The 44,264-nt window shown below is 68.9% G+C and carries 38 protein-coding genes and 1 pseudogene (1 of these 39 running past the window's edge); 13 read left to right on the top strand and 26 right to left on the bottom strand.

Going from position 1 to position 44,264, the window contains the following annotated elements:
- A pseudogene (locus tag V7Z82_RS16335) lies at positions 1–210 on the top strand (ABC transporter permease); the annotation flags it as partial.
- A gap of 83 nt (positions 211–293) precedes the next feature.
- Here V7Z82_RS16335 and V7Z82_RS16330 read toward each other — a convergent pair.
- On the bottom strand, positions 294–3,773 hold the full coding sequence (locus tag V7Z82_RS16330) for a bifunctional proline dehydrogenase/L-glutamate gamma-semialdehyde dehydrogenase (protein ID WP_334152742.1): 3,480 nt from the start codon (positions 3,771–3,773) through the stop codon (positions 294–296).
- 166 nt (positions 3,774–3,939) lie between these two features.
- Here V7Z82_RS16330 and V7Z82_RS16325 point away from each other — a divergent pair, with 166 nt between their 5' ends.
- Positions 3,940–4,848 (top strand): LysR substrate-binding domain-containing protein, encoded by a 909-nt coding sequence (locus V7Z82_RS16325; RefSeq protein WP_334152741.1) that lies wholly within the window; start codon positions 3,940–3,942, stop codon positions 4,846–4,848.
- Positions 4,849–4,971: 123 nt separating this feature from the next.
- Here the strand turns inward: V7Z82_RS16325 and V7Z82_RS16320 are convergent, their stop codons facing one another.
- Positions 4,972–5,559: a nitroreductase family protein gene (locus V7Z82_RS16320; protein WP_334152739.1), complete on the bottom strand. Its 588-nt coding sequence runs from the start codon at positions 5,557–5,559 to the stop codon at positions 4,972–4,974.
- A 202-nt stretch (positions 5,560–5,761) separates the two neighbouring features.
- Here V7Z82_RS16320 and V7Z82_RS16315 point away from each other — a divergent pair, with 202 nt between their 5' ends.
- Positions 5,762–7,273, top strand: coding sequence for an APC family permease (locus V7Z82_RS16315; protein WP_334152737.1), 1,512 nt, complete (start codon positions 5,762–5,764; stop codon positions 7,271–7,273).
- A 135-nt stretch (positions 7,274–7,408) separates the two neighbouring features.
- Here V7Z82_RS16315 and V7Z82_RS16310 read toward each other — a convergent pair whose 3' ends face one another.
- Together V7Z82_RS16310 and coaBC are read right to left on the bottom strand one after the other, a co-directional pair.
- Positions 7,409–9,613, bottom strand: coding sequence for an ATP-dependent Clp protease ATP-binding subunit (locus V7Z82_RS16310; RefSeq protein WP_334152735.1), 2,205 nt, complete (start codon positions 9,611–9,613; stop codon positions 7,409–7,411).
- A 76-nt stretch (positions 9,614–9,689) separates the two neighbouring features.
- Complete coding sequence (coaBC, locus tag V7Z82_RS16305; protein ID WP_334152733.1) at positions 9,690–10,904, bottom strand: bifunctional phosphopantothenoylcysteine decarboxylase/phosphopantothenate--cysteine ligase CoaBC; 1,215 nt, start codon at positions 10,902–10,904, stop codon at positions 9,690–9,692.
- A gap of 105 nt (positions 10,905–11,009) precedes the next feature.
- Here coaBC and V7Z82_RS16300 point away from each other — a divergent pair, with 105 nt between their 5' ends.
- Both V7Z82_RS16300 and V7Z82_RS16295 read left to right on the top strand, forming a co-directional pair.
- Complete coding sequence (locus V7Z82_RS16300; RefSeq protein ID WP_334152732.1) at positions 11,010–11,720, top strand: NRDE family protein; 711 nt, start codon at positions 11,010–11,012, stop codon at positions 11,718–11,720.
- 56 nt (positions 11,721–11,776) lie between these two features.
- A complete protein-coding gene (locus V7Z82_RS16295; RefSeq protein ID WP_334152731.1) occupies positions 11,777–12,784 on the top strand; it encodes a LacI family DNA-binding transcriptional regulator in 1,008 nt (335 codons plus the stop codon).
- Between the two features lie 54 nt (positions 12,785–12,838).
- On the opposite strand, the gene V7Z82_RS16290 is transcribed toward V7Z82_RS16295, so the two are convergent.
- Positions 12,839–13,819, bottom strand: coding sequence for a GlxA family transcriptional regulator (locus V7Z82_RS16290; RefSeq protein WP_334152730.1), 981 nt, complete (start codon positions 13,817–13,819; stop codon positions 12,839–12,841).
- A gap of 86 nt (positions 13,820–13,905) precedes the next feature.
- On the opposite strand from V7Z82_RS16290, the gene V7Z82_RS16285 reads away from it, so the two are divergent.
- Positions 13,906–14,055, top strand: coding sequence for a hypothetical protein (locus tag V7Z82_RS16285; RefSeq protein ID WP_334152729.1), 150 nt, complete (start codon positions 13,906–13,908; stop codon positions 14,053–14,055).
- Between the two features lie 53 nt (positions 14,056–14,108).
- Entirely contained in the window at positions 14,109–14,723 is a 615-nt protein-coding gene (locus V7Z82_RS16280) for a hypothetical protein (RefSeq protein WP_334152728.1), read from the top strand.
- On the opposite strand, the gene V7Z82_RS16275 is transcribed toward V7Z82_RS16280, so the two are convergent.
- Both V7Z82_RS16275 and V7Z82_RS16270 read right to left on the bottom strand, forming a co-directional pair.
- Complete coding sequence (locus V7Z82_RS16275; RefSeq protein ID WP_334152727.1) at positions 14,708–15,949, bottom strand: glycosyltransferase; 1,242 nt, start codon at positions 15,947–15,949, stop codon at positions 14,708–14,710. The genes V7Z82_RS16280 and V7Z82_RS16275 overlap by 16 nt on opposite strands.
- 13 nt (positions 15,950–15,962) lie before the next feature.
- Positions 15,963–17,168 carry a glycosyltransferase gene (locus tag V7Z82_RS16270; protein WP_334152726.1) on the bottom strand — a complete coding sequence of 402 codons (1,206 nt, stop codon included), beginning with the start codon at positions 17,166–17,168 and terminating at the stop codon, positions 15,963–15,965.
- A 152-nt stretch (positions 17,169–17,320) separates the two neighbouring features.
- On the opposite strand from V7Z82_RS16270, the gene V7Z82_RS16265 reads away from it, so the two are divergent.
- Positions 17,321–17,908 carry a hypothetical protein gene (locus V7Z82_RS16265; RefSeq protein ID WP_334152724.1) on the top strand — a complete coding sequence of 196 codons (588 nt, stop codon included), beginning with the start codon at positions 17,321–17,323 and terminating at the stop codon, positions 17,906–17,908.
- An 18-nt stretch (positions 17,909–17,926) separates the two neighbouring features.
- On the opposite strand, the gene V7Z82_RS16260 is transcribed toward V7Z82_RS16265, so the two are convergent.
- Positions 17,927–18,337: an MmcQ/YjbR family DNA-binding protein gene (locus V7Z82_RS16260; protein ID WP_334152722.1), complete on the bottom strand. Its 411-nt coding sequence runs from the start codon at positions 18,335–18,337 to the stop codon at positions 17,927–17,929.
- Between the two features lie 42 nt (positions 18,338–18,379).
- Here V7Z82_RS16260 and V7Z82_RS16255 point away from each other — a divergent pair, with 42 nt between their 5' ends.
- Both V7Z82_RS16255 and V7Z82_RS16250 read left to right on the top strand, forming a co-directional pair.
- Positions 18,380–19,741, top strand: a complete 1,362-nt coding sequence (locus V7Z82_RS16255) for a DUF2252 domain-containing protein (RefSeq protein WP_334152721.1) — start codon at positions 18,380–18,382, stop codon at positions 19,739–19,741.
- Between the two features lie 39 nt (positions 19,742–19,780).
- The gene (locus V7Z82_RS16250; RefSeq protein WP_334152720.1) at positions 19,781–21,079 is read left to right on the top strand and encodes a glycoside hydrolase 5 family protein; all 1,299 of its coding nucleotides are present in this window, start codon (positions 19,781–19,783) and stop codon (positions 21,077–21,079) included.
- A gap of 11 nt (positions 21,080–21,090) precedes the next feature.
- On the opposite strand, the gene V7Z82_RS16245 is transcribed toward V7Z82_RS16250, so the two are convergent.
- From V7Z82_RS16245 to V7Z82_RS16230, 4 genes are all read right to left on the bottom strand, one after another.
- Positions 21,091–22,104 carry a LacI family DNA-binding transcriptional regulator gene (locus tag V7Z82_RS16245; protein WP_334152718.1) on the bottom strand — a complete coding sequence of 338 codons (1,014 nt, stop codon included), beginning with the start codon at positions 22,102–22,104 and terminating at the stop codon, positions 21,091–21,093.
- A 178-nt stretch (positions 22,105–22,282) separates the two neighbouring features.
- The gene (locus V7Z82_RS16240) at positions 22,283–23,917 is read right to left on the bottom strand and encodes a fucose isomerase (RefSeq protein WP_334152716.1); all 1,635 of its coding nucleotides are present in this window, start codon (positions 23,915–23,917) and stop codon (positions 22,283–22,285) included.
- Positions 23,914–25,431 carry an FGGY-family carbohydrate kinase gene (locus tag V7Z82_RS16235; protein ID WP_334152714.1) on the bottom strand — a complete coding sequence of 506 codons (1,518 nt, stop codon included), beginning with the start codon at positions 25,429–25,431 and terminating at the stop codon, positions 23,914–23,916. Before V7Z82_RS16235 ends, V7Z82_RS16240 begins: the two co-directional genes overlap by 4 nt.
- A 106-nt stretch (positions 25,432–25,537) precedes the next feature.
- Positions 25,538–26,521 carry a LacI family DNA-binding transcriptional regulator gene (locus tag V7Z82_RS16230; RefSeq protein WP_334152711.1) on the bottom strand — a complete coding sequence of 328 codons (984 nt, stop codon included), beginning with the start codon at positions 26,519–26,521 and terminating at the stop codon, positions 25,538–25,540.
- Positions 26,522–26,701: 180 nt separating this feature from the next.
- Here V7Z82_RS16230 and V7Z82_RS16225 point away from each other — a divergent pair, with 180 nt between their 5' ends.
- Positions 26,702–27,274 carry a hypothetical protein gene (locus V7Z82_RS16225; RefSeq protein WP_334152709.1) on the top strand — a complete coding sequence of 191 codons (573 nt, stop codon included), beginning with the start codon at positions 26,702–26,704 and terminating at the stop codon, positions 27,272–27,274.
- Between the two features lie 33 nt (positions 27,275–27,307).
- Here the strand turns inward: V7Z82_RS16225 and V7Z82_RS16220 are convergent, their stop codons facing one another.
- The 5 genes from V7Z82_RS16220 to V7Z82_RS16200 all read right to left on the bottom strand — a co-directional run bounded on the left by V7Z82_RS16220 (position 27,308) and on the right by V7Z82_RS16200 (position 32,338).
- The gene (locus V7Z82_RS16220; RefSeq protein ID WP_334152708.1) at positions 27,308–28,231 is read right to left on the bottom strand and encodes a dihydrodipicolinate synthase family protein; all 924 of its coding nucleotides are present in this window, start codon (positions 28,229–28,231) and stop codon (positions 27,308–27,310) included.
- Entirely contained in the window at positions 28,225–29,058 is an 834-nt protein-coding gene (locus tag V7Z82_RS16215) for an SDR family oxidoreductase (protein ID WP_334152706.1), read from the bottom strand. The genes V7Z82_RS16220 and V7Z82_RS16215 overlap by 7 nt, the downstream gene beginning before the upstream one ends.
- A 27-nt stretch (positions 29,059–29,085) precedes the next feature.
- Positions 29,086–29,958, bottom strand: coding sequence for a carbohydrate ABC transporter permease (locus tag V7Z82_RS16210; protein WP_334152704.1), 873 nt, complete (start codon positions 29,956–29,958; stop codon positions 29,086–29,088).
- The gene (locus tag V7Z82_RS16205; RefSeq protein ID WP_334152702.1) at positions 29,955–30,920 is read right to left on the bottom strand and encodes a carbohydrate ABC transporter permease; all 966 of its coding nucleotides are present in this window, start codon (positions 30,918–30,920) and stop codon (positions 29,955–29,957) included. The genes V7Z82_RS16210 and V7Z82_RS16205 overlap by 4 nt, the downstream gene beginning before the upstream one ends.
- A gap of 122 nt (positions 30,921–31,042) precedes the next feature.
- Complete coding sequence (locus V7Z82_RS16200) at positions 31,043–32,338, bottom strand: ABC transporter substrate-binding protein (RefSeq protein WP_334152700.1); 1,296 nt, start codon at positions 32,336–32,338, stop codon at positions 31,043–31,045.
- Positions 32,339–32,627: 289 nt separating this feature from the next.
- Between V7Z82_RS16200 and V7Z82_RS16195 the strand changes: the two genes are divergently transcribed.
- Positions 32,628–33,824: a hypothetical protein gene (locus V7Z82_RS16195; protein WP_334152698.1), complete on the top strand. Its 1,197-nt coding sequence runs from the start codon at positions 32,628–32,630 to the stop codon at positions 33,822–33,824.
- 78 nt (positions 33,825–33,902) lie between these two features.
- Positions 33,903–34,700, top strand: coding sequence for a DeoR/GlpR family DNA-binding transcription regulator (locus V7Z82_RS16190; protein WP_141873300.1), 798 nt, complete (start codon positions 33,903–33,905; stop codon positions 34,698–34,700).
- A 19-nt stretch (positions 34,701–34,719) separates the two neighbouring features.
- Here the strand turns inward: V7Z82_RS16190 and V7Z82_RS16185 are convergent, their stop codons facing one another.
- The 9 genes from V7Z82_RS16185 to V7Z82_RS16145 all read right to left on the bottom strand — a co-directional run.
- Positions 34,720–35,679 (bottom strand): ketose-bisphosphate aldolase, encoded by a 960-nt coding sequence (locus V7Z82_RS16185; protein WP_334152694.1) that lies wholly within the window; start codon positions 35,677–35,679, stop codon positions 34,720–34,722.
- A 9-nt stretch (positions 35,680–35,688) separates the two neighbouring features.
- Entirely contained in the window at positions 35,689–36,345 is a 657-nt protein-coding gene (locus V7Z82_RS16180) for a class II aldolase/adducin family protein (RefSeq protein ID WP_141873302.1), read from the bottom strand.
- Positions 36,342–37,844 carry an FGGY-family carbohydrate kinase gene (locus tag V7Z82_RS16175; RefSeq protein WP_334152691.1) on the bottom strand — a complete coding sequence of 501 codons (1,503 nt, stop codon included), beginning with the start codon at positions 37,842–37,844 and terminating at the stop codon, positions 36,342–36,344. The genes V7Z82_RS16180 and V7Z82_RS16175 overlap by 4 nt, the downstream gene beginning before the upstream one ends.
- Positions 37,841–38,731, bottom strand: a complete 891-nt coding sequence (locus V7Z82_RS16170; protein WP_334152689.1) for a carbohydrate ABC transporter permease — start codon at positions 38,729–38,731, stop codon at positions 37,841–37,843. Before V7Z82_RS16170 ends, V7Z82_RS16175 begins: the two co-directional genes overlap by 4 nt.
- On the bottom strand, positions 38,728–39,618 hold the full coding sequence (locus V7Z82_RS16165; RefSeq protein ID WP_334152687.1) for a carbohydrate ABC transporter permease: 891 nt from the start codon (positions 39,616–39,618) through the stop codon (positions 38,728–38,730). Before V7Z82_RS16165 ends, V7Z82_RS16170 begins: the two co-directional genes overlap by 4 nt.
- A 60-nt stretch (positions 39,619–39,678) precedes the next feature.
- Complete coding sequence (locus tag V7Z82_RS16160) at positions 39,679–40,968, bottom strand: ABC transporter substrate-binding protein (RefSeq protein ID WP_334152686.1); 1,290 nt, start codon at positions 40,966–40,968, stop codon at positions 39,679–39,681.
- Positions 40,969–41,277: 309 nt separating this feature from the next.
- The gene (locus V7Z82_RS16155; RefSeq protein WP_334152684.1) at positions 41,278–41,718 is read right to left on the bottom strand and encodes a DoxX family protein; all 441 of its coding nucleotides are present in this window, start codon (positions 41,716–41,718) and stop codon (positions 41,278–41,280) included.
- A 142-nt stretch (positions 41,719–41,860) separates the two neighbouring features.
- The gene (locus V7Z82_RS16150) at positions 41,861–42,730 is read right to left on the bottom strand and encodes a dihydrodipicolinate synthase family protein (RefSeq protein ID WP_334152682.1); all 870 of its coding nucleotides are present in this window, start codon (positions 42,728–42,730) and stop codon (positions 41,861–41,863) included.
- Positions 42,727–44,264, bottom strand: the 3' portion of a protein-coding gene (locus V7Z82_RS16145) for a tripartite tricarboxylate transporter permease (protein WP_334152680.1). 127 nt of this gene lie beyond the right edge of the window; only the last 1,538 of its 1,665 coding nucleotides appear in the window; its start codon lies beyond the right edge, outside the window; its stop codon occupies positions 42,727–42,729. Before V7Z82_RS16145 ends, V7Z82_RS16150 begins: the two co-directional genes overlap by 4 nt.

Here is a 44,264-nt window from a genome sequence, read left to right as displayed (position 1 = left end):
ACGATCATGTCGTACGTGCCGTTCTCGGCCCCGGTCGGGATGCCGATGCGCCTGTTCGTCGGCGAGGCGCAGTGGTGGGAGCCGCTGCTGAGCCTCGCGATCCTGCTCGCGAGCTGCGTCGCCGCGATCGTGATCGGCGCGAAGATCTACGAGAACTCGCTGCTGCGCATGGGTTCGCGCGTGAAGCTGGCCGAGGCGCTGCGCGGCTGAGGCCGCACCGCACACACGAGACCCCCTGTCACGAGCACGTGGCAGGGGGTCTCGTCGTCAGCGCATGATTCGTCGGCGCAGCGTCAGATCACGCCGTCCGTCAGTCCGGTCGGGTTGCCGAAGCGGTGGTTCGTGATCGAGACGGCTTGCTCGTGCAGGAACGGCAGGATCTCGACGCGGCCGGCACCGGTCACGGCGTGCGACCAGACCGCGACGTCCGGCAGTCCACCGAGCGCCTCGAACAGCGCAGAGGCGTCGCCGCCGACGAGGCGGACACGCGCCCAGCTGTGCGCGGCCTTCGACACGGACTTCGCGAAGCCCTTCGCCCAGGCGGCATCCTTCTCGTGCGCGATCGAGACGCCCTGCGCGCGCAGGACCTTCTCGATGCCGGAGGGCAGCTTCGACGACGACACCGTGAACGGGCTGCCGCTGCGGAGGGCTGCCGCGAGCACGCGGACCCCCTCGACCAGCGGGGCACCCTCGGCGATGCGCACGTCGACGGCGACCGGACGATAGCGGAACAGGTTGCGCTCGACGCCGAGGCCCGACTTGTCGGTGATCGCGCCGAACTCGTCGACCCACGCGCGCTCGTCGGATGCCGCTGCGCGCAGCAGCCACTCGGACTCGACCGCATCGAGCTCGCCGGCTGCTGCGCGGAGCAGCGCGTCGACCGCTGGGGTCACGGCGGCGTCCGGCGCGACGGCCGGCAGCTCGGCAGAAGCCCACTCGCCGAGCCCGAACAGGTAGTTCGGTCCACCGGCCTTGGCGCCGGCGCCGACCGCGGAGCGCTTCCAGCCGCCGAAGGGCTGACGCTGCACGATCGCGCCGGTGATGCCGCGGTTCACGTACAGGTTGCCCGCCTCGACGCGGTCGAGCCAGGTCGCGACCTCGGTGGAGTCGAGGGAGTGGATGCCCGCGGTCAGGCCGTAGTCGACGGCGTTCTGCAGGCGGATCGCCTCGTCCAGGTCCTTCGCGACCATGATGCCGAGCACCGGGCCGAAGAACTCGGTCATGTGGAAGTACGAGCCCTCACGGACGCCGGTCTTCACACCGGGGGTCCACTGCTTGCCCTCGTCGTCGAGCTGCTCGGGCTTCACGAGCCACGACTCGCCGGCGCCGAGCTCGGTCAGGGCTGCGAGCAGCTTGCCGTCAGCCGGCTCGATGATCGGGCCCATCTGCGTCGCGGGGTCGTCGGGGAGTCCGACGCGCATCGACGAGACGGCGTCCACGAGCTGACGCCGGAACCGCTTCGAGTCCGCGACGGATCCGACGAGGATCGCGAGCGACGCAGCGGAGCACTTCTGGCCGGCGTGCCCGAAGGCGCTGCGCGCGACGTCGGCTGCCGCCAGGTCGAGGTCGGCCGACGGCGTCACGATGATCGCGTTCTTGCCGCTGGTCTCGCCGAGCAGCGGCAGGTCGGAGCGGAACGAGCGGAACAGCTGCGCCGTCTCGTACGCACCGGTGAGGATCACTCGGTCGACAGCGGGGCTCGAGACCAGGCGGGTGCCGAGATCGCGCGAGGCGAGGTCGACGAGCGCGAGCAGGTCGCGCGGCACACCGGCAGCCCACAGCGCCTCGATCATCACGGCGCCGCAGCGCTGGGTGAGCTTGGCCGGCTTGATGACGACGCCGGAGCCGGAGGCGAGTCCGGCCAGCACGCCGCCGGCGGGGATCGCGACCGGGAAGTTCCACGGCGGGGTGACGACCGTGACCTTCGACGGGATGAACTCCGCGCCGGAGACGGACTCGAGGTCCTTCGCACGCTCCGCGTAGTAGTGCGCGAAGTCGATCGCCTCGCTGATCTCCGGGTCGGCCTCGGCGATCGTCTTGCCGGCCTCGTGCGCCATGATCTCGATCAGCTGGCCGCGGCGGGCGGAGAGCTCGTCGCCGGCTCGGTGCAGGATCTCGGCGCGCTCCGCTGCGGGACGGGCCGCCCACTGCGCTGCGGCAGCCGTGGCTGCAGTGAAGATGCCGTCCAGCTGCTCGGTCGTCTCGACACGGGCGGCCGCGATCGCGTCCACGCCGAGCGTCGATGCGACCGAGCGCTGCAGGATCTCGCGACCCCAGGCGCGGTTCGCACCGAGCGCCGGGTCGGTGTCGGGCTGGTTGTGGAACGCGGTGGTCGGCGTCGCGGCATCCGCTTCCGTGGTCCGGTCCTGCACGCGGTTGGATGCCGGCACGGAGCGGTCGGCCTCGAGCGCTGCGAGTGAGCGCTCGAAACGCTCGCGCTCACGGGTCAGCAGGGTCGGGTTCGAGGCCAGCTCGAAGACCGCCGACATGAAGTTCTCCTGGCTGGCGTTCTCCTCCAGGCGACGAACGAGATACGCGATCGCGACATCGAACTCCGCCGGGTTCACGACCGGCGTGTAGAGCAGCAGACGACCGACGTCCTTGCGGACCGCCTCGGCCTGACCGGTCGCCATGCCGAGCAGCATCTCGTACTCGACGAGCGAGCCGCCGTCGACCCCGCGGGCCTGCGAGAGCAGCCAGGTGTAGGCGATGTCGAACAGGTTGTGGCCGGCGACGCCGATTCGGACGGCGTCCAGACGCTCGGGCGTGAGCGACCAGTCGAGCACGCGCTTGTAGTTCGTGTCGGAGTCCTGCTTGGTGCCGTAGGTCGCGAGCGGCCAGCCGTGCACCGCGGCGTCGACGTGCTCCATCGCGAGGTTCGCACCCTTCACGACGCGCACCTTGATCGGAGCGCCGCCCTTCGCCCGGCGGGCGGCAGCCCACTCCTGCAGGTGCTGCATCGCGCCGAGCGCATCCGGCAGGTACGCCTGCAGCACGATGCCGGCCTCGAGGTTCTCGAGACCGGGCTGGTCGAGGATGGCGGTGAAGGCGGCGATCGTCAGATCGAGGTCGCGGAACTCCTCCATGTCGAGGTTGATGAACTTCTGGGTCCTCGAGCCCGTCGAAGGGCCCTTCGCCTCTGCCTTGGCTGCCAGCTCATACAGCGGGGTGAGCTTCTCGACGACATCCGCGACGGCCTCGTCGAACGACCACATCGACAGCTGGCTGACGACGCTCGAGACCTTGATCGAGACGTAGTCGACGTCGTCGCGGGCGAGGAAGTCACGAGTTCCCTGCAGGCGGTGGCCTGCTTCGCGCTCGCCGAGCACGGCCTCGCCGAGGAGGTTGAGGTTGAGGCGGTTGCCGCTCTTGCGCAGCTTCGCGATCGCGGGGCCGAGCTTCGATGGCGTGGCGTCCAGCACGAGGTGGCCGACCATCGCGCGCAGCACGCGGCGCGAGATCGGCACGACGACGCCGGGGAGCTTCGGCGCGAAGAACCCGCCGGTCTTGATGGCGCTGCGCAGCACCCAGGGCAGCAGCGTCGGGGTGATCTCGGAGATCTCGGCGAGCTTGCGACCGGCGACACTCAGGTCTTCGGGGCGCATGACACCGTCGACGAAGCCGACCGTGAAGTCGAGGCCGCGGGGATCCTTCAGCACCTCGGCCAGACGCTGCGCTGCCGGCTCGACGGGGTGGGTCTCGCTCTCGGTGAGCCAGCGCTGCACGACGGCGGCGACCTCTGAAGTGCGGGGGGTGGTGTCGACGGCGGTCATCGGCGGATCCTCTTCGTTTGTGCTGGCACCCAGTCGGGATCGCACACCTTCGGGTCGTGTGCGGCTGGATCATTGTCATCCGCCGCAGTAGGCTCCGTCTATCAACCAATTCGAGTGAGTTCTGTTCAGTCGTACTGAACGAAAGAATGAAGGGACCGCATGCCGCATGCTCGACGTGAATCGTCTGCGGATGCTGGTCGAACTCAGCCGCCGCGGAACGCTCTCGGCGGTCGCCGACGCCCTCTCCTACAGCAAGGCATCGGTGTCGCAGCAGCTCAGCGCGCTCGAGCGCGACGTCGGCGTGCCGCTGCTGCGCCGTGTCGGCCGCGGCGTGCAGTTCACGCCGCAGGGCAACGTGCTGGTCGCCGAGGCCATCGGCATCCTCGACCAGCTCGAGCACGCCCAGGTCGCGGTCGCCGAATCGCTCACGGAGGTGACAGGCACCGTGCGGATCGCCGTGTTCCAGTCGGCGGCGCACTCGCTGCTCCCCCGCGCGCTCGACGCCCTGAAGGCGCAGCATCCCGCCCTGCGCGTCGAGGTCACCGAGTGCGACCCCGAGACCGGCCTCGTCGGCGTCTCGAGCCGCGACTTCGATCTGATCCTCGCCGAGCAGTACCCAGGGCACACCCGCGCGATCCATGCCGACCTCGACCGCGTGATGCTCGCGCACGACACGATCGCGCTCGCCCGGCGTGCCGGCACGCCCGATGCAGCGGATGCAGCGGCGGCGCTGTGGGCGACCCGCGAAGAGCCGTGGGTGCTCGAGCCGGCCGGCACCGCCTCCCGTGCCTGGGCTGAGCAGCTCTGCCGCACCGCCGGGTTCGAGCCCGACGTGCGGTTCGAGATCGCCGACCTCACGGCGCACATCCGCCTGATCAGGGCCGGTCTCGCGGTCGGCCTGCTGCCGGAGCTCGTGTGGGCGGGCGAGACACCCACTGTCGCACTCTCACCGCTGCCGTCCGAACCGCGTCGCGAGATCTTCTCCTCCACGCGGCGGGTGTCGGTGGCGGCTCCCTCGATCCGCGCGGTGCGGCAGGCGCTGGCATCCGCGGCCTCGCACAACCTCCTCGACTGAGGAGGTCGTACGAGGCCCGGGCGCTCAGCTGTTCGACTGCTCACGCGCCCACTTGCTCACGCGCCCAAATACTCAGGCCGCTGCATTGCTCAGGCGCTCAGTTCGTTCAGGCGCTGGGTTCGTTCAGGCGCTGAGGATCACGGTCTCTGCGATGGGGCGACGGACGCGCGGGGCGACCTCGCGCTCCTGCAGCACCTCGGGCAGCGTGGCGACGTCGCCGAACTCGCCGACGGCGAAGACCGTGGCGGGCACGAAGCGCTCCTCGAGGTCGGCGAACTCACGCACGACCTCCGGGTCGAAGCCGCTCATCTGGTGCACGACGAGACCGTCGTGGTGGGCCTGCACCGAGAAGTGCGCGACGGCCTGGCCGAGGTCGTAGAAGGCGTGCGTGATCGGCGTGCCGTCGGCGGCGGCGGTCTCGGCGATCGCGACGACGAGCACGGCGGCGTTGCGGGCCCAGGTCTGGTTGAAGCCGACGAGCGAGTCGACGACCTGCGCGTGCAGGGCGGTGCCGCGACGGGCGACGATGAAGCGCCAGGGCTGCGAGTTGCTGGCGGAGGGGCTCCAGCGAGCGGCCTCGAGTGCGGTCGCGAGCTTGGCCTCGTCGATCGTGTTCTGCGCGTCGTAGGCGCGGGGGCTCCAGCGTCCGGCGAGGACGTCGAGGACGGGGTGCTCGGTCGGTGCGGTGCGATCGATGACGGGATTGCTCACGGGAGTGCCTTTCAGAAGGAGTCGAACCGGACTCCATCGTCCGCGTACACGTTGGCACAACCGGTCCATGCACGCGCATATTCCCGGATGCCGATGTGTGACGCTCCATCTCGTCGAGTGACGTGCTCAGCGGATGTCGTGGGCCCGGGTCTCTCGCCGACGCTCCTGCGCCGGCGACAGCCACCCTCCTAGAATCGTCCGCATGGCGATTCAGCGAAGGATCAAATCCGTCGAGCAGTCGATGGCGGAGACGCACGACGAGAAACGTTCCCTGAGACGTTCGCTCGGCGTCTGGGACCTCGCCGTCATGGGCGTCGCGGTCGCGGTCGGCGCCGGCATCTTCTCGGTGGGCGCCGAGGCATCCGCTCGCCACGCCGGCCCCGCCGTCATCATCTCGTTCATCATCGCCGCTGCCGTCTGCGGCCTGGCGATCCTCTGCTACGCGGAGTTCGCGTCGTCGATCCCCGTCGCAGGCTCGGCGTACACGTTCACGTACTCGACGCTCGGCGAGTTCCTCGCCTGGATCATCGGCTGGGACCTCATCCTCGAGATGCTCATGGCCTCGGCCGTGATCGCCAAGTACTGGGGCGTCTACCTCGGCGACGCGGTGTCGCTGTTCAACCTCCAGATCCCGATGTCGATCCAGATCGGCCCGGTCGCGTTCGACTGGGGTCCCGTCGTCATCGTCGCGATCTTCACGCTGCTGCTCGCCCTCGGCACTCAGCTGTCGAGCCGCGTGAACAGCGTGTTCACCGTCATCAAGGTCGCCATCGTGCTGTTCGTGATCGTGGTCGGCCTGTTCTTCATCAACGGGGCCAACTACTCGCCCTTCGTGCCGCCGGCGCAGGACGGCGCGGCGACCGAGAGCGTCTGGACGCAGTCGCTGTTCTCGTTCATGACCGGATCGGATCCCTCCATCTACGGCGTCTTCGGCATCCTCAGCGGTGCGGCGCTCGTGTTCTTCGCGTTCATCGGCTTCGACGTCGTCGCCACGAGCGCCGAGGAGACGAAGGACCCCAAGCGCACGGTGCCGCGCGGCATCATCCTCGGCCTCATCATCGTGACCGTGCTCTACGTGCTCGTCGCGATCGTGATCACCGGCATGGTCTCGTACACCGAGCTCGCGAAGCTCGACGAACCGTCGCTCGCGAGCGCCTTCGAGCTCGTCGGCGCGACCTGGGCCGCGCAGGTCATCGCGATCGGCAGCCTCGTCGGCCTCACCACCGTCGTGATGGTGCTGCTGATGGGTCTCGCCCGCGTCGTGTTCGCGATGAGCCGCGATGGCCTGCTGCCCCGCGCGCTCAGCGTCACCGACAAGAAGCGCGGCACGCCGATCCGCATCCAGCTGATCGTGGGCGTGGTGATCGCCATCATCGCCGGCTTCTTCGACGTGCAGGTGCTGGGCGACATGATCAACATCGGCACCCTGTCGGCATTCGTGCTCGTGAGCATCGGTGTGCCGATCCTGCGCAAGAGCCGCCCTGACCTCGAGCGCCCGTTCACGGTGCCGCTGTCGCCGTGGCTGCCCTGGATCTCGGCACTGGCGTGCTTCTGGCTCATGCTGAACCTCAGCACCGAGACCTGGGTGCGCTTCGCGATCTGGCTCGCGATCGGCATGATCATCTACTTCGCCTACTCGAGGCGGAACTCGATCATCGGGAAGGAACTGGCGAACGACGCTCTCGGCGGCATCCGCCAGAAGCCGCTTTCCTGACCTTCGACGGGCTCAGGGACCCGACGGGACAGGCTCAGCGCCCCGACGGGACAGGCTCAGGGACCCGACGGGACAGGCTCAGCGCCCCGGTCTGGGTCGCTGAGCCTGTCGAAGCGTCGTGCGGACCTTCGCGAATCAGTCCTCGAGCAGCTCGGCCTCGATCACGTCATCGTCGGGGTCCGGCTCCGGCGAGGTCGAGGTGAGGACCAGACCGCTGCCGTCGGCCGCGGCATCGACACGAACCGTGTCGCCGTCGCGCACACCGCCCGAGAGCAGTGCCGTCGCGAGCTTGTTCTGCACCTCGCTCTGGATGAGCCGACGCAGCGGACGCGCTCCGAACATCGGATCGTAGCCGCGCTCGGCCAGCCACGACCGGGCATCCGGTGTGACCGCAAGGGTGAGCCGACGGTCATGCAGACGCTGGTGCAGCTGATCGATCGACAGCTCGACGATCTGCGCGAGGTCGTCCTCGCTGAGCGCGGAGAACATCACGATGTCGTCGAGGCGGTTCAGGAACTCCGGACGGAACGCCTGCCGCACGAGCGCCATGACCTGCTCCCGTTTGTCGTCGGGCGACAGCACCGGGTCGATCAGGATCGGCGAGCCGAGATTCGACGTCAGGATCAGGATCACGTTCGTGAAGTCGACCGTGCGCCCCTGGCCGTCGGTGAGCCGACCGTCGTCGAGCACCTGCAGCAGCACGTCGAAGACCTCGGGGTGCGCCTTCTCGACCTCGTCGAGCAGCACCACGCTGTATGGGCGACGCCGCACGGCCTCGGTGAGCTGGCCGCCCTGCTCGTAGCCGACGTACCCCGGTGGGGCGCCCACGAGCCGGGAGACCGCGTGCTTCTCGCCGTACTCCGACATGTCGATGCGCACCATGGCGCGCTCGTCGTCGAAGAGGAAGTCGGCCAGCGCCTTCGCGAGCTCGGTCTTGCCGACACCGGTCGGCCCGAGGAACAGGAAGGATCCGGTCGGACGACCGGGGTCGCTGATGCCGGCGCGCGAGCGGCGCACCGCGTCGGACACGGCCTTGACGGCATCCTTCTGCCCGATCAGCCTGCGGCCGAGCTCGGACTCGAGGTGCAGCAGTCGCTCGCTCTCGCCCTGCAGCAGGCGACCGACGGGGATGCCGGTCCACGCTGCGATCACGGCGGCGATGTCCTCGTCGGTGACCTGCTCGTTGACCATGCGCGGTTCGTCGCGCGTCGCGGCCTCGGCTTCCTCGGCCTCGGCGATGTCGCGCTCCAGGCGCTTGATGGTCTCGTACTCGAGCTTCGAGGCTTTCGTGTAGTCGGCATTGCGCATCGCGAGGTCGCGCTGCGTGATCGCGTCGTCGAGCTGCTTCTTCAGGTCACCGACCCGATTCAGCCCTTGACGCTCGCGCGCCCAGCGGGCCTCGAGTTCGGCGAGCTGCTGCTCCAGGCCGACGAGCTGCTCGCGCAGCGCACTGAGACGCTCCTTCGACGCGGCGTCCTTCTCGCGCTTGAGCGCGAGCTCCTCCAGCTTCATCCGGTCGACCTGGCGCTTGAGCTGGTCGATCTCGACCGGCGAGGAGTCGATCTCCATCTTGAGCCGAGACATCGACTCGTCGATCAGGTCGATCGCCTTGTCCGGGAGCTGCCTGGCCGGCAGGTAGCGACTCGAGAGCGCGGCGGCGGCGACGAGCGCGCTGTCGGAGATCGTGACGCCGTGATGCGCCTCGTAGCGACCCTTGAGCCCGCGGAGGATCGCGATCGTGTCCTCGACGGTCGGCTCGCCGACGTAGACCTGCTGGAAGCGGCGCTCGAGCGCGGCGTCCTTCTCGATGAATTCGCGGTACTCGTTGAGCGTGGTCGCGCCGATCAGGCGCAGCTCGCCGCGGGCCAGCATCGGCTTCAGCATGTTGGATGCCGCGACCGAACCCTCACCGCCGCCCGCGCCCATCAGCACGTGCAGCTCGTCGATGAACGTGATGACCTGCCCGTCGGACTCGGTGATCTCCTTGAGGACCTGCTTCAGTCGCTCCTCGAACTGCCCGCGGTACATGGCGCCGGCCACGAGGGCGGAGATGTCGAGCGTGATCAGCTCCTTGTCCTTCAGGGACTCGGCGACGTCGCCGGCGACGATGCGCTGGGCGAGCCCCTCCACGACGGCGGTCTTGCCGACGCCGGGTTCACCGATGAGCACCGGGTTGTTCTTCGTGCGGCGGGTGAGCACCTGGCTGACGCGACGGATCTCGCTGTCTCGTCCGATCACGGGGTCGAGCTTGCCCTGCCGTGCGCGGTCGGTGAGGTTGATCCCGAACTGCTCGAGGGCGGACTGCTGGTCGTTCTGAGAACTGGTCTGCGGGGTTGCCATCTGTTCCTCCTGAGGAGACTCCTTCTGTTGCTGTCTCGGTCACTGCCGCTCAAAGTTGAGTCGACTTGACTCAAGTTTAGCGCATGTCAGTCACCGCGCGCCAGATGGCTTTCGCCACTTCGCGCTTGGTCCCCGACGCCGCGCCGACCACACCGCCGGCGTCTCCGATGATCTCGACCGCGTTGTCGGACCGCTCGAAGCCGTGCTCGGCGTCCGCGAGGTTCACGGCGAGCAGATCCACGCCCTTCCGCTCGCGCTTGCGGCGAGCGCGCTCACGACGCTCACCGGCATCGGTCAGCGTCTCGGCAGCGAACGCGACGATGATCTGCCCATCGGGCGCCTGCCCCGCAGTGCGAGCTGCGGCGAGCGCCGCGACCACGTCCTCGTTCTCCACGAGATCGAGGCGTGTGAGCAGCCCCTGCTCCTTCGTGAGCTTGTGCTCGGCCACAGCAGCCGGGCGATAGTCGGCCACGGCGGCCGCCATGATCACGGCATCCGCTGATGCAGCCGCCTCCGTCATCGCCGCCCCCAGCTCTGCGGCGGTACCGACGCGCTGCACGCGGATGGACGGATGCTGCGCCACCGCCAGCACCTCGGCGTCGACGTGCGCGGCGACCAGCACGACCTCTGCCCCGCGCGCGGCGGCCTCTGCGGCGAGCGCGGCTCCCTGGCGCCCGCTCGAGCGGTTGCCGAGGAAGCGCACCGGATCGATCGGCTCGCGAGTGCCACCGGCCGAGATCGCGACCCGGAGCCCGGCGAGGTCCTGCGGGGCGAGCACGGCGAGCGCCTGCTCGACGATCTCCTCGGGCTCCGACATCCGCCCCGGTCCCGTGTCGCCGCCGGCGAGCTCACCCTCGGCCGGACCGACCAGGTGCACGCCACGTGACCGGAGCGTCGCGATGTTCGCCTGTGTCGCGGGATGCCGCCACATCTCGGTGTGCATCGCCGGGGCGATCACGACCGGGGCGAGCGTCGCCAGCAGCGTCGTGCCGAGCAGATCGCTCGCGAGGCCCGCGGTCATCGAGGCGATCGTGTTCGCGGTCGCCGGCGCCACGATCACGAGGTCGGCGGCCTGCCCCAGGGCGACGTGGCGCACCCTGGCGACGTCGTCATGCACGCTCGTCGTCACCGGATGGCGACTGATCGCCTCCCAGGTCGGCGTGCCGACGAAGCGCAGCGCGTCATCCGTCGGCACCACGGTCACATCATGACCCGCCTTCGTCAGCAGGCGCACCAGGTGCACGGACTTGTAGGCGGCGATACCGCCAGTGACTCCGACGACGATGTTCACCCTTCCGATTCTGCCGCAGCAACAGCGCGAGCGGGTCGGAACCTGCGCGCCGAGCGCCACCGCAACGCGGATCCACTCCGAGATGAGCGACCTAGAATTGCCCGTGTGTGCACAGTCGTGATCGATGTCGAGGATGCCGCGTCCGCACGACTGCTGGCGGTGCGCGATGAGGACCCGCAGCGCGAGTGGGATGGTCTCGGCCCGTGGTGGCCCGAGCAGTACCCCGGCGTGATCGGCATCCGCGACCGCCGGGCGGGCGGCGCGTGGCTCGCGGTGAACCCCGCCGAACGACGGCTGGCCGTGCTGCTCAACCGCGCCCATGTGCGCGATCTGCCCGAGGAGCGGGCCGTGTCGCGCGGCTCCCTCGCCCTCGAATCCGTCAACGGCCGCTCCCCCGCCGGCGCGCTGCCGATGCACGGCTTCAACCTGCTCGAGGTCGGCCCCGATGGCGCTCGAGTCGTGTCCTGGGACGGCGTGACCCTGCGCGCGACCCCGGTCTCCCCTGGCACCCACATGATCGCGCACGACGACCTCGACGATGCCGTCACCCCGCGCATCCAGACCTGGTTGCCGCGATTCCGCGCGCTCGCGCCCGCCGCTGAGCGCGACGACTGGGCGCACGACTGGATCACCCTGCTCGCGGAGAGCGCCGAGCTGGCCCCGGAGGACGACCGCGCGATCATCCGCGACAACCGGCCGCACGGCTATCCCACGCAGTCACTGCTGTACGCCACCGCGTCCGTGACCCCCTCCGGGGTCGATGTGCACGATCACGCGCTGCCCTCGCCTGCCCACTGGGACCACGGGACTGCGTAGTCATCCGCGGGATCATCGACGTTACGATGGGAATCCCGGCCGGAAGAGGAGCGACCATGCCGCCCAAGTCACGCGGAGTGACGAGCATCGACGTCGCCAAGGCGGCAGGCGTGTCGCAGACGACCGTGTCGAGGATCGTCAACGGACACGAAGGGGTGTCCGAGCGCATCCGCGCCAAGGTCGAGGCGGCCATCGAGCAGCTCGGCTACCGGCCGAACCTCAGCGCGCGGAGTCTGGTCACGAGCCGCACGCAGACGATCGGCGTCGTGCTCGGCGATCCCCGCAACAGCTACTACGCCGAGCTGCTGCACACGATCAGCGACGAGCTCTCCCGAGCGGGCTATCGGGCCCTGATCCTCAGCGGTCGCGCCGACACCACGGAGGACCTCGCCAGGACGCTCTGGGAGACCAACGTCGACGCGGTCATCCTCACCACGACGCTGCTGCCGGCGGATGACGAGGGACGCATCGTCTCGCTCGGCGTCCCCTCGGTCACGATGGGTCCAGGCACCGCGCCTGAGACGGCGACGATCTCGCCGGACAACCTCGAGGGAGGGCGGATCGCCGGCCGCCACCTCGTCTCGCTCGGGCACCGACGCATCGGGGTGATCGCCGGACCGCTGGGGGCGGCATCCGTCGCCGACCGCCACGACGGCTTCCTGCAGGAGCTGGATGCCGCTGGCGTGACGTTCGACGACGACCTCCTCGACGTCGCCGACCTCGACTACACCCGCGCCTTCCAGGCAGCGACCCGCCTGCTGCAACTGCCGACGCCGCCGACCGCGCTGTTCTGCCACAACGACCTCGTCGCCTTCGGAGCGCTCAACGCCGCGACGGCACTCGGGGTCTCGGTACCCGGGGACGTGTCGATCCTCGGCTTCGACGATGTCGCGATGTCGTCGTGGGAGGCGTTCGATCTGACCACGGTCCGTCAGCCCATCACCGAGATGGCACGCGGCGCGGTCGAGCTGACGCTCTCGCTGCTCGACGACCCGACGCAGGAGCGCGCGCACCTGGTGCTGCCGTGCACGCTGGTCGAGCGCTCGACGACCCGCCGACTCTGAGCTGCCGCCCCGCTTCTCCCTCCGGTGACGGGATGGGAGTCAGGCTGATGGGAGTCAGGCTGCCGACTCCGCGCCGGCCGTCTCCTCGGCGCAGGAGAACCGCGAGCGGTAGGCGGTCGGGGTGAGCCCGAGCACGCGCGCGAAGTTCTGCCGAAGCACGGCCGCCGAGCCGAAGCCGCACTCCTCGGCGATCTGCTCGAGCGGCAGATCGGTGCGCTCGAGCAGGCGCTGCGCCTGGATGATGCGCTGCCTGGCCAGCCATGCGGCCGGCGTGGCACCGTACTCCGCCTTGAAGCGGCGGGCGAAGGTACGCGGCGACATCAGGGCGCGCGCCGCGAGCTGTTCGACGCCGAGGTCGTCACGCAGGTGCTCGACCGCCCAGTCAGCGACGGCCGAGAGCAGGTCGTTCGGCACCACGGGCAGCGGGCGGTCGATGAACTGCGCCTGACCGCCGTCGCGCTGCGGTGGAACCACCATGCGACGAGCGATGCGGTTCGTGAGCTCTGCGCCGAGCTCCTGACGCAGCAGGTGCAGGCAGGCGTCGATGCCGGCCGCGGTGCCGGCGCTCGTGATGATCTTGCCGTCCTGCACGAAGAGCACATCGGGGTCGATGTCGATCTGCGGGTACATCTCCGCCATCACATCCGAGTACATCCAGTGGGTGGTCGCCCTGCGCCCGTCGAGCACGCCGGCGGCTCCGAGGATGAAGGATCCGCTGCACACGCTCATGACCCAGGCGTCACGGGCGACCGCATCGCGCGCCACGTCGAGCACGAGCGGGTCGATCCGGTCCCAGTGCGATCGCGGCAGCGGGCAGAACACGACCAGGTCGGCCTCGTAGGCGAAGGAGAGGTCGTGTTCGACGTTGACCGAGAAGCCGATCTTCGACGGCACGACGCCGATGCGGGGAGCCACCACACGGAAGTCGAAGTTCGGCACGCCGTCATCGGAACGATCGAGGCCGAACGCCTCGCAGGCGACTCCGAACTCGAACGGGGCGAACCCGTCCTGGATGATGCAGGCGACCGTCTTCATGCGCACTCCCGAGTTGGCAGTTTTCCTTCGATACGCGTCTATTCTGCCACTCGTGGCCGATCGACGTCGATCGTAGTGTTTCTGCCATGCTACTCCTCATCGCACTCGCCGCCCTCGTTCTGTGGGCCACCATCGCCACCGTGGTCGAGCTGCGCCGCGACGGCTATCGGCACCAGCCCACCGACTGGAGCCGGGTCTCCGGACACGAGCCGGAACTCACGCGCTCGAATCGCTGACCGGGCACTCCTCCCCCTCCCGCTCACGCGCCACCGCGATTACGCTCGTGCACATGAGCGAGCCGCAGCAGCCTCCCGTCCCGCCGACGCACCAGCCGCCGCAGGCGCCACCGGCACCGCCTGCCGCATCGCCGCTCCCGGCGGACCCGCAGTACCCCGCGGGGCAGCAGTATCCCGCCCCGGCGGGGCAGCACCCGTTTGCAGCGCAGTACCCGGCGGGGCCGCCGAACCAGGCCCCTCAGCAGTACCCGTCGCAGCAGTACCCGCCGCAGCCCCAGAACCCGGCGCCGCAGCACCCAGCGCAGCAGTATGCGATGCCGCAGTATCCGGTCGGCGCTCCGCCCGCCCAGGCAGCTCCGGGCAACCCGCTCGGTCGCGTCGCGTTCATCGTGGCGCTGCTCACGCTCGCCGTCGGACTGCTGATCTCGCTGCTGCGCCCCTTCATGTACTACGCGGCGGACTTCTCGGTCTCCGGCATCAGCGTGCTCGACGGACTCGGCAGCGTGCTCACGCTCGCCGGCGCGATCGCCGCCCTGATCCTCGGGTTGGTCGCGGTGCGCCGCCCGGCGCCGCACCTGCTGGCCGGCATCGCGATCGGAATCGCGGCCTCGCACATCACCAGCATCGTGATCGGCTGGATCGCGTCGCTGTTCTACCGCTTCTTCTGATCGGCAGCCAGCACGCGCCGGTAGACCTCGACCATCGCACCGGTGCGCGAGGACTGCCGGAATCCCTCGACGACGGCCGGCACCGGGGTCGGGGCGGCGCCCGCCGCGATGTCGGATGCCGCCTCGCGCAGCGTGCGCGCGAGGGCTGCGATGCGCTGCGGCTCGGCAGCATCCGCCTCCGGCACCGCCCAGAGCCCGCCGCCGAACTCGGCGGCGATGTCGGGATCGCAGATCACGGAGGGCGTCCCGAGCGTCGCCGCCTCGAAGGGCGTCATGCCCTGGGTCTCGAAGCCGATCGACGTCTGCACGAGCGCGTCAGCCGCCGCGATGCGCGCCAGCGTCTGCGGGTAGCTGAGGCGCCCGGCGAATCGCACGTTCGAGAGGCCGGCGACGACCTTCTCGGCCGCAGCGCGCTGACCGCCGCCGCCGATGATCTCGAGCTCCGCGTCGACCCCGGCAGCGACGAACGCTTGCAGGAAGGGCAGCAGCCGCTTCTCCGGGCTCATGCGCCCGAGCCACACGAACCTCGGGCGACCCGGCTCGCGCTCCGGAGGCGCTGCTGCGAGCGTGGCGTCGCGCACGTCGTCATCGATGCCGTTCCAGATCACGTCGACCGAACCGAAGACACCGTGCTGCTCCAGCCGTCGCGCGAAATGCGTCGACGGCGCGGTGACGGCGGATGCTCCGGCGGCGAGTCCCTGCAGGAACGCCCAGCCGTCCGAGCCTCGGACAGGGGACGCCCCGATGCCGCGCATCGCGCTGCGTCGCCAGAGATTCAGCACCGCGAGCACCGGGCGGTGCAGCGGCGTGACCGCGGCGATGCCGACATCGACGCGGTTGTGCATGGTGTGGACGACGGGGATGCCGTGGCGCCGCGCGAAGCGGTGCCCGATGAACGCGCCCCAGAAGTCCGCCTGCACGTGCACGAGGTCGACGGGAGGCCGGCGGGTCATGGCGCGGTCGAGGAAGCGGTCGGTGCCGCCCCCGGGCCAGGTCATCGAGTACTCGCGGTCGAGCGTGATCGGCATCGACGGGAGATCCAGATCGCCCGCGGCTGGAGCACCCGCGGACACGGCCGCAGTCGAAGCGCGCTTCCCGTGCATCCGCGGAGCGACGACGGTCACGGTGTGGCCTGCGCGCTCGAGGAACTCCCGTTGCAGCCGCATCGAGACCTGCGCACCGCCGAGCGAATCGAGGTGCTGATCGCCGAAGAAGACGATGTGCATGCGCGCGCCTCGGCTACTCGGGCAGGGGCTGGTCGCGGTACAGCGCCTCGAACGTGTCGAGCGTGCGGTTGATGTCGTGGATGGCCACGCCGTCGAGGGACGCCTGCTGCATCCGCGCGTACTCCGCGGGCTCCGCCGTCAGCACGTCGGTCAGGCGCGCAGCGAGCTCGTCGACGTCACCCGGCGTGAACAGGTAGCCGTTCTCGCCGTCGTGCACGAGGTGCGGAAGCGCGACGGCATCCGCCGCGACGATCGGGAGCGCAGAGGCCATGGCCTCCATGGTCGCGATCGACTGCAGCTCCGCGATCGAGGCGATCACGAACAGGCTGGCGCGAGAGAGCAGCGCCCGCAGCTCCTCGTCGGTGGTGCGTCCGTGGAAGGTCACGCTCTCGGCGAGTCCGAGCTTCGCCGCGAGCGATTCGAGCTGCTTGCGCTGATCGCCGCCGCCGACCACGTCGAACCTGGTGCCGAGCGCCGGGTCGAGCTTGGTCATCGCCTGCAGGATGACCTCGACCTGCTTCTCGGCGGTCAGCCGGCCGACGAAGATGATGCGGTTCTGCTCGCGCGGGGCGATCACCGGCGTGTACTGGGTGCGGTCGATGCCGCAGCTGACCGGGATGACTCCGGAGATGTCGATCGAGCTCTCGAGGAAGTCCGCCGCTCGACGGGTGGGAGTGGTGATCGCGCGCGTGCGGTCGAAGGTGCGCTTGGCGTCGCCCCAGGCCCACTTCACGATCGCATTGTCGACGAATGTCGGCAGCATGCTGTGGTCGAGGATGTTCTCGGCCATCACGTGGTTGGTGGCGATCACGGGGATGCCGCGCTCCTGCGCGATGGACGCGAGGCCGCGACCGATCACGATGTGCGACTGGATGTGCACGACGTCGGGCTGGACCTCGTCGATGATCTTGCGCACATACGGCTTCACGCGCCACGGCCACACGAAGCGCAGCCAGTCGTGGGGCGCCCAGCGCACCGACGGCAGGCGGTGCAGCGTCATCGGCTCGCCCTCGATCACCTCGGTGTGCGGCGTCGCACGGCGGTATGCCACGTTCGGCGCCACGACGTGCACGTCATGGCCGCGCTGGACGAGTCCGGCGGCGAGACGCTCGGCGAAGCGCGCGGCTCCGTTGATGTCGGGGGCGAAGGTGTCGCAGCCGATCAGGATGCGCAACGGTCGCTCCGCGGGAGCACTCGGATCAGAGGGGGAAGAAGACATGCTGCCTTACGGTACGGCGGCCAAGGAAAGCCCTGGTCGGGGCGCTGGCCACTCTACCCGAGCGCCCTGCGCGTCGGACTGAGGCGTACCGGCATCCACCATCACTTCGCCTCACTCCGGCATCCCCCAGCCGGAACCCGTACCGTTGAGTCATGCGACTGACTGCCGACGCCGATCCAGCGCTGTGGATCCCCGTGACGGACTCGCTGGGCTGGCGAGGGCGACGCCACCGCAAGGCGGCGATCCGGATGCTGCTGGGGCAGGCGAACACCGCCCTGGGCGCCACCGAGCGCCCCGGCTCGCGATTCGGTGCGTGGGCGATGAGCCAGGCGGCGCCGTTCATGATGAAGCAGGCGGACGGCCGCGTGCTGGTGTGGACGTGGAAGGCGGAGCCGGAGCTGATCGTGGCGATGGCGACCGCGCAGCAGCTCACGCCGGACATCCGTATCGCCCGGGCATCGATGCCGATGGAGTACGACGACACGGTGTCGTTCCCGACACGTCTCGGCGTGGGCGAGAAGCTGCTCGTGCCGATCCCGTCGACGCCGACCGCTCCCCCGTTCGCGACCTACACCTGGGACACCGGCACGCACCTCGTGACGCTCACCGCGATGTGCAGCGACCGTGAGCGCTTCGGCGTGCTGACCGGCGCACTCGACGATCTCGCGCGCAGCATCCGCATCGCCGATGACCTCACCGGCGGCGAATCCCCCGACGTGCTGCGGCTGCCGCCCGCCTGAGTCAGGACCGCGCGCCACTCACTCGAGCCCGCGTTCGGCGAGCCAGGCCCGAGCGACCTTCGCCGGCGCCCGAGTCAGCCAGGCATCCGTGATGATCTCCTCGAGCCGATCCCGGTCGACCGCATCCAGCCGCACGAGCAGCCCGGGGTAGCCGTCGAAGTGCGGGATCGTGAAGCAGATCTCCGGGGATGCCGCGAGCAGCTCGTCCTTCTCCTCCAGAGTTCCGACGCGCACCGCGATCACCTCGCCGTCCGGCCACTCCCGTCCGAGTTCGGCCAGCTGTCGCAGATCCGTCGCTCGCGGACCGCGCACGCCTGCGAACTGCCCGCTCGTGACCCGCCACGCCGGATCTCCCGTGTGCCCGTTCGCTCGCTCCTCGACCTCGGGCAGGGCGAGTGCGATCTCGCGCACGTCATCGATGGTCGCCATGCACCCATCGTCTCCCCCGCGCCCGCCTGCCACAATGACCCCATGCACGAGTGGACTCCGCCGGCCTCGCGCCGCGCCCTCCTCGACCGCGGCGTCGCCGCCCGCAAGCGCACGCCTCGCCGCGCGCTCGCCGAACTCCCCACCGGTCGACGCGATCCGCTCGGCATCCTCGACGCGCAGAACCGCGACCGCATCCCCGAGCTGGTCCCGCTGCGCACCGAGCGCATGTCGGCGAGCCCGTTCGCGTTCTATCGAGGAACAGCGGCGCTCATGGCCGCCGACCTCGCGGATGCCCCGCACAGCGGCATCCTGGTCGCGTCCTGCGGCGATGCCCATGTGTCGAACTTCGGCTTCTACGCGTCAGCGCAGCGCAGCCTGCTGTTCGACCTCAACGACTTCGATGAAGCCGCATGGGCGCCCTGGGAGTGGGACGTCAAGCGACTCGTCGCGAGCATCGTCGTCGGCGGGCAGGCATCAGGCAGAACGGATGCCGTGATCAACGAGGCCGTGCTCGCAGCGGTCGCCGCCTACGCGCGAGGCATCGAGCGGGCCACCTCCCTCAGCCCGACCGCTCGGTACTTCACGCACTTCGATGTGGAGTCCTCGCGGAGCATGCTCGACAAGGCCTCGCAGAAGGCGACCCGCAACGCTGTCAGGCAGGCACAGCGTCGCACCGGTGAGCGCGCGGTGCTGCGGCTCACGGAGGAGGATGGCGCAGGACGCCGCCGCTTCCGCCACGAGGCGCCGACCATGACTCCGGCCGGCCCCGACGTGCTCGACCGCGTGCACGACCTGGTGGCGCAGTATCGACGCACAGCGACCCCCGACATCGCGCTGCTCTTCGAGCACTTCGCGGTGAGCGACGTCGCGCGCCGTGTGGTCGGGGTCGGCAGCGTGGGCACTCGCTGCTACCTGGTGCTCTTCCAGGACGGCGAGGGCAGCACCGTCCTGATGCAGCCCAAGCAGGCGTCACGCAGCGTCCTGGTCGAGTACGGCGGGATCGAGCAGCCGGCGGCGTTGCAGGCGCTGATCGAGGCCTCCGGTGAGGGCGCGCGGGTCGTCTCGATGCAGCGCATCCTGCAGGCGCTCTCGGATCCGTTCCTCGGCCACCTGCGCGGACCGGAGGCCGACTACTACGTGCGGCAGTTCCACGACATGAAGGGGAGCATCGAGGTCGAGGAGCTCGAGGACGGGCCCTTCGTCACCTACGCGCAGGCCTGCGCCGCGACGATCGCCCGCGCGCACAGCCAGTCCGTCACGGCATCCGTGGTCGCCGGCTACCTCGGCAGCGGGCGGGTCGTCGGGCAGGCGCTGCTCGAGTGGGCGCGCGCCTACGCCGTGATCTCGCTCGCCGATTTCCAGGCGTTCCGCGCCGCCGACGGACCGACGACCCACCCGAGCTAAACCGGTATAGTGGGCGCAACTCACCGGAAGGGATCCCCGATGACCACCCCCGCCCCGCTGCGCTTCGGCGCCAACTACACGCCGCGATCGCAGTGGATGCACGCGTGGATGAAGCTCGACCTCGACGAGGTGCGCCGCGACTTCGCCGCCCTCGCAGAACTCGGCCTCGACCACCTGCGCATCTTCCCGCTGTGGACGGTGCTGCAGCCGAACCGCACGCTGATCCGCGCCGAGGCCGTCGACGACGTGCGCGCCGTGGTCGACGTCGCCGCCGAGTTCGGCCTCGACGCGAGCGTCGACGTGATCCAGGGGCACCTGTCGAGCTTCGACTTCATCCCCTCGTGGCTGTTCACCTGGCACGACAAGAACATGTTCACGCACCCGGACGCCCTGAGCGGTCAGGCCGAGCTGGTCACCCGTCTCGGCGAGCGCCTCGGCGATGCCTCGAACTTCCTCGGCTTCACGCTGGGCAACGAGACGAACCAGTTCTCGGCGCAGACGCACCCCTCCCCCTGGCCGGTCACCGAGGCGGATGCCGCGAACTGGATCACCACGCTGCTCGACGCCGCGCACGCCTCCGCCCCGGCGCAGCAGCACGTGCACAGCGAGTACGACGCCGCCTGGTACATGGACGGCCACGGGTTCACGCCCGCCCTGGCCTCGCGCCTCGGCGACATCACGACCGTGCACTCCTGGATCTTCAACGGCACCGCCCAGAAGTACGGCGGGCGCTCCGTGGCATCCGATCGTCATGCCGAGTACATGATCGAGCTGGCGCGGGCATTCGCGACCGACCCGGCCAAGCCGATCTGGCTGCAGGAGGTCGGTGCCCCCTCGAACTGCCTCACGCCGGAGCAGACCCCTGACTTCCTCGAGGCGACGCTGCGTTCGGTCGTGCGCACCGACAACCTGTGGGGCGTCACCTGGTGGTGCTCGCACGACGTGAGCCGCAGCCTCGCCGACTTCCCCGAGCTCGAGTACACGCTCGGTCTCGTCGACCAGAACGGCGAGGCCAAGCCGATCGGACGCCGCTTCGCCGAGCTCATCCCCGAGCTTCGCGAGCGGCGGCCTGCGCCCGCCCGTACGCTCGGCATCGTGGTCGAGGTCGACGAGGCCGAGACGCCGGTCAGCCGAGGAGCGATGAGCCCTGGCGGCACGATCTTCCAGGCCTGGGTCGACGCGTGCGAGGCAGGAGCGGACCCCGCGTTCGTGACGTCGCGGGATGCGGACGACCCGGCAGTGCTCGCTGCGCGCGGCATCACCGAGCTGGTGCGTCCGGTGGTCGAACCTTGGACATACGCCTCGCAGAACACGGTCGTCGAGCACCGGGCGGTCTAGCAGGCGTCCGTCTAGCTGAGCGAGGCCGTGCTGTCGCGCGCCGTCAGCGTCGGCACGGCGGCGGCTCTATCGGAGAGCACGTCCGGCGCGTCGATCTGCTCGAGCAGGAACGTCGCGGCGTCCGCCCCGAGGCCGAAGGTGTCTCGCGTCATGCAGGTGATCGACGGATGCACGAGGGCGGCGACCACGGAGTCGTCGAACGATGCGATCGACAGGTCGGCCGGCACCGGGATGCCTCGCTCCTGCGCGGCACGGAGTCCGGCGATCGCCATCACGTCGTTGTCGAACACGACGGCGGTCGGTGGCGCTGGACGGTCGAGCAGTTCGCGAAGCGCAGCGGATGCCGCGGCCGGCGACGAGTCCGTCGCGACGACCTGCACCCGGGTGGCCATCCTTGTGAGCACCTCTGCACGCAGCGTCGTGTGCTGGAACTCCGCAGGGCCGGCGATATAGGCGATGTCGCGGTGCCCGCGTTCGATCAGGTGCGCGAACAGGGTGCCGGCGACGCGGCGGTCGTCGATCCAGAGCGTGGCCGGGTCGCCGGGCAGGGAGGCGACGCTGCCGATGACGATCGCAGGCAGGCCCAGTGCACGCAGCGCCGGGAGTCGCGGGTCGTCGTTGCGCGGATCGATCACGATGACACCGTCGACCTGATGCGCGCTGCACCAACGGCGGTAGGTGGCAAGCTCCTCGTCGACCGAGTCGACGAGGGCGGTCTGCAGTGCGGTGCGATGGGGCGCGAGCGCGGACTGCACTCCTGCGATGAGGTCGGTGAAGAAGGCCTCGGCGCCGAGCGTGCGGGCCGGGCGGTTCACGGCGAAGCCGATGACGCCGGCGCGCGCGCCGGTCAGCGCCCTGGCCGTCGAGCTCGGCAGCCAGTCGTGCTCGGCGGCGACCGCGAGGATGCGCTGCCGAGTCTCGTCGCTCACCCCCGGGCGGCCGTTGAGCGCGAACGACACGGCACCGGGTGAGACACCGGCGAGGCGCGCGATATCGGTGATCGTCACGCGCTTGGCCGGGGGCATCCCCTCACTGTAGCGATCCGTTCGGACCACTCCTGCTGCACCGGATCGGAAGAGCTCGACACGGAGCTGATGAACCTCGCGACGCGCTTCCGGCGCTCGCAGTCGCCGTTCGGCCCAGACGATCAGCGGGGACGGATGCCGATAGCATCCGTCCCCGCTGTCATGCAGACCGCTCAGCTCAGACCGCGACGTCTCCGACCAGGTTGACCTTGATGCCCATGCCGGCGAACATCGCGGCCTTGGCGATCAGCGCCTTGTCAGCGGTCTCGGCGTCGGGCGCGTAGACCGTCTGCGCGTGGTTGGCCTTGTGACGGGCCATGAACTGGTCGCGCGAGATGCCGTGCAGCACGACGTGCGCGATCGGCCACTCCGGGTTCGTGGCGTCCTTGCGGCGCTTGGTCTCCTCGGCCGGCAGCTCGACGACCGATGCGCGGAAGATGTCGGCCTGCAGGATGCCGTCGGCGATGAACACCCGCGACAGCACCAGCTCGCCCGGCTTCGAGACGCCGTTGATCGTCGCACCGCCCGCCGGGAAGAACACGTGACCCTGACGCCAGCCCTCCGCGTTCTGCCATCCGCCGAGGTGCGAGGCGGGCACCGAGCCCGAGATCTCGTAGACCCACACGAACTGGCCGTCGAAGTCCTCGCCCCAGCGCACGTCGTGCAATGTGTTGTCCGGCACGAGACCCATCGCGCGCCACACACGGTCGGTCACGAGCGCGTCGACAGCGACGCCCTCGTCGGCCTCGTTGAAGTGCGGGAACGCGCGGCCCTCGTGCAGCACGCGCGAGCCGTCGCGCGAGGTCACCGGCGGGCGCTCGGTGGAGTTCAGGATGCCCTCGGCGAGGTCGGATGCCGGCACCAGATCCTTCAGGCCCTGCTGATACTGGATGCCCACCGCGTCGAGCCCGAAGTCGTCGGCGATGCGGAGCGCGGCGATGTACATCTTCAGCTGCCACTGCACCTGCTCGCGGGTGAGCTCGGTCGCTGCATCCTCGCCGTACTGGAAGGTCATGCCGGCGTCGATCAGCCAGTCGTATGCGGCATCCGCCTCGTCCTCGCCGACGTTCAGCATCTCGGCGTACAGAGCCGACTGCGACAGCCGCTCCTTGTAGATGCCTGTCTTGTTGAGCAGCTCGTCGTCGAAGATCGCGTTGTACATGCCCATGCAGCCCTCGTCGAAGACGCCGATGATGGCCTTCTCGGCGAGCAGCTCGGCGGCGAGCGCCTCGCCCAGCGCCTTCTCCGGGCTGTCCGGCAGCTCCGGCAGCGCCCGCACGTGCGAGGCATCGTGCGTGATCGAACCGGTCTCGGTCCACTCCTTGATGCCGTTCTTGAACCAGTCGTCGCTGAAGTCGACCGACCAGATCGAGGCGTAGGGCTTGTCCATCTTCGTCAGACCCGCGTTCAGGCCGAGGAGGCCGACGAGTCCAGGCCAGTCACCCGCGAAGTTCGCGACCGTCAGGATCGGCCCCTCGTGCGTCCGCAGACCGGCGAGCACGTGGTGCGAGTACTGCCACACGGCCTCGGCGACGATGAGCGGAGCATCCGTCGGGATGTTCTTGAAGACTTCCAGGCCCATGCGCTGGCTCGAGATGAAGCCGTGCCCGGTCTCGGGGTCGACCTCGTTGGCGCGGATGACGGTCCAGCCGAGCTCGTTGAACACACCGGTGACCCCCGCTTCCAGCTCGACCTGCACGGGCCAGCCGCCGGTGTTGGCGGCCTCGCGCAGGTCGCCGGAGGCGATCAGGTACGCGGTCTTCGGCGTGGATGCCGGACGGGATGCCGGGTTCGGCAGGGTGTAGGTGGTCATGATGCCTCCGGGGTTGGGGTCTGGGTGAGCGGGACGCGCTGCGCCGCCGCGAGTTCGTGCACGACGTCCTTCGAGCCGTCATACAGCCGCACGTAGCGGTCGAAGAGCGTGTCGTAGCGGGGGCGCAGCGACTCGTCCGGCCGGATGCGCTGCGCGATCGGGTTCCAGTCGGTGATGGCCGGCGCGGCATCCGATCCGGCAGTCGCGGTCGCGGCGAGGAACGCGGCGCCGTAGCTCGCGCCGATCGTCGTCTCCGGCACCTCCTGCATGAGCCCGGTGACGTCGGACACGACCTGCAGCCACAGCTGCCCCTGGGTGCCGCCGCCCACCGCGACGATGCGACGGATGTCCGCGCCGGCGGCCCGCATGGTCTCGACGTTGTGTCGGACGCCGAGCGCCGTGGCCTCGAGCGCCGCGCGATACAGGTCGCCTCGCGAGTGCTCGAGGGTGAGGCCGGCGATCACACCGCGCGCATCCGGGTCCTGGATCGGGGTCCGCTCCCCAGCGAAGTACGGGAGCACGAGCAGGCCGTTCGCGCCTGGCCCAGACTCGGCCGCCTCCGCGAGCAGCTGCGGGTAGTCAGCGCCGGTCAGGCCCTTCAGCCACGCCGTGAGCGCGCCGGAGGTCGAGAGGCCGCCGGCGAGGTTGCGGGTGCCGGCGAAGGCGCCGGCGGTCGTCCACATCGACGGGGTGCGCAGCGTCTCCTCGCCGGTGGCCACCAGGAACATGGTCGTGCCGTACATCAGCATGAGGTCGCCGACCTCGTGCGCCCCGACGCTGACCGCCTCGGTCCAGGCGTCGATCGTGCCGGTGATGACGGGAGTCCCGACCGGGATGCCGGTGGCGGATGCCGCCTCCGCCGTCACGTGTCCGGCGACGTCGCCTGCCCATGCGAGCGGCGGCTGCTCGATGTGCTCGGCGTACCGCGCCCACCATGGGTCGTGCCAGCGCTCCTGCTCGATGTCGTAGAGCGGCGAGACCTGGCTCGCGGACTGGTGGTCGAGCACGTAGACACCGGTGAGCTTGCGGGCGAGCCAGGAGGCCGGCATGAACAGGCGGCTGGCGAGCGCCCACGCCTCTGGCTCCTCCTCGGCGACCCACGCGATCTTCGGACCGCCGGCCTGCGACGTGAGGGTCGAGCCGCCGACGCGGGTGATCTCGTCGACGCCGAGCTCCTCGGTGATCCGCCGGATCTGCGCGGTGGACCGGGTGTCGACGCCGTAGAGGATGGCCGGCCGCACCGGCTCGTCGTGCTCGTCCGCGAGCACCACGCACGGGCCCATCCCGCTGACGCCGACGCCGACGATCTCGGCGTCAGGGACAGCCGCGAGCAGCTCCCGCGCGATCTCGACGAACTCGTCCCACCAGATCCGGGCATCCATCTCGACCCAGCCGCTGTGCGGCCGATCCACGTCGTGCGCCCTGGTCGCGGAGCGCAGGATCGCGCCGTCGGCATCGACCAGCACGCCCTTGCTGCTGGATGTGCCGATATCCACCCCGAGGGTGCAGCGCATGGCGTCCTCCTTGAAACCCGAACCGCAGAATCCGAAACCTGTCGACACTGTACGCGAAATCGATTTCATGACGCAAGCGGCAGCGACTCCGCACTCCTGCTGCGGCTCAGCTCCTCGGGCTCGCCGGCCGGACCTCGTTGCGCAGCACGACCGTACGGGCCGGCTGATCGTCTCCGGCGATGCGCTCCAGCAGCATGCGAGCCGCCGTCACGCCCATGTGCCGGGCGGGCAGCCGCACGACGGTGACCGCGGTCGGCGACAGCGTCGTGAAGGGCAGGGAGCCGATCACGGCGACGCCGACCTCCGGTGGCGTGAGTCCGTGCTCGGTCAGCACCTGGATCGCGCCGACCCCGATGAGATTGTTTCCCGCGACCACCGCGTCAGGGGGCTCCGGCAGCGCCAGCAGCTCCTCCATCGCGGCACGACCGCCGTCGACGCGGAAGGTGGTGAACCGCATCAGCTCGTCGAGCTCGAGATCGGGGTTCGCGGCGGAGAGCGCGGCCCGCCACCCGGCCGCGCGCTCTGCCGCGGTGTCGATGTGCTCGGGGCCGCCGATGTAGGCGATGCGGCGGTAACCGGCGTTGATCAGGTCCTTCGTCGCCGAAGTACCGGCAGCGCGGTTGGCCATCACGACGCCGTCGATGTCGTAGGTCGTGCCGCGGTCGACGGCGACGACGGGGCGACCGGTCGCCAGGATGCTGCTGAGATCGGACTGCTCATCGGCGGTCGCGATGATGATGCCCGACATGTGCTCGGCGATCGCGATCCGCAGGTACGTCGCCTCCTTCTCGAGCTGCGCATCCGTGTTGCAGAGCACGACGGAATACCCGGCCTCCGATGCGACGTCCTCGACGCCGCGGGCCATCTCGGTGAAGTACGGGTTCTCGATGTCGGGGATGACGAGGGCGATGACCTCAGAGCTCTGACGACGAAGCGTCCGCGCCGTCCGGTTCGGCGTGAAGCTCAGCTTCTCGGCCGCGAGCCGGACGGCGGCGACCTTCTCCTCCGACACGCTCGTGCCGTTGAAGACGCGCGATACCGTCGCCGGGGATACACCGGCGAGCTCTGCGACGTCGTAGATCGTAGCCATGCACCCTCACTGCCTCTCCGGTCCGGCCGGATGTGAAGCAACAGTATCGCGCACGCACCGGCCCGAGAAGGTCTGATCTGAAATCGATTACATCCTGCCCGACCACTCGGGACGCACCAGCCGTGTCCGCCGTCTCCGAGTGAGAGCACCGGCGGGCGTCGGATCTGACATGCTGGAACCATGGAATCGGAGTCGCACGCAGCACCGGGCGGCCCCGACGCACGGCTGATGCGAGCACGGGAGACCGTCACCTCCTCGGCGACGCGGATCAAGAACTCGCTCGGCAGCATCATCGCCCTCACCGGCACGCCGACGCAGGCGAATCAGCCGCTCTGGCGACGACTCGACGTGTTCGCCCGGACGGATCTCAAAGACATCCTCAGCGCCGAGGCGCAGGCCGACATCGCCGACCGCCTTCGCCCGCTGGTCTCCCTGCACAATCGACTCACCGACGCCCGATGGGAGCTCTCGACGTCAGCCGAGTCGTCGACCGGCGACGTCCTCAGCGGCCACGGCAGTGGCAGCATCACGCTGACCACGATCGCCGCCGTCGAACTCCTGGCGGAGGTCTTCACCACCGTCGCCGGAGCCGTCGAGTCCCTCGACACCCGGCTGACCGCGCAGAGCGTGTTCAGCGCGCCGATCCCGATCTCCGTGCCAGCGTACGTCCGCGAGATCCAGGCGAGCACCGCCCGCATCTCGACAGCCCCGGACGCCGCCTGGACGTGGGAATCGCGCCTCGACGCGAGCTGACGCACCCCCGGCGCAGCGCCGAGCGAGTCCCGGTCAAGCGATCCGTGCGTCCTCCTCCGCCGTCGCGGCGATGTGCTCCTGCAGTCGCTCATGCACCGAGTCGAGGCGCGCGCGCCCTGCGTCGTCGAGCGACGGCAGCGGTGCGCGGCACGCACCGAGCGGCACGGAGTTCTTGCCGCCGAGGTATTTCGCGGCACCGAACACCCCGACCTCGACCATGCCCTCGACCGTGTCGTTGATGCGCACCTGGACGGCGCGCGCTCCAGCGAGGTCGCCTGCGTCGAAGCGCCGGCGAAGCGACCGGAACAGCTCGATCTGCAGACTGACGGTGGTGCCGATCGCGCCGCGTGCGCCGATCGACAGCGCCGGCAGGTAGAACTCGTCGAAGCCGTTCACGAGCGACAGGTGCGGGTATCGGCTGAGGATGCGCTCCGCACCGTAGAGGTTGCGCGAGGTGTGCTTCACGCCGACCACCTGCGGCAGGGCGAGCAGCTCGTCGAAGCCGCCCTCCGAGATGTCGCGACCGGTGAACTGCGGGATGTTGTAGAGCACGAACGGCAGGTCGACCGCGTCGATCACGCTGCGGAAGTGCCGCACCACATCGGGCGTCGAATAGCCGTAGTACAGCGGCGGGATCATCGAGATCGCCGCGACACCGGCATCCTTCGCGGCTTCGGCGATGCGGATCGCTTCGCCCGTCGACATCGCACCGACGTGCGAGACGACAGGCACGCGACCGGCCGCTGCGGTCACCGCGGTCTCGGCGACGGCGATGCGCTCAGCCTCCGAGAGGAGCACGCCCTCCCCCGACGAGCCGCACACGTAGAGCCCTTCGACTCCGCGGCGGATGTCGCTGTCGAGCATCGCCGACAGCGCCTCGTGATCGATCCGCTCGTCGGCGTGCATCGGCGTGACGGCCGCCGTGAACAGGCGGTCCCCGAGCAGCGCGTTCACCATGCGGTCCACCCTCCGTCGACGACCACGTTCGAGCCGGTCATGTACGTCGAAGCGTCGGAGGCGAGGAACACCAGGGCACCGTTGTACTCGTCGGCCTCGGCCATGCGGCCGATCGGCATCCGCTCGATGTAGTTCGCCTGGAACTTCGCGTCCTGCGTGTCCCGACGCACACCCGACGGGGTGAGGGTGTTGACGCGGATGCCGGCGCGCCCCCAGTACGTCGCGCAGTATCGCGTGAGGTTGTACAGGCCGGACTTCGCCGCCGAGTACGCGACCGGCTTGATGAACGGGATGCCGGTGTCCTCGGCCTTGTACGCGTAGATGTCCTGCACCGGTGAGACCATGCCGTAGATCGAGCCCACATTCACGATCGAACCGCCGAGCCCGGCATCCCGCATCCGTCGACCGGCCGCCTGCGTGACGAGGAAGGTGCCGACGAGGTTCGTGTCGACGACCTCGCGGAACACGTCGACGGGGAACTCCTCGAAGGGGCCGGAGACCTCTGGCGGGGCGCTCGGCTGCGTGTCGATCCCGGCGTTGTTCACGACGACGGTCGGCACGCCCCAGGTCGCCATGACGCGGTCGAAGCCGGCGTCGACACTCGCCTGGTCGGTGATGTCCATCTCGACCGCGAGCAGGCGTCCCTCGGGGTCGTCGAGTCCGAGCCTGGCGGCCGGATCGGCCACCTCGCTGCGGGAGGTGACGGCCACGCGGGCGCCGCGTTCGTGCAGCGAGCGGACGAACTCCGCGCCGATCTGGCCGAAGCCGCCGGTGACGACGACGACCTTGTCCCGCACGGAGAAGAGCGGATCGAGTGCTTCAGGCATGTGTGGATACTCCAGATTGCAGGGCGCTCAGCCCTTGACGGATCCTGCGGTGAGACCGGAGACGATGCCCCGCTGCGCCCACAGGAAGAAGATGATCGCGGGAAGGGCGAACAGCAGCGCACAGAACATCACGACGTTCATGGGCGTGTAGAACTGGCCGAGGAACGACGACAGTCCCACGGATGCCGGCCACAGGTCGGACGACGAGATGAAGGTGTTCGCGAACATGAACTCGTTCCACCCGTCGAAGAACGCGATGACCGAGGCGGCCGCGATGCTCGGCATGATGAGCGGCAGCACGATCGTCGTGAGGATGCGCACACGGGAGCATCCGTCGATCCGGGCCGCCTCCTCGATCTCGTAGGGGATCTTGTCGATGCCGCTCTTGATGATGAACATCGCGACGGGCATCACGAACGCGGTGTCGGCGAGGATCAGTCCCCAGTGGCTGTTCAGCAGACCGGCGCCGGCGAAGATCGCGTAGAGCGGCACGATGATGAGTGCCTCGGGCAGCATCTGCGTGCTGAAGAAGATGAACCCGGCGACGCCGCGGCCGTGGAAGCGATAGCGGCTGAGCGCGTACGCGGCCATGGTCGCCAGCACGAGGCTGAGGACGGTGGTGCCGGCCGCGATCACGAAGGAGTTGCCGAGCCAGCGGAAGATCGGGATGTCGGAGAGGAATCCACCCCACTGCCCGACGTTCTGGAACTCGGGGATCAGCGGTTGCCCGTCGCGGTAGAGCGACGCCTCGGTGCCGAGCGAGGTGCTCAGCATCCAGTACACCGGGAACCCGGCGAAGACGACGAGCAGCGTGATGAGCACGGCCTTGCCGAGGCTGCCGAACTTGGCTCCGACACCGCGGCGACGCGGCAGATCGGTGGGGATGCGCATGGTGGTCATCGCTGGCTCTCCTGACGTTCCTGGATCTGCTCGACGATGAAGTAGACGACGGTGACGAGCAGCGACAGCACGAGCCCGAGTGCCCCGATCGCGGCTGCCCTGCCGAGGTTCTGGTCCTGGAAGGCCGTGCGGTAGACGTTCACGACGAGTGTGTTGGTCACGTCGAGCGGGCCGCCGCCGGTGATGAGGAAGATGATCTCGAAGCGGCGGATCGACCAGATCGTCATGAGCAGGGTGATCACGCGGAGCGTCGGCATCAGGTGCGGCAGCGTGACCGCGAGGAAGGACTGGAAGCGCGTCGCGCCGTCGACCCAGGTCGCCTCGCGCAGCTCCTGCGGCACGCTCTGCAGCGCGCTCAGCATGACGAGCATCACGAGCGGGGTGAGCTTCCACACCGTGGCGAGCGTCACCGCGAACAGCCCGTACTGCGGGTCGACCAGCCAGCCGTGCTGGCCCATCCCGAGCGCCGAGGTCGTGCGGTTCAGGATGCCCTGCTCGTTGTTGTAGATCCACACGAAGATGAGCGCGGCGGCCACGGTCGGCACGGCCCACGGGATCGTGGCGATCGCGCGGATGATGCCTCGGCCCTTGAAGGCGGTGTTCAACAGAAGCGCGCCCGCTGTGCCGATGCCGACCGAGAACACGACCGTGAACAGCGTGTAGAGCAGGGTCGTGACGACCGAGGTCCAGAACTTGTCGCTCGAGAGCAGGTACTCGTAGTTCTCGACGCCGACGCCTCGACCGCCGGCCGGGTTGACCAGCTTGGTCGCGGTGAACGACAGCATCAGGCCGCGGATCAGCGGGAACACCGTGAAGATCGCGAGGTACACGATGGCCGGGAACAGGAAGAGGTAGGCGCCGTTGCGCTCGACGAAGCGTCCGACGGCTCCGCTGCCTCGTGGCCGCTTCGGCGGTGCAGCGCGAGGCGTCGAGCGGGACGCCTCGAGTGTGCTGGTGGCCATGCTGAGGTCCTTTCGGGTGTGGGGGTCGAGGGGCGGGATGGGGGTGGTCCCGCCCCTCCGGTGCGCGTCGGGGCTGCGCTGTCGGGGCTGCGCTGTCAGGGCTGCACTGTCGGGGCTGCTGCTCAGCCGAGTTCGGCTTCGAGGGTCTTCTGCACCTCGGCGAGCCTGCTCTTGACGTCGCCGCCGTTGACCCTGAGGTCTTCGACCGCGGTGAGGACCTCGCGCCAGATCGGCTTGCTCTCGGTCTCGAAGCCCTCGACGAGCGTCGACTTCGAGGTCTTGGCCGCCTCGAGGAACTGCGTCGCCCACGGGTTCTTCGCGAGGAACTCCGCGTCAGGCTCGACGTCGGTCGCCATGGCGGATGCCCCGAGGCCGGCGCGGATCGCGGTCTGCCCCTCGTCGCCGAGGACCCAGCGGACGAAGTCCTTCGCGGCCTCGACGTTGTCGCTGTTCGCGTTGACGGCGATGATGAGCTGCGAGTTCGAGCCGGCGTTCGCGAGCGGCAGCGGAGCCGCGCCCATGTTCTCGCCGTTCACAGCGTTGTCGGGGTTGCTCGTGATGGTCGTCGCGACGCCCGAGTTCTCGAACAGCATGCCGACCTGACCCTGCCCGAACTTCGCGCGGAAGGTCGACGCGTCATCGCCGATGGGTGCGACACCCGACTCGAAGGTCTTGAGGAAGGCCTCGACCGCTTCGACGTTCTCGGCCTTGTCGATCGTCAGCTTCTTGCCGTCACTGAGCTCGCCGCCGAAACCGTAGATCCAGTTCGCCATCTCGAGCGTCCAGCCGTCGATCTCTGCGGTCTGGTGGCGACCGGCCCACCCTGCGATGCCGAGCTCGGACTTGATGGTCTCGGCCGTGGTGAGGAACTCGTCGAACGTGGTCGGCACCTCGAGCCCGAGCTGGGCGAAGATGTCCTTGTTGTAGATCACGGTGTTGTAGGTCGGGCGCTCCCAGTTGAAGCCGTACTGGCCGTCCTGGAAGTAGCCGGCCTCGTTCGTGTTGTTCAGGCTGTCGCCGAGCTCGTCGGCGATGTCGTCGAGGGGCTCGAGCACACCGGCATCCACCAGCGAGGCGAACTGGCTGTCCTGCAGGACCATGACGTCGGGACCGCCGCCGGCGCCGAGCTCGGTGCTGAGCTTGTCGGCGTAGTTCGCGAAGGGGATCTCGACCTTGGTCAGCTCGATGTCGTCGTTCGGGCCGGTGTAGCCCTTGACGGCGTCCCAGATGATCGGGCCCTTGCCGTCTTCGAGGAACTGCCAGTTGGAGAACGTGAGCTCTCCGCCGGCCGCCTCTCCGCTGTCGCCGGAGCCGCTCCCACCGGAGCAGCCGGCGAGGGCGATCGCGGCGACGGCGGCGATGCCGGTGATCCGCAGCGCTCTGACACGGCGGGACGGGTGTGCGTGGTTCGACTTCACTGTTCACTCCTTTGGGCAGCAAGTTGATTGCGACGATGCAGTCGATTTCCCGCCCGGGATGCGTGAAATCGATTTCGCTACCGTAACCCGCCTGTTTGAGCAGTGTCAAGCAAAAATGGTTACGTAACTATTTTGATACCTGAAACCTACACGACCGCGCGTGGCGCCGATCACGAAGGACCTCCGGGATCCCCTCCGCCAGGTCTCGGAGATCTGCGGAATCACGGATGCCGAGCGCGCGGAGCATCCGTGATCTCGCACATCTCCGCAGTATCGCTACCATGTGCTGGTGCTCGAATCGCCCGGAATTCTCTGGCTTCCTCTCCGGCTGCCGCCGTCCGAGGCGAATCAGGCCGAGGAGCTCGCCGCTCTCCTCGAGTCGCTCCGCGTTCCTGCCGCCGTGCGTCACAGCATCATGTATCACACCGGCACGTTCGCACTCGTTCCCAGCGACGGCGCCTCGATCCTCATGGTTCCCGACGAGTACGCACCGGCCGTGCCCTGGAGCAGGATCCCCCTCGACGATTTCTCCTCCGCACTTGCGGAGCGGTTCGGCCCGGGGATGCACCTCGACGGTGAACTGCTCGTGTCCGATGCGGACCATCCGCACCCGAGCCCCGCGGCGCCCCCGAGCCCGGCGACTTCCATGGACGCCATCGCGTGGACTTCACGAGAGGAACGAGACTTCATCGCGATGCTGGGCGCGCGATTCGGGATGAGCTTCGACTCCGTCGACGCGGGCGATCTGGGGCGCGCCCTGAGACCGCACTTCGGCGCGGACCGTGACACGGCCTTCGACGACGGGCTGTGGGCGATGACCGACGGCATAGCACTGTGGCGTCGGGGTTCGGAATGCGCGGCGGCGTTCATGAGTCGACGACATCGACCGAACATCGCGTCATGGCGCAGCCCATGGGTTCAGGTGGATCCGAGCAAGCCGGGGCAGCTCATCGATGGCGCTCTCCTGCGCACGTGGCTCGACGAGGTCATTCCGCCTGACCGAGATGTCGACGCCTGGATCGCGCACTTCGATCTCGACTCCGCGAAGGCGAGTCGACTGCGCGCACTGTTCCGTCGCGACCCGGACGAGAGCACCCTCGACGACCTGTTCGACATTCTCTCGCTCGACACGGCCTGCTTGAAACTGGTCCGAGACCATCCCTTGCTCGACAGCGACCTCGAGGTGATCCGCCCCCGCAACGCCCGCGAACAGTTCGGTGATGGGATGCGTTCGGAGATCGATGCCATCGCCGCGCGCCCAGAGGGATTCCGACATCGCCATCCGCGCCTGTGGCTCACGATCTCGCTCGTCGCGATCCTCGGCCTCGCCGGCATCGCGGCCGCCGGACTCGCCGCGGGCAGGATGACGGCGATCCTTCCTGGAATCGTCTCCCTCGTCTGGACCGCGAGTCTCTTCATCGACCGCGCTGCCGCACGGGCGAACGCCCGCGTACCCGACGACCTCCCGGACGATCTCGACGGCTGACCTGCGGATACCCCGTTCGCCGGGTCGCGGAGATCTCCGCAGCGTCGCCGGCCGGGTCCCTCCGACTACGCTGAGGGGATGCCAGAGTGGTCGCAGACGGTCCCCGCCGCGGTGCGGCGCGAGCAGATCGTGTCGATCATCGAGCGCCAGGGCTTCGCCCGCGTACAGGAGCTGAGCCGCGCGCTCAGCGTCTCCGAGGTCACGGTGCGCAGCGACCTCGATCTGCTCGCCGAGGAGAACATCATCCAGCGCGTGCACGGCGGGGCGATGTCCGGCATCAAGTCGACGGCCCACTCCCCCGATTACGAGCGTGCGCTCACCCGAGCGGTGACCGAGAAACGACGGATCGGCAACGCCGCCGCGGCACTCGTGGAGAGCGAGATGGCGATCCTCCTCGACGCGGGCACCACGACGCTCGCGCTCGCCCGCGCTCTGCGCGCACGGGAGGATCTGCGCGGCGTCGTCGTCTTCACCAACTCGCTCACGATCGCGCTCGAGCTGGGCGTGGCGGAGCCGCACCACATCACCGTCGTGGTCACCGGCGGCACCGTGAGCTATAAGCAGCGCTCGCTGATCGATCCGCTGGGCGACATGTTCCTCGGCTCGGTGCACAGCGACCTGTGCTTCATCGGATGCAACGGCGTCTCGGTCACCGGCTTCACGAACTCGAGCCTTCCCGAGGTCACCATGAAGCGCCGCTACCTGGATTCCGCCGCTCGACGCATCGTGGTCGCGGACAGCTCCAAGATCGGCAAGAGCCAGATGATCCAGGTCGCGCCGCTCGACCGCATCGACACGCTCGTGACAGGCATCGAAGCGCCTCCGTTGGAGCTGGAGGCGCTTCGAGAGGCCGGGCTGACGATCGAGCTCGCCTGACGATCCGTCCGGATGCGGATCAGGCCCGTCCGGACGACCCGAACTCGCGCATGCGCTGCGCGACCATCGCCCGGAAGCCGCCGATCGCCGGACGCAGCTGCTCGCTCGGCTCGACCACGGCGGGGTTCTCCTGCAGGAAGCGGCGCAGCTCTGCACTCCAGGCGAGGTGCGAGTCGGTGCCCTGATTGATCTTGCGGATGCCGGCGGCGACCCCCTGCGTCTTCTGCGCCGGGGAGATGCCGTACGAGGGGCGCACGACGCCGCCATGCGCGTTGATGACGGAGACGGCCTCGGCCGGCACCGACGACGAGCCGTGCAGCACGAGGAAGGTCTCCGGCAGGCGGCTCTTGATCTCGGCGATGAGCTCGAGGCGCAGGCGCTGTCCGCCTGCCTCATCCGTGAACTTGACCGAGCCGTGACTGGTGCCGACGGCGACCGCGAGGGCATCCACTCCGGTCTGCGCGACGAACTCGACCGCCTGATCCGGGTCGGCGAAGACGATCTCCTCGACGATGCCGCTGACGCCGGCCTCCGCACCACCGATCGTGCCGAGCTCGCCTTCGACGCTCACGCCGGCCGGAGCCGCCGTGTCGACCACGCGACGGGTCGCAGCCACGTTCTCCTCGAAGGAGGCCGGCTCGTCCGTGTCGGTCGAGCGGCTCGCGTCGATCATGACGCTCGTGAACCCATGGTCGATCGCCCGCACGCAGTCGTCGTAGGTGCGGCCGTGGTCGAGGTGCAGCACGACCGGCACCGCGGTGTACTCCTCGACGAGTCCCCGCAGACGTGTCCACCAGCGCGACTCGTCGTCGTAGGCCGACATCCCGGCGATCGACTGCACGATCACGGGCGAGCGCTCGGCATCGGCGGCATCGAGCACGGCGATCGCCTGATCGATGCTCGACACGTTGAAGGCACCGACGGCGTACTCGCCGGCTTCGGCCTCGGCGAGCGCGGCCCGCAGCGTCTGAAGTGTCATCCCCGAGCCTCAGAGCGACTCGGTGATGCCGAGGGTGTCGTAGTCGAGCACGATCGGGGTGTCGGTGAGGGCACGGGCGTAGGCCTGCACCTTCGCAGCGGACTCCACGGCCACGCTCGTCTTGAAGGCGTCGCGCAGGTTCGGTCCGACCGTGAGCAGACCGTGGTTCGCCCACACGACCGCGTTCAGGTCGCCCATCGCGTCGCACATGTGCTCGCCGAACTCGGTGTTGTTGCTGAGCTCGAACGGCATGATCGGAACGTCGCCCTTGGTGTAGATCACCATGTTGACCAGCGTGCCCAGGATCGGGGAGCCCACGACGCCCCACACGTTGGAGTAGATGGGCTCGGAGTGCACGATCGCGTTCACGTCGGGGCGGCGCTTGTACACCGCCATGTGCACCGTGACCTCGCTCGACGGGCCGAGGCGTCCCTCGATGAGCTCGCTGTCGCCGTTGACCAGGACGATGTCCTCGGGGGTCATCTTGTCGTACTCGAGGTCGGTGGGCGTGATGAGGAAGCGGTCCTCGACACCGGGCACGCGGATGCTGATGTTGCCCTGCGTGTTGAAGTTGAGCCCGTACTCCATCGAGCGCAGGCAGTAGTCGAGGATCTCCCTCTTCGCGGCGGCGATGTCGAAGTCGACCTGCAGCGTGGTCTCGGTCATGTCATGTTCTCCTTCTGATGTGGCTGGGGTCGTGAGGTCAGGTGGGGGTTGAGGGAGCGCGTCGCCTCGTAGAGCGCGACGTAGGCGGCGCGTTGGCCGGTGTACCAGTCGGCGAAGGCCCCGTCGGAGCCATCACCGGCACGCGTCGCCCCGGCGGGTTCGACGCGCAGCGCCGCCGGGTCTCCGCCGATGCCGCGAAGCGCGAGCATCGCGGCACCCCGGGCAGAGGCGTCTCGGGCGACGGGGGTCAGGGAGGCACCCGTCGCCGCCGCACGCGCGTCGAGCGCCGCAGCGTTGTCCGCACCCGCTCCGGTGACGTGCAGGTCGGAGACCTCGACGCCGTGCGCACGCAACGCGGCGATGATCTTGTGGAACTCGAACCCTGCCGCCTCGACGACAGCGCGGGCGAGCTCGGGCACCGTCGTGTCCAGCGTCAGGCCGTGGATCGTGCCGCGTGCGGACGGGTCGTTGTCGAGCGTGCCGGAGCCGGCGAGGTACGGCAGCACGAGAAGCGCAGGAGGCGTCTCGGCGACCCTGCCGAACACATCGGCGACGCCTCTGCCGAGCAGCCCGGACAGCCACTCCAGGGCCCACCCTCCTGCTGCTGTGCCGGCGAGCGTCACCCACAGCTCGTCGTCGACGCGGTAGCTCGCGAAGCCCGTAGCGCCGAGTCCGTGGGGGCGCACCCGTGAGCCGACGGTCAGGCAGTCGCTCGAGCCGAGCGCGATCACCGAGCGCACGCCGGGCTCGCCTCCCGCGCCCAGGAAGGCCGCGGCCTGATCGTGTGTCCCCGCCACCAGCGGGGTGCCCGGTGCGACGCCGAGAGCATCCGCGGCCCCCTCCCGCACGACGCCGATGACGCTGCCGGATGCGACGGGCACGGGCAGGCGCTCCGCCCGAACCCATGGCGCCGAGACCGCGGCGGCACGAAGGATCTCCGCGCTCCACTCCCCGCTGTCCACATCGAGCATGCCGGTGCGCGCCGCTTGACCGAGATCGATCGCCGCGACGCCGCTCCAGCGCTCGGCAAGCAGATCGCCGATGCAGCGGTAGCCTGCGGCATCCGCCCAGCCGGTGTCTCCGGCCATGATCTTGAACAGCGAGAACATGCCGTGCAGGGGCTGGCCGGTGATCGCGGTGAAGCGTCCGTCGCCCAGGATCTCGCCGACCGCGGCGGCTGCTGCCGTGCCGCGGGTGTCCATGCTCACGGCGACCCGGGCCACCGGTGCGCCCGCCTCGTCGATCGGCACGACGGCCTCGCCGAGGACGCTGAAGCCGATCGCCTGCACCGGGTCGCCGGCCCCCGCGGCCTGCGCGGCCGCGCGTCGGACCACGTCCTCCGCAGCGGTGATGATCTCCCCGGCTTCCAGTTCCACCCGGCCTGTGCCGTCGCGCCGCAGCGTGAGCGCCACGGAGGCGGCACCGTGCACGTCGCCGTCGGCGGAGAAGGCCACGGCGCGCATACCGCTGGTGCCGAGGTCGAGTCCGATGACGCTCATTTGATCGCCCCCGAGAGGCCGTTCACCAGGTACTTCTGGATGAAGAGGAACAGCAGCACGACCGGGATCGAGATCAGCACCAGGATCGCGAACAGCGCTCCCGGCTGCGAGAGGTACATGCCGCGGTACGCGAGGGGCACGAGGGTGAGCGGCTTGAGAGAGTTGTCACCCAGCGTCACCAGCGGCAGCAGGAAGTCGTTCCAGCTCATCATCGTCTGCCACACCGCGACCACCGCGAGGGCGGGCTTGCCCAGAGGCAGGTAGATGCGCCAGAAGATCTGCCACGCGCTCGCTCCGTCCAGACGCGCGGCCTCGTAGGTCTCGAGCGGGATCGCCAGATACGAGGTGCGGATGATGATCACCGCGAACGGCAGCCCGAGCGCCGTGTACACCAGCACGAGGCCCAGGAGGTTGTTGTACAGCTGCATCGACTGCAGGATCCGGAAGGTCGCGACCACGATGCTCGACATCGGCAGGATCAGCGCGAGGATCAGGATGCCGAAGATCAGTGCCTTCAGCGGCACGCGCAGCCGAGCCAGCGCGAACGCCGTCATCGAACCGAGCAGGCACACCAGCAGTACCGAGGGCACGGTGATCAGCAGGCTGTTGAGCAGGTGCAGCAGGATCGGGTTCTGCGCCCAGATCGTGAGGTAGTTCTTGATGCTGAACTCCTCGGGGAAGATCCCGAAGAACTGGGTGCCGGGGTTGTTCGGCGGCATCATCGAGAGGCCGATCACCATGATGATCGGCACGAGCCACAGCACCGACAGCGGGATGAGCACGAAGTGGAGCCAGCCGACGCGACGACCGGGCGCCCCGTGGCGGGAGCGGGTCTTCGCCGCCTCCTTCGGGACGATCAGGTTGCGGGTCTCGTTCATCGCGGTCATTTCTCGTCTCCTGTGATGAATCCGGCACCGAACACCCGCACCATCGAGAGCGAGCTCACGACGGCGATCACGAGCAGCACCACGCTGATCGCCGAGGCATAGCCCACGTTCTGCAGCTGGAAGGCCTCGAGGAACGCGAAGGTGGGCAGCATCTCGGACGCATGGTTGGGTCCGCCCTGCGTGAGCACGTAGACGAGCTCGAAGGTCTTGAGCGAGCCGATGATCCCGAGCAGCACGAGCGAGAGCGTCGTGGTCTTCAAGAGGGGGAAGGTGATGCGCACCATGGTCTGGAACCCGCTCGCTCCGTCGATGCGGGCCGCCTCCATCAGGCTGGGGTCGATCAGCTGGAGGCCGGCGAGGTAGAAGAGCATCGAGAATCCGGTCCACATCCACACGTTCACGAAGATCACGGCGAAGATCGCGGTCTGCGGATCGGCGAGGTAGTTGCCGCCGAGGAACTCGAGCCCCGTGGCCTTGCCGATCGCGGTGAGCACACCGTTGAACGGGTCGAGGATCCGCTGCCAGACGATGCCGACGACCACGGGCGAGAGGATCGCGGGGATGAAGAAGATCGCCCGGTAGATCGTGCTGCCCCGCAGTCCCTGGTTGAGGGCGACCGCCAGGAGGAAGCCGATCACCCCCTGCGGGATGATCGTGAACACGATCCAGAAGGCCGAGTTGCGGAGCGTGATGAGGAACGTCGGATCCCGGAACAGCTCCAGGTAGTTGTCGATCCCGACGGCGGTGCCGACGTTCACGCCATCCCATTGCAGCGTGCTCGCCTGCACGTTGTAGAAGATGGGGTAGACGACGAATACGCCGAAAAGGATGAGGGTCGGGGCCAGGAAGGCCAGTCCCACCAGCCTCTCTCTCGTCAGGATCTTCATGCGCGCTCCTCTCAGGCAGGGTTCGGGGATGGCGCCCCGAACCCTGCACGGATCCGGTTGTTACAGAGTGTCCTGGACAGCCTGCACGGATTCCGCGGCCTCCTGCGGAGTGGCGTCACCGGTCGCGATCGCGGCCAGCGCGTCGGCGACCGCCTGGTCGAGCTTGGGAGATTCGAAGTAGCGCGACCACTTCACCTGCGGCAGCCACTCGTCGACGAACAGGTTCCAGATCTGCTCCTGCTTCTCGCTCGTGAACTTCTCGGGAGCGAGTCCGGTGACGGCAGGCACGTCGTTCATCGTGTTGACGAGCTTCTGCGCGGCGGAACCGGCGATGAAGTCCGTGAGCACCTTGCACGCCAGCTCGGGGTTGGCGGTGTTCTTCGAGATGCCGAGGCTCACGTCGATGCCGCCCACGAACTGCGGCTCCGCCGCTCCTCCCGGGATGGTCGGGAACAGGAACGGCTCGTAGCCGGACATGCCCTCCGACAGCGGCGGGATGTCGGACTTGGTCGGGTCCGACTGCTGGATCCACCAGGCACCCAGCGGGATCATGGCCGCGTTGCCCGCCTCGAACTGGTTCACGGCCGAGGGGTACGCGTCGAGACCGATCGCGCCGTCCTGGGCGATGCCGTCGGAGAAGAGCTTGCCCCAGTACTCGAACGCCTTCACGATCGCGGGGTCGGTCCACTTCGTGGTGCCGTCCTCCGCCTCGTACACGGTGCCGGGTGAGACGTTGTTGGCGATCTGCAGGAAGACCACGTTGCGCAGCCAGGAGTCCTTGGCCGGCAGCAGGAACGGCGCGGCGTCACCACCGCTGAGCTCCTCGGTGGTCTGGACGAGCTCGTCCCACGTCTTCGGCACGCTCAGTCCCGCGTCGTCGAAGATCTCTGAGTTGGCCCAGAGGTTGACGGTCTGGGTGAGGATCGGCAGCGAGTAGAAGTTGTCGTCGCCCTCGGGGTTGCCCATGCGGGCCTGCTCGATGCCGATCGGGTAGAACTTGCTCTGCCAGTCATCGCCCCAGGTCTCGGCCGCGCAGTCCTGCAGCGGCATCAGGTTCTCGCGGTACTGCTGAGTGAGCGCCCCCGGCTGCAGGCCGAGCACGTCGGGCATGGTGTTCGAGCTCGCGCGGCTCTGCAGGTCGACCAGGTACTCCGGGTAGTTGAAGATCGTCGCGTCGATCGTCGCGCCCTCGTTCTCGGCCTGGAAGGCGTCGATCATCTGACGCGTGGTCTGTTCGATCGGGCTCCACGAACGAAACGTGATCGCGTCCGCCGACGCGTTGCCCGATTCCACCGGCGCTGCGCCGCCGGCGCACGCGGTGACCCCCAGTGCAGTGATGACTGTCGCCACCCCTGCCAGGCTCCTCTTGAGCTTCATCTGCAATCCCCTTACTTCGCTGTAAAAGTCCGCGGCGGATGCCGGCTGCGCTCAGTTTAGGTTTATTTGCGTATTGAGGACCAGGATTACAAGGAAGCTCAGCGAAAGTCTTTCTACTTTTGTGTTTTCATATGTTTCTACTTGCGTAAACGCAAGTGGACGTCCCGCCGCGGGCCGCAACGACGCGAAGCACCGGTTTCTCTTCCGCAACACGGCGCAGAGACGACGGATGCCGCGACCCCTCGGCCACGGCATCCGTCGTCATCGTGCGCGCTGTTCAGGTCAGCTCAGCCAGGCGGGGGCGCGACCGCGCAGGAACGCGCCGTCGACCGAGAAGCGACCGGCGCCGGTGAGAGCCAGCGCGAGGGCTGCGACACCGAGCACCGCGACGAACTCGTAGCCGCCCTCGCCGACCCAGAGCCCGGCCGGCAGGTGCACGAGGATCAGTGCGACCAGCATGTCGATCGCCAGGATGATGCCGACCGGACGCGTGAGGAGTCCGAGGATCAGCAGGATGCCGCCGATGAGCTCGACGAACGCGACGACGGGAGCGGCGATCTCCGCCATCGGCACCCCCATGTCGGCGAAGCTACCGATGGTGCCGGGGATCGTGAACTCGAAGATTTTCTGCGCACCGTGCGCTGCGAAGATCGCGCCCACCACGATGCGGAGGACGAGGAGTCCCAGCGAGGCGGCGGAGGAGGGGGCTTTGGTGTTCGTCATGAGGAGTTCTTCCTTCGTGGCAGGACACCCGCGCGCCAGGCGCGGAGCAGGGTCGTTCCCTGCGTCCACGCTAGGAAGCAGACATTTCGATCTCCTGTGCGCCGGCGATGACCGGCGCGCAGGAGATCACCGATACCGGCACTCAGCGGTGCGCGGCCACGACCTGCGCGACCGCGGCGCGCTCGGCATCCGTCGGCTCGGCGATGGCCATGCGGCAGTGGGCGTCGACCACGTCGAGCACGCGGTACGCCTCCTTCATGCGGGCCATGTCGCCGCCGATCAGCGAGACCACGTCGTCGACGGCGGTCTGCGCTGCGGCGATCGCGTCGGCATCCCCCGAGCGGCCGGCGTCGGCCAGCGCGCGGAACGGCTTCGGCGTCACCGAGGAGACGCCGGATACCACGCCCTGCGCTCCCGCGTCGACAGCGGCGATCAGGTCGCGGTCGGCGCCGGTGTAGAGGTCGAAGTCGGCGGGGACGGCTGCGCGGTACGCGGCGATCTCGTCGAGCGACAGCTCGCTCACCTTCGCGCCGACGATGTTCGGCAGCGCCGACAGCCGCACGAGCAGCTCGGGTGAGACCGTGTTGCCGCTGCGCGCCGGGTAGATGTACACGTACAGGCGACCGTCGCCCACGGCATCCGACACCGCCTGGAAGTAATCGAAGATCGAGTCCTCGGTCGACTTCAGGTAGTACGGCGTGAGGGCGGCGAACTCGCTCGCCCCGAGCCCCTTGGCGATCTCGACGAGACGAACGGCCTCGTAGGTGCTGGGCTGGCCGACGTGCACGATCACACGCATGCGGTCGGCGAGCTCGTCGATCGCGGCACCCACCAGCTCGGTGAACTCGGCGACGTCGACCGCCGGGAACTCACCCGTGGTGCCGAGGATGAATGCGCCCTCGTTGCCCGATTCCGCGACGAAGCGGAAGATCGCCCGCGAGCCCTCCAGGTCGAGGCTCCCGTCGCGGTGGAACGCGGTGGGGACGGCGGTCAGGATGTCGTAGCGGGTCACTTCTTGTTCTCCTCGGAGTTCTTGCGGGACGTGCGTGCCTTGCGGGACGCACGGGATGAGGTGTCGACGTTGCGCACGGTCGAGGTGAGCAGATCGGGGTTCGCCGCGAGCTCGTCGTGCGCCTTCTCGATCTGCACGATGCTCTCGTCCTGCAGGATCGAGTCCTCGAGCGACGCCCGCTTGGCGCGGGGCGTGCGGGCGGCGCGGATCGCCGGCATCACGATCGAGAGCACCGCGAGGGCCAGCAGCACGAGCGCGATCGGGCTGACGACCTCGAAGAACGGACGCGTCGGCAGGATCGCGAGCGTGCGGGCGAGGTTCTCCTCGGCGAGCGGGCCGAGGAGCAGACCGAGCACGACCGGACCCGCCGGCACCTGCATGCGCTTGAGCAGCACGCCGACGACGCCGAAGACGAGCATCGTGAGCACCGTCGACAGGCTGTTCGAGGTGGCGTAGGTGCCGATGATGCAGAAGATCAGGATGCCGCTCCACAGGTACGGCTGCGGCACGTCGAGCAGCTTCACCATGCCCTTCATGCGCACCAGGCTGAGCGCGAGCGACAGGATCGTCGCGACGAGCATGATGCCCACGATCGAGACGACGAGGTCTGGCCGGTTCGTGAAGAGCGTCGGGCCCGGGGTGATGCCCCAGATGATCATCGAGCCGATCATGACGGCCATGACGGAGTCGCCGGGGATGCCGAGCGCCATCGTCGTGGTGAGCGATCCGCCGAGCGTGGCGCTGGAGGCGGTGTCGGATGCCGCGACACCCTCGATCGACCCCTTGCCGAACATCTCCGGATGCTTCGACGCCTTGCGCGCCCGCTCCCAGCCGATGAGCCCCGCGATGTCGCCGCCGGCCGCCGGGATGAGGCCGACGCCGAGGCCGACCGCCCCGCCGACCGCGGTCGCGCGGCCGCTCTGCTTGAGCTCTGCCCTGTTGGGCCACCAGCGACCGAGGCTGGAGATGGGTCGGACGTTCGACTTTCGGTAGGTGAGCAGCTGGTCGAACAGCTCGGCGATGCCGAAGAGGCCGATGATGACGGCGATGAAGTTGACGCCCTCGACGAGCTCGAGCACGCCGAAGGTGAAGCGCTGGTCGGCGGTCGCGGCGTAGGTGCCGACGGTGCCGAGCGCGAGACCGAACAGGCCGGCCAGGATGCCCTTCAGCATCGACTTCGACGAGATGCCGATCATGATCGAGATGCCGAACACCACGAGTGCGAACAGCTCCGGCGACTTGAAGTAGTCACGGGCGAAGCTGGCGATCGGCACTGCGGCGACCGCGAACAGCACGAGCGAGGCGAGGATGCCGACGGCCGAGACGATCGCGGAGATGGTCAGCGCGAGGCCGGCCCTGCCCTGCTTCGCCATCGGATAGCCGTCGAGCGTGGTCGCGATGGATGCCGGAGTGCCGGGCGTGTTGATGAGGATCGACGGCACCCGGTCGCCGAAGTTGGCAGCGACGTAGATCGTCAGCAGCACCGCGAGGCCCTGCACGGGCTCGAGGGTCATCGTGAAGCCGGCGGCGAGCG

Origin of the sequence: Microbacterium sp., assembly GCF_036823965.1 — a bacterium.
Classification (GTDB): Bacteria; Actinomycetota; Actinomycetes; order Actinomycetales; family Microbacteriaceae; genus Microbacterium.
This window is presented reverse-complemented; position numbering and strand designations above follow the sequence as displayed.

Coding starts and splice junctions, on each gene's coding strand:
- V7Z82_RS16330 (WP_334152742.1), bottom strand. CDS start 3,773: ATGACCGCCGTCGACACCACCCCCCGCACTTCAGAGGTCGCCGCCGTC.
- V7Z82_RS16325 (WP_334152741.1), top strand. CDS start 3,940: ATGCTCGACGTGAATCGTCTGCGGATGCTGGTCGAACTCAGCCGCCGC.
- V7Z82_RS16315 (WP_334152737.1), top strand. CDS start 5,762: ATGGCGATTCAGCGAAGGATCAAATCCGTCGAGCAGTCGATGGCGGAG.
- V7Z82_RS16310 (WP_334152735.1), bottom strand. CDS start 9,613: ATGGCAACCCCGCAGACCAGTTCTCAGAACGACCAGCAGTCCGCCCTC.
- V7Z82_RS16295 (WP_334152731.1), top strand. CDS start 11,777: ATGCCGCCCAAGTCACGCGGAGTGACGAGCATCGACGTCGCCAAGGCG.
- V7Z82_RS16290 (WP_334152730.1), bottom strand. CDS start 13,819: ATGAAGACGGTCGCCTGCATCATCCAGGACGGGTTCGCCCCGTTCGAG.
- V7Z82_RS16285 (WP_334152729.1), top strand. CDS start 13,906: ATGCTACTCCTCATCGCACTCGCCGCCCTCGTTCTGTGGGCCACCATC.
- V7Z82_RS16280 (WP_334152728.1), top strand. CDS start 14,109: ATGAGCGAGCCGCAGCAGCCTCCCGTCCCGCCGACGCACCAGCCGCCG.
- V7Z82_RS16275 (WP_334152727.1), bottom strand. CDS start 15,949: ATGCACATCGTCTTCTTCGGCGATCAGCACCTCGATTCGCTCGGCGGT.
- V7Z82_RS16270 (WP_334152726.1), bottom strand. CDS start 17,168: ATGTCTTCTTCCCCCTCTGATCCGAGTGCTCCCGCGGAGCGACCGTTG.
- V7Z82_RS16265 (WP_334152724.1), top strand. CDS start 17,321: ATGCGACTGACTGCCGACGCCGATCCAGCGCTGTGGATCCCCGTGACG.
- V7Z82_RS16260 (WP_334152722.1), bottom strand. CDS start 18,337: ATGGCGACCATCGATGACGTGCGCGAGATCGCACTCGCCCTGCCCGAG.
- V7Z82_RS16255 (WP_334152721.1), top strand. CDS start 18,380: ATGCACGAGTGGACTCCGCCGGCCTCGCGCCGCGCCCTCCTCGACCGC.
- V7Z82_RS16250 (WP_334152720.1), top strand. CDS start 19,781: ATGACCACCCCCGCCCCGCTGCGCTTCGGCGCCAACTACACGCCGCGA.
- V7Z82_RS16245 (WP_334152718.1), bottom strand. CDS start 22,104: ATGCCCCCGGCCAAGCGCGTGACGATCACCGATATCGCGCGCCTCGCC.
- V7Z82_RS16240 (WP_334152716.1), bottom strand. CDS start 23,917: ATGACCACCTACACCCTGCCGAACCCGGCATCCCGTCCGGCATCCACG.
- V7Z82_RS16235 (WP_334152714.1), bottom strand. CDS start 25,431: ATGCGCTGCACCCTCGGGGTGGATATCGGCACATCCAGCAGCAAGGGC.
- V7Z82_RS16230 (WP_334152711.1), bottom strand. CDS start 26,521: ATGGCTACGATCTACGACGTCGCAGAGCTCGCCGGTGTATCCCCGGCG.
- V7Z82_RS16225 (WP_334152709.1), top strand. CDS start 26,702: ATGGAATCGGAGTCGCACGCAGCACCGGGCGGCCCCGACGCACGGCTG.
- V7Z82_RS16220 (WP_334152708.1), bottom strand. CDS start 28,231: ATGGTGAACGCGCTGCTCGGGGACCGCCTGTTCACGGCGGCCGTCACG.
- V7Z82_RS16215 (WP_334152706.1), bottom strand. CDS start 29,058: ATGCCTGAAGCACTCGATCCGCTCTTCTCCGTGCGGGACAAGGTCGTC.
- V7Z82_RS16210 (WP_334152704.1), bottom strand. CDS start 29,958: ATGACCACCATGCGCATCCCCACCGATCTGCCGCGTCGCCGCGGTGTC.
- V7Z82_RS16205 (WP_334152702.1), bottom strand. CDS start 30,920: ATGGCCACCAGCACACTCGAGGCGTCCCGCTCGACGCCTCGCGCTGCA.
- V7Z82_RS16190 (WP_141873300.1), top strand. CDS start 33,903: ATGCCAGAGTGGTCGCAGACGGTCCCCGCCGCGGTGCGGCGCGAGCAG.
- V7Z82_RS16185 (WP_334152694.1), bottom strand. CDS start 35,679: ATGACACTTCAGACGCTGCGGGCCGCGCTCGCCGAGGCCGAAGCCGGC.
- V7Z82_RS16180 (WP_141873302.1), bottom strand. CDS start 36,345: ATGACCGAGACCACGCTGCAGGTCGACTTCGACATCGCCGCCGCGAAG.
- V7Z82_RS16175 (WP_334152691.1), bottom strand. CDS start 37,844: ATGAGCGTCATCGGACTCGACCTCGGCACCAGCGGTATGCGCGCCGTG.
- V7Z82_RS16170 (WP_334152689.1), bottom strand. CDS start 38,731: ATGACCGCGATGAACGAGACCCGCAACCTGATCGTCCCGAAGGAGGCG.
- V7Z82_RS16165 (WP_334152687.1), bottom strand. CDS start 39,618: ATGAAGATCCTGACGAGAGAGAGGCTGGTGGGACTGGCCTTCCTGGCC.
- V7Z82_RS16155 (WP_334152684.1), bottom strand. CDS start 41,718: ATGACGAACACCAAAGCCCCCTCCTCCGCCGCCTCGCTGGGACTCCTC.